This is a genomic window from Zarconia sp. (assembly GCF_057467645.1).
The window spans coordinates 1-57,671 of the sequence record NZ_JBRJXU010000009.1 but is presented as its reverse complement, the minus strand read 5'-3'; the positions used below and the strand labels follow the sequence as shown (position 1 = coordinate 57,671).

The following is a 57,671-nucleotide window of genomic DNA, read 5'->3' as shown; positions in this document are numbered from 1 at the left end:
CCTTGCAAGTGAGCGACGAAACGGATATCTTAGTTCGACGTACCCTCGCAGAAGATAATAGCGTTCTCTACACTCAAGTTCTCGGAGCCTGGGATGAACGGTTTGGGGTCAAAATCGGTCTGGCGAGCGGAGAAACGCTAACATTGCCCCAGTTCGGTTTCCGCAGCGATCGCACTTAGGGGGAGCAGGGAGACAAGGGGACAAGGGGACAAGGAGACAAGGAGACAAGGAGACAAGGGGACAAGGGAGATGAATTGTCCTAACACCCGGTTACCCTCTCTCCGCATCTTTCCCCATTCCCCATTCCCCATTCCCCATTCCCCACACCCCATTCCCCATGACTGAAAATGTGTAATGGTACTAAGCGCGCGCCTACGATAGATGTTTACTTTTTATCCTCTAACACTTAAATTAGCTCGCCCTTATCAGTGGGCGTGGGGAAGCCATGCCACCAAGTACGGTGTCATTGTTGCGGTTGCCAGAGAAGCCGAAAAACCGATCGGCTGGGGTGAAATTGCTCCTGCTCCTCATGTTATTTTCGATCCCCAAAAAGTCATCGAGGAGCTGAGGGTACTCACCAGGGGTCTCGATCCTTTCGACTCCGCGTTCGTTGACAAACTAGACGAACGCTCCTGTGACTCGCGATTGCGAAATGGTCTCGTGAGTGCCGTTCTAAGTGCTAGAGCCACCGAGAAAAACGTACCGCTGGCGGATTTTATCGCCAGTTCGAGATGTTTTAGAAGCGTCAAAATCAACGGTTATCTCGAAGCCGTCGATCCAGAACCCGCGATCGAACGAGTGGGGGGTTTACTCGAAAAAGGGATCGAAGTTGTCAAGATAAAATGTTCGGGCGATATCAAAGCGGACTTCGAGCGCGTTGCGGCCGTTTCGAGAACGTTTCCCACCCTTCGACTGCGACTCGATCCCAATGGAGCCTGGGACAAGAGTGACTGCACGGCCACCTTTAAACAGTTTCAACAATTTCCGATCGAGTACGTTGAAGAACCCATACCCATCCAAAACAATCTCGATCTTCTCCGGGAACTGCGAAAAATCATCCCGATCGCCGCAGATCGCTGGGGGAATACGAAAACCGAACTCGAAGCAATTCTCAAAGCACGAGCCGTCGATCGTCTCGTTCTCAAGTCGCAGATAATGGGAGGACCCGATCGAACATACGCACTCGCCTCCTATGCTGCGGCGCAGGGACTCAACTGTGTCATCACAGCGAGTCTGGAAACCCTGGTCGGGATTACCGTTGCGCTTCACTGTGCGGCGGCGCTACCGAGCAATAACGACGCACACGGTCTTTACCTATGGGACTACATTCAACCCAATGTATGGGAAGTACCCGAGGTCGCGAATGGTACGATCCCTCTTCCGGTAGAACCTGGACTTGGATTTCAACCGTCTATCTCAAGTCCCAACTAGGGTGTTGAGCAGGGCCTGAAACTTCATTTGAATTTCTGCAAGTTCTTTGTTGGGGTCGGAACCGGCTACAATTCCCGCTCCAGCGTAGAGTCTAGCCTGACACCCTTCAATTAAAGCCGATCGAATCCCGACGACGAACTCGCTATTCCCCCGACTGTCGATCCAACCGAGCGGCGCAGCATAGAGAGCGCGATCGAAGGTTTCGTAACGGCGAATCTCTTCACAGGCAACGGTGCGCGGCGCACCGGCAACGGCGGGGGTAGGGTGCAGGCAAGCAACGATTTCCAGGGGATGAATGTTGGCAGGAACGGCGGCGCGAATGGGAGTCCACAGATGCTGGATGTTGGAGAGTTGCAGCAGTCGCATTGGGGCGATGGGTTCGGGTTCGAGGCCCAAACGATGCAGGTGACGGAGAGTGAAATCGAGGACGACTTGATGCTCGTGTTGTTCTTTCGGACTCGAGAGCAGTTGGTTGGCAAAGGCAGCATCTTCGGTGGGGGTAGTTCCGCGTGGCGCAGACCCGGCAAGGGCATCGGTGGTGAGTTGCCGATCTCGAATTTCGATCGAGCGTTCCGGACTCGCACCGATGAAGTGGGTGCCCCGACCGTTGCTGGTTGAGAAAATATAGCAGTCTCGATAGTTGCGGCGCAACCGATCCAGGGAGGGCACGATCTCGAAAGGGGTAGAAGCGGTAATATCGATGGCGTGGGAGAGAACGATTTTCTGAAACCGCTCGCTTTTGATGGATTCTAAGGCGGAACTGACGGAGTTTTGGAACGAGAGGAAGTTTCTCAAATCCCATTGATATTCTTGGGGGATGTTCGGAGAGCCGATCTCCCCTGCCATGGCACGAATGTGTTGCAGGTGATGCCAGGTTTGTTGGGCGACGAGTTGAGTGCGGGTGCGCTCGTCTACGGTCAGGTTAGCGACGATTATCGAACGACGATCGTCTCGCGCGATTTGCCAGCGCGGTAAAAAAATCGTGGCCGGTGGAAAAGGGGAGTTCGATGGATCGGGGCGATCGAAAAAAGTCAGACTGCAAAAAAAATGAGGCCCGCTAAAGGGTCGATCGAGATCGCCGATGGTAATTGTATCTTGCAAACAAGACTCGATAAACTCTCGCGCTCTCTCAAATCTTCGAGAACCTTGAATCCAACGATGGGCAACGGAATCAAGGGCAGCGATCGCCGTCTTTTTTTCGGGATTTTCTACGTAAAATTGAAGTTGTTTTTTTCCTTGAAGTTTTTGGAAAACTGTGAGGGGATCGAGGGTGGGGACTTCCCAAGAAATACTGACATGTTGAAGTCGATTTTTTTTGAGAGAAATGTCTTGACAATGCAAGAGAAACTGTTGGAGTTCCTGGCAGTCTTGAAAAAAATTGGTGGGTGTTACTGGCATGAAATCAGAAATCTTAAAATATAATAAGTTTCCTTGACTATTGAGAGTGAGTATTTTAAAGAACAATTAGGCAAAAAGTTCGGCAATCCAATGTCAGTTCTCGGGTTCGATCGCTGACAATTACGACCGAGTGCTTCCAGCCGCGACCTATTTCGGGTAAACTCGATCGAAAGGTCTAGATTTAGTTTAAAGTAACTAGACAAAGACGAGTCCGTTGCTAGAAGAGTCTTGCCGATCGTGGTTTTAAATCGAGTGCGTTCTCTCACCGGTCTGATGGCAAACCCTATTGATAAATTTTAGAGTAATTAGGTCGGGGTTAGGTCAATGAATGAAGCTCAAAGGGTAACTCAATCCGCATCCCCTAGTTCTGCAAAGTTGTGGATGGCAGCCATTAAGCCACCCATGTATAGCGTGGCGGTGATGCCAATTTGGGTGGGAACGGCGCTGGCGATCGCTCAAACCGGTCAGTTTAAAACCGGGATATTTTCCACGTTTTTGAGTGGAGCCGTTGCGATTTTAGCGTGGCTAAATTTAAGTAATGATGTCTTCGACTCGGAAACGGGAATCGATAAAAATAAAGCTCATTCGATTGTCAATTTGACGGGAAACAAATCGTTGATTTTCGGTTTGGCAAACTTATTTTTAGCTTTGGGTATTTTGGGAATTGTGGCAATATCTTGGTGGCAGCAAGATCCGACAGTATTGGCAATTGTAATTTTGTGTTGCGCTCTCGGCTATACCTATCAAGGACCACCCTTTCGTTTGGGGTATCAGGGTTTAGGGGAAATTATCTGCTTTTTCACCTTCGGACCTTTAGCCGTCGCCGCCGCTTATTACAGTCAAACCCAATCCTGGTCGGCTGTGGGTGAGATGGGTTTCTTGCCAATCGCGATCGCCTCGGTTTTCATCGGCATCACCACGAGTTTAATCCTCTTTTGTTCCCATTTCCACCAGGTGGAAGACGATTTAGCCGCCGGAAAGCGATCGCCCATCGTCCGTTTGGGAACAGCAACCGGCGCGAAATTACTGCCTGGGTTGAGTGGGTTTCCCTTTGGGGCGATCGCGAGCTCGGTTGCATTCGGAATTTTGCCCCCATGGACGCTGCTAACGTTTGTCAGCTTACCCTTTGCCATTCACCTGTGCCGTCACGTCGGGGCGAACCACGACAAACCCCAACAGGTGAGTAATTGTAAGTTTATCGCCGTCCGGTTGCATTTTTTCAGCGGTCTGCTGCTGGGATTGGGACTGGTTGTGGGATGAGTGATACGTGGGTGTCTGTTCGATGTGACTTGAGGTCTGGAGAGTTCGATCGATATAGCGTTACGCAAGTCCGTTAGGACATTCAGAAAAATTGCTCCACACCCCGAGGGGAATACAGAGATAGTCGTGTCAAACGCACATTTGCGTAGTGCTATATCCCTAAGCTTCGGATAAATTGGGAAACCCGAGGTGCTTGTGTCGCAAGGTTTTACTGGAGTTTAGACAAAATCTCGATCTAACCGGCTACAAGCCTTACGGGGTAAGCGTTTTAGTTTTTCGATCGTTCCCTCACTCGTTCAACTCTCAAATCGTCTCGGGATAAGGGTTTGAGCGTTTGAGCGATTAAATTTGTCTAAACTCCAAGTATTAGCTGAGCGATCCCAAGATGGGCACAAAAAAACGTCGGGGCCAACAAGTGTTGACCCCGATTTTTAGACTCTTGATATTGCAATATTCATTCAGGGTAGGGAGATCTCGTGGTTGCGATGGTTAGCAACTGGAGTTGAGACTCAACAACTCGATCGCCCTAATACGCTTGAATATGGCTACCTGTCACCTTCGCGCACATCCCGAAGTACACATCGGTTACCTATTCCACGGCATCAGATGCTGGCAATTTCAAAGATGAGACTTGAGTGTCTTGGGCTCCATTTTCAGGAAGCTGAGAAAGCTTAATCTCTTGCTGAGGAGCGGCCAACTCAATATCTAGATCCGCCAGAAGCTCTTGCAACATCTTGAGCAAATCGACATACACAGACCAATAGCCATCGGTCTTCGTCCATGCCGATAGACCGATCCCGATATAGTAGTCATATTGAGCGCTCCAGGGAAAAGAACCCGGAGCGGGATTTTTTAGCACCTTGGGATGGGAAGCAGCGACTTCGTTCCATGCAGATAGCAGTCGATCGAGATCTTCGGTGAACTTAATGTTAATGGATAGATAGATCTTGCGAATATCTGAATGGGTGTGGTTTTTAATATCACTTCCCCAAACGGTATTATTCGGTAGAGTCACGATATCCCCTCCGAAAGTTTTCAGTTTAGTACTCGCCAGGGAAATCGAATCTACGTAAGCCCAGTAGCCCGCGACGCTAACTTCGTCACCCACGTCAAAGGGTTTATTGATCAACAACATCAGACCACTGGCAAAATTACCCAGGTTGCTTTGCAGGGCAAACGCCAACACGAAACTCGCCCCCCCAACCAAGGCTAAAACTGGACCTAAGCTAACCCCGAGGGATGCGAGTGCTAGCAGCACACCGACAACGAGAATCCCACGGTTGACCACCATGACGAGAAAGTTGCGAAAGAGAATCGAGATTCCACCGACTTTCTCGAGAACGCGATTGGTGACCTTGGATAGATAGTGAGACAGCACCGCTGCGGCAATCAAAATACCGATGCATTTTGCTAAACTCAAGCCCACGCGGATACCACCTTCTTCCGATTTGAGCCAACTGACGAGTCGAACCCCCAAGCCCTCAGTATCGGTGATGTCAAGCTCAATACCACTGACTGCATCAACATATTTACGATAGGATGCAGTATCGCCGCCTCTCTCCTCTAAGGCATCTAGAATAATGTTAAAGCGATCGACAATCGCGACCCGATCGCCTTGCAACTCCGTCACTTTGACGAGCAGTTCTTCCTTTAAGTTGCCCTCAGTTTCTGCAACCGCTTCGAGCTGCTTGACGGCTTCTTCGAGTTGCTCTTCGGAGACCTCCCCCGCGCCATTTGCAGCATCCTCAGCTTGCGCTTCTACCGCTTCGAGATCGGTGGCGATCTCTTCGAGGGTACCTTCAGTGTCCTCCGATTCAACGGCTCCCTCTGGGGTTGCCGATGGCGCTAAAGGGGAATCTGGGAAGGTTCCTGCCGCCTGAATTACCTTGTTTCTGGCTTCCTCGACGGTTTTCGAGAATTCTTGAAATTCTGCAGATCCCGGGACTGCACTTTCTAAATCGGCTTCAGCTGTTTCGAAGTCGATAAAAGCCAGCTCTAAAGTCTCAATTTGTTCCGTGAGAGCATCGTACTCTTGCGAGGTAACATCAAGCTCATCTCTTTGAGTGAGAGCATCCTCTAAAACTTCTCGCGCAGTGGTAATCTTCTCAGCGATTTCGGCTTCTTCGATCGTTTCTTTTAACGCTTCATCTTCCTGAAGGTCTTCCCCTGTCTCTACAGCAGCTTTCAACGTTTGTTGGGCTTCGAGCAGAACTCGTTTGGCTTCTTCTAGCTCTTTCGTGGCTTTCTCGTGTTCGGGCGTTCCCGAGGAAGTCTTGGCCAGAGCGCTTTCTGCTTGTTTGAGTTGATCTTGAGCATCTTCAATCGTTGTGGCCGCTTCTTCTTTTAATTCAATTGCGAAATCTTCGCGCTTAATGGCAATCTCTGTTTGAGTGATGTCTTTGACTTTATCTTGAAGTAGAAGTAGCCATGCTGCTGCTTCTGTTTGCAGCTCTTCAACCGTTAAAGGTTTGACCAATAACTCTAATTGATCGAGGGGGATGCTGAGATTGTCTACGGTAACAGCCGCTGATGGATCGACATCGCCAACGATTGTAGATTCAATTAAAATCGACTCCCCTTCAGCTTCTCCTTCTTGAGCTAGCCCAGGAGGACTAAACATCATACAAACAGAAATAATACCGGTTGCGATAACCGATCGAATGCTGACAGAAATTACTTTACTCATTACAGCAATATTGATTTACACAGACAAAATGTTCTAGACCTGCGAATTCTACAAGTCTAGATGTATAGACATACAACCCAATTGTTACCTAACCCATACCCAAGCCGGGTCGACTATCAACTCTCAATTCGTGAGAATATTCATCAGTTCTATCGAGAATCGCTCATGAAGACGATCGTGCAAATGGAGGTTAGAGAGAAGATTCCACTGTGGATAACGTGCACCCTAGGAAACTGACTGTGTAAGCAGATACCCAAAAAAATAATCCGTCAACCGAACACTCTGATTCCACCATTTTTTTAAATTTACGCATCATCTCGATTCAATACTATCCAGACTCAATTCAGTTTCTAGATGCTATTTGAATCGGGATACTTAGGGATGAAAGCGTACATTATACGTCATTGTATAGGAGGTGCTATCAGTTACATCTAATAGCCTTTGTTGGTAAGGTTTAGATGAAAGCCATAACCCATGACCGTTCGCGGATATACAGCTTACGGACGATAGACCTTAGCAATGGTAATAAAGAGTGTAGCAGAGCATCAGCCAGAAGTTATAAGTGTTCAGACAGACTAGATTACCTAGCTGTGTAATATCCATTTGCAGTTATTCAAACAGTTAAACTCGTCAAGCTAGTCAACTATTTACACGATACTATATTCAGTACGATCTTGTCTTTCCGGAAGCCAAAAGTGAGGGACACATCATCATTTCAATTCAAACTCGATCGCCAAGGCAATTTCGTAGAGTTCCCGACGGGAATGGGCAGTACGGTGGGCGAGTTGGCGGCTAGCTTGCGATCGGGAAATTCCTTGTTCCATCAGGGCTTTCAACTCTTCAACGATCGCTGTTTCCGATAAGGTGGGTAAAGTCGGCGTTGCCCCAGCCACCACCAGGGTAAACTCTCCTTGGGGCGTTTTATCGGTATAGTAGGCGATCGCCTCAGCGATACTGCCCCGCCAAAATTCTTCGTGAAGTTTGGTTAACTCCCGTCCGATGGCAAGATGGCGATCTCCTCCCAGGGTTTTCCCTAAATCTTCTAGGGTCTGGCGCAAACGGTGGGGAGCTTCGTATAAAATTAGGGTGCAAGTTTGGGATTTGAGAATTTCGAGCCGTGCGGAGCGGGTTTTGTTTTTGGTGGGCAAAAAGCCCTCGAAGAAAAAGCGATCGGTGGCAATCCCCGACGCACTCAAGGCAGTAATACACGCACTCGCACCGGGAATAGGAATCGTCGCCACCCCCGCTTCGGCACAGGCTTTAACGAGTTCGTAACCCGGATCGGAAATCCCCGGCATTCCCGCATCCGTCACCAGGGCGATGCCTTCTCCGGCTAATAACCGATCGACCAATTGGGGAATTCGCTGCTGTCGGTTGTGTTCGTGATAGGCGATTTGCGGCGTGGCGATTTGGAAGTGTTTGAGGAGTTTGCCCGTGTGGCGGGTATCTTCAGCGGCGATCGCATCCACCTCTCCCAACACCCGCACTGCCCGAAAGGTGATATCTTCCAGATTGCCGATGGGGGTGCCGACGATGTATAACGAACCAGCAGCGTTCTCTTGCATGATGAAAACGGGTTTATTTGTGGGATCGATTACCCTGGATTTTGTTTATCTCGTCGGGCAGTTTCCCAGTGCCAACCAAAAAGTTGTCGCCTCCGATCGCACTATAGCAGCCGGCGGTCCCGCCACCAACGCAGCGGTGGCATTTTCTGCTTTGGGAAATCGAGGAACGGCGATGGGGGTGTTGGGATGCCATCCGATTGCGGAATTGATTCGATCGGATTTGGCAAATTGTGGGGTAGACATTGTCGATTTGCAACCCGATCGCCCCGATCCGCCAACGGTTGCCTCGATCGTGGTGACGGCATCGACGGGAGAGCGAGCGGTGATTTCAACGAAGATTGCCACCCCGCAACATTCTGGCGATTTGCTCTTGTCAAACCCTTCTCAAAATACTCAAACCGATATACTTGAGCGGATTGATGTCATTCTCATCGACGGGCATCAAATGGAAGTCAGCGAGGCGATCGCCCAACAAGCCAAAAAGCAGGGGATTCCGGTAGTTATCGATGGGGGTAGTTGGAAACCGGGGTTCGAGCGAGTTTTACGTTGGGCGGACTATGCCATTTGTTCGGCAAACTTTTTGCCACCGAACTGCTCGAAAAGCTCTAATTTAAATCATCGCCAAAAACGGGAATACATTTTTACTTATTTACAAAATATAGGCATTCCTCACATCGCAATTACCGATGGAGAAAACCCAATTAAAGCCTGGACTCAAGGTCAAGAATTGAAAGTTAATGTTCCTCAAATTAAAGCGGTCGATACTCTAGGTGCGGGAGATATTTTTCACGGTGCATTTTGTCATTATATTTTGCGGCAAAAATTTGATAAAGCTCTCAAAAGTTCAGCTCGAATTGCTGCGGATTCGTGCGAGAGCTTCGGGACTCGAAATTGGATCGAATTGAGAGACCGGAAATCCGGTGAGGTGGAAAATCATTGAATTTCGATTTCGCTCGATGAATTCAATAATTCTGATGCCAACGAAGCAACTTCCATGAGCGATCGCAACCCTAGATGGCGATACTCTCACTCGCGATACTCAAAACACCTCAATCCCGCATTACCCTAATGAAGCAGTTGAATTTCTCTGATGCTGGGTCACATATTAATCCGTTGAAATGAACTAGAATATTGGATTTTTAGAAAATACTTCGCGATTTCAGAGTGAGAGTTGTCAACACTAAAAATTGCCGGTAATTTCAACGATATAGAGTTTCGAAAAATCTCCGTAAATCTACATATAAAAAATAAATATTTTAGAAAAGATCGAGCAAAAATACTGAACTCAATCTGGATTTACGAGCCATACAATGAAATAGAGATAGATTCACAATCGGTTGGCTCTAATGATGAGACGTGAAGCTTGTTTTTGAGTTAAGGCAGTTTCTCATCGTTTGACTTATTTGAATAAAACTCAAGAGGATTAATTTTCCCAAGAAAAATTCGGGTTGCATTTTCTTGCAAGCATAAAAAATCTCATTAAACGTCATGCAGAATACCTTGCAATTCTCGCCAGTTTCACCGGCAAATTTCGGGTTAAGAGCCATTCAAAGCCTAACGCGACGGCTGCCGATCGAAAAAGGTTTATATCGAATTACCAATCATTCTCTGGTTCAAAATTTGTTACCCACCGATCGTACTCAATGTATCGCTCGGTTAGATACGGGCATTTCGATCGAAGTCGATCTGCGTGACTATAACGGTCGGATGCTGTATCTATTTGGGACGATCGATCCAAAAATTGTCAAGATTTGCCGCGCTCTGTTGCAACCGGGGGACACATTTCTCGATATTGGAGCCAATCACGGCTCGGTCGGATTGCTCTGTCGCGAGGCCGTGGGGGATGAAGGAAGCGTCCATCTTTTCGAGCCGCAGCCAGACTTGTGCGAGCGGATTAAAGGGGCGATGGAAGGCTGTGACAGCCATCGGGTTCAGTTGCACCCCATCGGTTTAATGGATCGCGACGATACCATCGAAATGTGCTTGTCTCGGGAGCATTCAGGGAAGGCTAGCTTTATTTTAAATGAAGAGGATGCAGAAGCGAAGGTGCTGCTACAGGTGAAAAATCTGGCTACCTACCTCCCTCCATTGATTGGGGAGCGACCCTTTGGGGCGAAAATTGACGTGGAAGGAGCCGAACCCCATTTATTGCCGTGGCTGATGCAACAAGACCAACTGCGGTTTTTAGTGTTTGAAAACAAGTACCTTCAAGAGCGATCGCAACTGTTCGAAGCCCTCACTCGCCATGGTTTCGTTCTGTTTGGCATTGGGGATGAGTGGTTGCAGACTTACTTGCATCGCGCGCGGGATACCCAGTGCGCCTATCACGATGTCGTTGCCGTTCGCACATCGACACCACCAGGCGATCGTCTCAGTGTCGATACCTTGCAAGAATGGGTGATGAATCGCGATCGTCGCTGACAGATGACTAAACAGATTAGAAATCTGGAGGAAAAGGGGGGATAAGTCTACTCGCTCACCACCCTTTCGAGTGCAAAAAGAGCGCACACCGCGTTATTACGAAAGATGTCGCAATCCAGCGATCGCCCCCCGACACACCCCCGTGAGAAAATCTAAATCTAGGGTTTCGAGGCGATCGCTTTTTTGATGGTAGTGGGGATTGCGCAGAAATGACGTATCCGTGAGCATCATCCCCCGATATCCCCGATCCCAAAACGGCGCGTGGTCGCTGCGTCGCGTGTCGGGAACCCATTTTCCGGCGTTGGGAACGGGTAAAATCTCGCAAGGGGTTCCCTCCCGACGCATTCGTTTGCGCAGCCGCAGCAAATCTCCCAAGGATGATGGGTTACCGATGAAGATAATATAATCTCCCCGATCGGGATAAAAATACTTCAAACCGGGGGGATAGTTTTGGGAGTTGGGGCGGCGATCGCAATACCCCAGCATCTCTAGAGATAACATCAGCCGCAACGGTTGCTTTTCTTCAACTAAGGTTTGGGCGTAGGCAGTACTCCCCAGCAAGCCGTATTCTTCAAGATCGAACGCCACCAACCGAACGGGATAGGAGATTGCCTCCGTTGCAAATGCCCGTGCCATCTCCAGCAAAACGGCAACCCCCGTGGCGTTGTCGTCTGCCCCCGGCGTTCCGGGAACCCCATCATAATGCGCTCCCACCAAAATTGGCGGTTTACCGGTATCGCGGGTTGCTGGTAAATCCAAAATTAGGTTTTGATGAACCTTACCCCGCACTTCAAACTCGTGGGTGGAGACACTCCCCCATTTGGCTAAAGCGTCGCGCACGTATTCCCGAACAAAGAAATGACCCCCAGAAGCCAGGTAGGGATCGCGTTCGCGAACAAGTTGTCTTAAATGAGCGTGAAGCCGTTCTTTCACGATTGATGTAACGTCAGGCGCAGGTTGATACAGTTTCGGGGGGTGGGGTGTCGGGTGTCGGGAAAATTAATCTCCCTTGTCCCCTTGTCCCCTTGTCCCCTTGTCCTCCTTGTCTCCCCCTCCCCTACTTCTGCTCGAAGCTATTCAAAGCAGCCACGGACGGTAAGAAAGAAGCAGCACGTTGGGCTGAGAATTCGGCGATCGCATCGATAGCAACGTTCCAGAGGCGATCGGGTTGTACCTCATCTTTGACTAATTCCCACAATCGCCGCACTTCTGCCCCGTGAAGGCGATCGTCTTCCGTGAGGGCTAACAGCAATTGGCGGCGCAAATACTGACCTTCTTCGGAAAAGAGATATTGAATGCCTAATTGGGCAGTAGGGAGCAAATCGAAGTTATTATCCGATCGGGCGATTGAAATTAAGTTCTCCAACCGTTCCCACTGGAATTTCCCATCTTTGAACAAGACATCCAGCAGTCGGCGGCGCAGTTGGGGGGATTCTCCCGTCAGCAACCGTCGGGCGATGTAAGGATAGCCGATATCGACGATTTTGAAGTCGGGATTGAGACTCAGGGCCAGACCTTCTTGCGTCACCACCGATCGAATAATCAGGGCGAACTTCGCCGGCACGCGGAAGGGATACTCGTACATCAACTCCGAAAAGCGATCGGTCACAGTTTTGAAGTTGAAGTCCCGCACGCTTTGCCCCATCATATCCCCCAACACCTCTTCCAAGGCGGGAACGATGGGCATGATATCGGTGTCGGGGGTGAGGAATCCCAGTTTGACGAAATCGGCGGCTAAATCCTGGTAATCTCGATTAATCAGGTGAACTAAAGCATCCACTAGATTTTCTTTCATCGACTCTTCGAGCTGATCCATCATCCCGAAGTCGATGTACGCCATTTGCCCCTCCCCAGTGGCAAACAAATTCCCCGGATGGGGGTCGGCGTGGAAAAAGCCATGTTCGAGGAGTTGTTGCAACCCGCTGGTAACCCCCACTTCGATGACGGCATTGGGATCGACACCCACCTTGTCCCAATCGAGGTTCCCCGTCAGCTTGTGTCCTTCGATCCATTCGAGGGTTAACACCCGCATACTCGAATAGCGCCAGTAAATAGCGGGAACCTTGACGCGAGGGTTATCGCTGAAGTTAGCAGCAAATTTCTCGGCGTTGCGCCCTTCGTTGAGGTAGTCGATTTCTTCAAAGAGTTTGATGCCGAACTCATCGACAATTAACTCTAGATCGTGACCTAAATTCAGGGGCAGGAAGCGACCAAAATTCTTTGCCCCCCAGCGAATCAGGTATAAATCGAGGGTGAGGGTGGGTTTGAGGTTAGGTCGCTGTACTTTAACGGCGACATCCTCCCCACTGTGGAGTCGGGCGCGGTATACTTGAGCCAGACTTGCCGCAGCTAGGGGTGTTGGAGAAATTTCGCTGTAGAGTTCGTCGAGCGATCGCCCTAACTCTTTTTCGATGGTGTATCGGGCTAAGTCGTTATCGAAAGCGGGCAGTCGATCTTGTAGCTTAATCAACTCGTCGAGAAAATCCTGACGGATTAGGTCCGGGCGGGTGGAGAGGGCTTGCCCAACTTTAATAAATGTCGGTCCGAGATGGGTGAGGACATCCCGCAGTTGTTCGGCCCGCTTCGATGAGTTGCGTCCGGCGCGATCGAACAGTTCGTCCCCCAACCAACCCAACACAAAACTTGCCGCTACCCAAAAAACGGTCACCGCTCGCCAGATTACTTTCCAGGGACGACGCCGATAGTAACGGGCGATGGCATCGGCATCGTAGTATCTGAGTTGAGCGAAGAAATCTGAATTCACGCTGACGTTTGCCTCTGTTTCGTGTTGATAAATGTAATTTCTTGACTATCGAGCCGTTTAATGCGCTCTTCTTTTTTTATAGATATACCCTACTAAGTTTCTGGGGTAGTATGACTTTCTCTTAATGAAAGTATACAAAACTACAGAAAGACAGAGGAAGGATTTCGGGAAAATTTTAGATTTGGGCGATCGCTCCGTCTCCCAAGTCTTTCATGTCTGGGTGATTTCAATTCCATTCGAGAATTTGAAATTCGATCGGAGAGCTGTTGAGTTCGATCGCCATCGATTTCCAGGCAAACTGTCTTCCAGAATACCCGATTTCCCTCAACATTTTTGCAAAATGTAAACCTAACCCGACGGCAGTTGTCAGCGATCGTTAACGTCATTTCGGGATCGGACAGTTACCGGCGAGGGTAGGGTGTGGGGTGTAGGGAAGTTGGTTCCAAGTCGCTAGATCGAAGATCGATTGCCTCAACCCACATCGCTTTCACGCGACCCACATCCCCGGCAATAGTAATGACCTTAGAGTCGGCATTACCACCTGCGAGTTCACCCAAACTGAGGTAAGAAAACTAACCCCTTTTCAGCAGCCTCAACTTCCCCATTTCGCCGGCATCGACAAAATGCCCTTGCAATCTTTTTCCCTTACACAGAAAGGGTTTGGGCGATGCAAGCCGCAACGTACTGTTGTTCTTCTAGGGTAAGTTCTGGGAACATGGGCAGGGAGAGAACTTCTTGGCAAATGCGTTCGACGACGGGAAGCTGTCCGGGGGAGTAGCCTAAGTCGCCATAGACCGGTTGCAGGTGCAGGGGGACGGGATAGTAGAGACCCGTACCGATGCCATGTTTCGAGAGTCGATCTCGGAGTCGATCGCGATCTCGTACGACCCGAATCGTATACTGGTTCCAGACGCTGCACCCGCCATCGAGTTCCTGGGGTAACAGTATATCGGCAACTTCCCCGAGCAAGTCTTGGTATCGCTCGGCAACCATTTGCCGCGCCTGGTTCCACTTATCGAGATAGGGCAACTTTTCGAGCAAAATAACTGCTTGTAGGGCATCGAGGCGGCTGTTGACACCGATCGCCTCATGATAGTAGCGTTGAGTGGCTCCGTGGTTTTTCAGAACGCGCATTTTCTCGGCCAGCGCTCGATCGTTCGTCGTCACCGCACCGCCATCGCCGAACGCCCCCAAATTTTTGGTGGGGAAGAAGCTGAAACAACCCACCTGTCCGATACTACCCACGGGTCGATCGTTCCATCTTGCGCCAGTGGCTTGAGCGCAATCTTCAATAACGGCTAAATTGCGCGATCGAGCAATTTCCATCACCCGCGTCATATTTACCGGTTGACCGAATAAGTGGACGGGGAGAATTGCCTTTGTCCGAGGAGTAATTGCGGCTTCGAGATGCTCGACGTTGAAGTTAAAGGTATCTGCTTCAATATCCACGAATACGGGAGTCGCACCCACCGCACTAATGACTTCTGCCGTGGCAAAGAAGGTAAAGGGGGTGGTAATGACTTCATCGCCAGGACCGATATCGAGCGCTCTCAGGGCCAGAAATAAGGCATCGGTACCGGAGTTGCAAGAGACGCACTCGCCGACACCCACGAACTGGGCAAACTGACCCTCAAAATCCGAGACGGCAGAACCGCCGATATAACGACCGGAAGATAGCACCGACTGCACCGCTGATTCGATCGCCACGCCAACAGACTGGTACTGCCGTGCCAAGTCAATGGGGGGAATATTCTTCACTCTACACACACCAAAATTCATGTATAGACATAGGATAATCTACCCAGTGGCGATCGGGGAGACGGGAGGCAGGGGAGGCCGGGAAAGCAGGGGAAGCAGGGGGAGCTAAACTACTGCGAGTTTCTCCCAATTCCGAACTCCATATTCCAAACCCGTGTTACGTTTAATGTCTCCCGAGCGCCCTGAAGGGGATTCTGCGGATAAGATAGCTGTTGCATTGCGGGGAAACTCCGGTGTGAAGCCTCCGGCTGTGCGGCAGCTGCGATCGAGGTCAAAACTCCAAAATCCTCGGAGCCAGAATACTCGCAATAGCAATATCGTTCCTTTTGACTTCCTGCCTCGCACGGGAAGAGAACATCTATGCAAGTTCAAACTGCACGACCTTCAACTCAAGCTTCCGACGCCACACTCGTACTCCCGCCACTCCCGATCCAACGTCCTCTTCTCGCCATCGGCCACGGTACTCGAGATCGCGACGGACGGCAGACGTTTATGGATTTTGTCGAAGCCTATCAAAATCTCGATCGGTCTCGTCCGGTGGTTCCATGCTTCCTCGAACTCACCGAACCCACGATTCAAGAAGGAATCGATCGCTGTGTGGAACAGGGGTATACGGAATTTTCAGCCCTTCCCATCCTACTGTTTGCGGCGCGGCACAATAAATTCGACGTCACCAACGAACTCGATTTGGCCCGGCAGCGTCATCCCCAACTCAAATTCCATTACGGCCGCCATTTCGGCATCACCCCCCACTTGCTGGATTTGTGGCGGCAGCGCCTCGCCGAATTTGACAAACCCGAAGCCAACCCCCAACACATCGATCGATCTGACACGGTACTCTTATTTGTGGGTCGGGGTTCGAGCGATCCCGATGCCAACGGCGACGTGTTCAAAATGGCGCGGATGCTGTGGGAAGGTAGCGGCTACAAAACCGTAGAAACCTGCTTCATCGGCATTACCCACCCCCGCCTGGAAGAAGGGTTCCGCCGCGCTCGCTTTTACGAACCGAAACGGATTATTGTTTTGCCCTATTTCCTGTTTACGGGGGTGTTGGTGAAGAAGATTTTCCGCATCACCGACGAACAGCAGGCGCAATTCCCCGAGATTGAGATGACTTGTCTGCCGGAAATCGGCATCGTTCCCCAACTGCTAGAAGTGGTGCGCGATCGGGAAATTGAAACCCAACTCGGACAGGTGCAAATGAACTGCGAAATGTGCAAGTTCCGTCAGGCATTTAAAGCCGAAGGTCACAGTCACGGCCATCACCACCATCACCATCACGACGGACACCATCACCACCATACCCCCGTCGATCCCTACGCCGATCCGGTGAAATACCACGATCGCATCTGGCAAGCACCGTAATTTTGAATGCGGAATGCGGAATTCGGAATTTCCGCTTCGGTGCAATTTTTTTCGCGGTCTTAGATTGAAATCATTTGAGAAACAACGAATTTGAATATTCCAGTCAATTGCGATGCAGAATCGAGAGTTTTAGACTGTAATTTGCACCGAAGTTGGAATTTATAGCATTTTTATCAATGAATAAACTCTTGGTATTGGTGGGCAGTTTTTTGTGCGGAGGTTGCACTATTATACAAGTGATTGAACTGCCCACCCTACAAATTAATACTGTAGGGGTCAACGGCCGTTGACCCGGACCCGATTCACGAAGACTAAACCTGAATCTTTGGTGTCCTAACTGCAATGCGCTTAGCTATACAAACAGTCTATATCAACTTGCTTTTTGTGCAATGTCACCCTTTCACTGCACCAGCCGTTAAACCTTGAACAATTTTCTTTTGAAAAAATAGCACCAATAAAACCAGGGGAAATGTTCCTAAAACTGTCGCGGCTGCAATCGTTCCGTAGGGAATTTCAAAGACTGAAGAACCGCCAATTTGTGCTGCGGCAACGGGAATCGTTTTTAAGTCTTCTAACGTAATAAAAGTCAGGGCGAAGATAAACTCATTCCACGCAAAAATGAAGGTGAGAATTCCCGTCGTTACCAATGCGGGAAGAGTCATGGGAAGCACGATTTGTTGTAACATCTGAACGGTGTTATACCCATCGACCCGTGCTGAATCTTCCAAATCTCTGGGAAGCTGCTGAAAAAAGCTCCGCATGACGAGAATTGTGAGGGGAAGGTTAATCGCAGTATAGGGGATAATTAACGCTAAAAAGTTATTCCCTAATCCAGCGGCTTTGACAAGTTCTAGCAGTCCGAGAAAGAGGAGAATATAAGGAAATAAGGTAATCACCAATACGGCGGCAAGAATCAGATTTTCTCCCTTGAGTCGCAATCGCGCTAAGGCATAGGCGGCTGGAGAACCCAGCGTCAAACATAAAATTGTGGAAGTTAGAGATACAAAAGCGCTATTCAACATATAGCTGAAAAACGGACGACGCTCGAAGAGTTCGGTATAGTGGCTGAGGGTGAGTTGGCCGGGAGCGGGAATATAAACGTTAGGTAGGGCAACGATCGCCTCGTTGGTTTTAATGGATGTGAGGAATTGCCAGAGAATCGGGGCGAGGCTAAAAAGAATGACCAGGGCAACGGCGATCGGAAAAATCAGACTGCGCGGATTAAATGAGTTATCTCGCTCGCTCGAATTCATTTTATTTGACGTCATAAGAATTGAGTTTGTTTGATTTTGTAAGAAGTATGATGAAGCCGATTTAAATTGATTGAAACCTCAAACTAATTTCTATTTCACCTATTCTAAAATAATTGGCTCTAACCCATCTTCAAGTTTTTTGGATAAGTTGTAACGACCGATCGAGCTGGAAAACGATCGTGCCAACACCGCCCAGAATTATCCCCGATGATGTGGCAACCCGACACCCAAATCCCCCGTCACCAGAGATCGTAGAGTGCGATCGCCCCTAAATTATCACCGGTCGATGGCTGATTCTGGCTCCGGCTTTGTGTAAAGAGATATAGACCTAGAGCGAGGAGAAAGAGTGCGGTGGCCGATCCCAAACACTTGGCATTACTCAGACAAGGCGTTGACTTGTGGAATGAGTGGCGAGAAAACAATTATGGCATCATCCCAGATCTCAGTGGTGCCGATTTGCGGGGAATTAACTTGGTGGGAGCCGATCTGAGCCGAGGCAACTTCCACCAAGCCAATCTCAGTCATGCCAATCTTTTCGGTGTCGATTTGGGTGCGGCGAACCTGAGTGCGGCGAATCTAGGTGCGGCGAACCTCAGCGGTGCTTTCCTCAACAAAGCCAATCTCCGGCAAGCCAACCTTCGTCGAACTCAACTGTGGGTAGCTCAGCTATTTCAAGCGGATTTAGCTGAGGCACAATTGAGTGATACCGATTTGAGCGATGCAGAACTCGGTCGAACGAATCTCCATCGCGCTCGACTCATCCGGACGAATCTGTGTGGGGCCAATCTCGGAGAGGCTCGACTCACTAACGCCGAACTGGTAGAAGTCCGAGGCAGCGGCACTAATTTTGGGGGGGCAACGCTGACGGGAATGCATCTGGTTAGTTGGAATATCGATCGCACCACTCGACTGAGCGATGCCATTTGCGACTATATCTATCTGCGAGAATATCGAGATAAACTGACGTGCAAAATCTACGTTGACGAGCGCTGTCCTCACGAAACCGATCGCAACTTCACACCGGGGGAATTTGCCAAACTTTTCCAAAGCACCCCCGAGGCGATCGACTTTGCATTTCCCGAAGGCATTGACTGGAGGGCATTTTTGGTGGGTTTCGAGCAGTTGTGTCGATCGATACCCAACAATGACTTCAGCATTGGCGCAATCGAAACCCGACCGGGAGGAGCGATCGTCGTCAGGGTGCGAGTTTGCGATCCGTGCAACCCGGAGCGGGTCGAACAATGCTTCAAACAAGCTTACCAGCACCAGCGACAAAGTGGCGATCGACGAGATTCGACGCAAAACATGACGACCCGCGATCGAAGTGGGGATTTATTGGATATCGTTCGCAGCCTCGCCAGTGCGGGATCTTCCCCAAACAAGCGCGATGAAGGCGATACAATCGATAGCGATGAGATTTCGGGCAACGAGGAAACCTCGTCCTGGGATCTTCCCCTCAAAATGCCACCAAAATGGGGCGAATTGCCATCTTTCTGGGGAGGTCAATGGTTAATCTGAAGCTTTAATCTGAAGTCTCAGAGACTCGGACGGAACTGGCTTTCTCACCGGCTTTCATACTCGCTTTTAAATGAGCTTTGGCTTGTTGCCACAGTGCTTCAAACTCCTCTAGAGTGCATTCCGAAATGGGGCGATCGCAAGCCGACTCGAGCCAGGAAAAACGCTCCACGAAGCGCTGGTTGCTGCCCTGCAAGGCTTCCGAGGGATCGAGATCGGCCCATCGCGCTAAATTAATGATGACAAAAAGCAAATCCCCCAATTCTTCCTGTTGCCGTTGTTTGCTCTCGTGCTGCAAAGCCTGTTGAAATTCTGCGAGTTCTTCGCGAAATTTGTCCCAAACCCCATCGATATTTTCCCATTCAAACCCGGCTCCTGCTGCTTTTTGGGAGATTTTCATCCCCGCCATCAACGGGGGTAAAGTCCGCCCATAGCGCTCGAGTTTGGCAGACAAACTCGGCTTTTGTCCCGTTTCTCCCTTCTCTGCAGCTTTAATTTGCTCCCAATTTTGACGCACCTCCTCAACGGTTTGAGCTTCAACATCGCCAAAGACGTGTGGGTGTCGCCGGATGAGTTTTTCGCTAATGCCGCGCGCCACTTGCGCCAGGGTAAAATCTCCTCGTTCTCGGGCAATTTGGGCTTGTAACACCACTTGCAGTAACAAATCTCCCAGTTCTTCGGCGATCTCTTCGGTTTCTTCGGAGCGAATCGCCGCGATCGTCTCGTAGGCTTCTTCGATAATGTAAGGGATAAGAGTTTGGGGGGTTTGTGCCAAATCCCAAGGACAACCGCCATCGGGCGATCTGAGTTTTGCGACAACTTCGATGAGTTGTTGCAAGGCGCTTAAGGTTTCTGGATGAGGCGAGGTAGACGAACTCGATGCGGGATTGGATGTCATGGGCAGGAATGATTTGAGGGGGAGTCGCAGTGGAACTGGGTGCATTATATAGCAACCGCTATCGCCATTAGGTTGAGAAGGTGAGCAACGGGAGCTTTGGGGGTGAAGGGTGCACAGGGGAAAGAGCGCGGGTCGATCGCACAATTGTCCCGTGTTGTCCTCACTGAAGTCGCGACTGCTATACAATCTAAAATTCTTCAACGTCTGCGCTTCTTTCTTTTCCTTTTTGGACGTTTCTGAGTCGCTATGAAGCCTTGCCAACCTTGGATTTGCCAGCGTTTGTGCCAACGTTTGTAGAGGGTACTTCCCCAGTCGCACGCCGAATGACTCATCGCGCCAATTTCAATTCCCAAACCCAACGCCAACCACTCACCGGTGTTACCCCGCAGCGATCGCATCATTTGAGCTCCCACGCCCTCTAGGATTCGACCTGCCCAAACCTGCCAATTCTCGATCCACCCGCCCAATTCTTGCAGGAGTGCCCACGCCAAAATGCTCACCATCCCCACCATCGCGATCCAACTTCCCAAGTAAACAATCCGCAGCACCGTCCCTAAAATCGGTCCGTGGGATAAAAGAGAACGATGGCGCAAACTTTTTTGATAGGGCAACCACATCCAACGCAGCCATCCCCAACGTTGGTATTGCCGCGATCGAATATCGAGATCGGGACCGAACATCAAACCCCCAAATAAAAACCCACCCGCAACTAATAAGGTGAGGCGATCGCTCTGAGTGCGAGCGAAGGTTAAGCTCGCAACCAGGGGTAAACTCCATAGGGTTATGCGGTCATGGGTTCGACCTGAAGGCACGTGAAAATGTCCGTCGAAATTCTGATATAGTGGTAGTCAGCACGAGATGCGGGCGGTTAGCTCAGCGGTAGAGCGCTTGCCTTACAAGCAAGATGTCACTGGTTCGATCCCAGTACCGCCCATTCCACAATCTTTGCAATTGTTAAGTTTTGTAAACAATAGTAAAGATGTTGCGATCGTTGGAAAGCGCGCGAAATATCGCTTATTCCCCACTCTAGACCGAGTTTTTGCCTGCAACAATCGAGGAAAGATTCCTAGAAATTGAGGCATTTCCCCATTAGACTACGTGTAGGGGGTGTGCCGATCCATTAGATCTTATCAGACTTGGGAAACGAAATTCTTGATGGAGCGTCTCTAGAGTTACGACACGTAAGGGTGCAAGAACGCTTCTAAATCCTAGGCGGGGACGACGATCGGCAACAAGCAGACTCAAGAGTGAAGGTTATAATAGCGGAAGACTCAAAATCTTCGCGCGATCGAGGCGTTCGGCATTAGAGCCGCTCGACTTAGACGATATCCGGTCTGTCATGCCTAGGTAGGTCAGTCATTAAATTGTGAAGGTGGTACTCATATCATGGCTTGGAAGAACCCCATATTTAAATTAGCAGCTCTTTCCCTGGGTCTGTCTCTGGAACTGGCAGTGGCAGCCGGATTCTCGTTCTCGGCAAGAGCTAGCTCTGAGGCAAACAACCCTAACTCAGTCATACCGCAAACTTGGCAATTCAGCCAGTTTAACCCGCCCGATCGGGGAGCACCTGAAACCGCTGTTGGAGGTGCGACTCGCAGTCCTGCTGACGTGTGTGGAGTTACGCCTCTAATTCCCAAAGATACAAGCGAGGATTACGGTGAGTTTCCTCCCTATTTTGGATTGACAGTGGCAGAGCGCCCGACTTTCTTCTTGCACGTGGAGAAATTTTTACACCAGGAAATCACCTTTGAGGTTTACGAGTACGAGCAAGTTACGGAAGGTCGTGGGAAGGATGGTCAACTCATCTACGAAACGACATTTTTTGTCCCTACGACTCCCGGGGTGATCAGTACTAAGCTGCCCCCTAGCTCGGGTTTGGAATCGGGTAAAACCTATCGCTGGTATATGGATGTCGCTTGCGGTCCTGGTGCAGACGTAAGTGTTCTGTCAGCAGTCGGTTGGCTAGAACGAGTCGATGCCTCTCCCGAACTCAGCAGCCAGCTCGTCCGCGCTGAGACCGCAGAAGCGCGTTCCCAAGTATATGCCGAAGCCGGTATTTGGTTCGATGCTCTCAATATTTTGGGACAAGAGCGAATTGCTGCCGATACTGACACTCTTAAAACCCAATGGGAAAACTTGTTGAGAGACATCGATTTAGACAATGCAGAGGGTTTAGCCAACGCACCATTCATGAATTGCTGTAACGAAGGCGTTGAAGTGTTTGGCGAAGAGCCAGCTTTAACCAGCCAGAACTAAACCCAGACGATTCAACGAAATTCCTCGGTATGACCCATCGTGCGCTCTTGCCGGGGTTTATTTATTGGAAGGGTCAAAACAATCGAGCGCAGCCGAGACAGCGCTCGTAGGTTGACATAGTTCGCAAAATATGTATTTGGATAAACGCAAAAACTCTTGGGGTTTTCATTCACAAAACACTATATATAGTGTCACTTTCGATCTATATAGCACTAAAATAAATAGCCAAACCGATCGTTGTCACATCGTGCTGCATAATCTCAGGAGTGTCAAACCTATGATTGAATAGATCCCATACAAAGAACGCACAACTGTCATGGCTCGCTCCACTTCTCTATTCAAAGCAGCGGTTGTTTCTCTAACTCTGTCTTTAGAGCTGGCGATCGCGAGTTTTTCCTCCCCGGCCAGAGCAAGCACCGTCAACTTTAACCCTCCCGATCGCGGCGTACCGGAGATGACCGTGGGTGGCGCGACGCGGGGAGACGGTCTGTGTGGAGAAGTCGAACCTCTCAGTCCCAAGGATACCACCCAAAATCGCGATTATCTTCCTTACTTCGGTCTGACGGTGACCGATCGACCGACCCTATTTTTCCACGTTAAGGGTTCGGCTAATTATGCTCGCGAGCAGCTCTATTTTGAACTCACCGAGGTCGGTGCAGAGGGGGAAACCGGTGAGGTGGTTTACCAAACGGACTTGAGTCTACCCGACCGCCGTAGCGTCATGAGTGTGAGTTTACCCTCCGATTTAGTTCTCAAAGAGGGAAAAAGCTATCAGTGGTATATCGAAATGACCTGCAACCCACAAGATGCAGGAAGTGCTGAGATGAATGCTCTCGAAGGCTGGATCGATCGCATTGGAGAAACCTCAGACTTGAGCGATCGATTGGAAATTGCTCGCACCCCCACCGATCGAGCTACAGTATACGCAGAGGCGGGGATTTGGTTCGACGCGATCGATACTCTAGCCCGAGAGCGGCGAGTTGAGGATACTCCAGAACTCAAAGCGGCTTGGGAAGCATTGCTCGGAGATAGCGATGTCGGCTTGAGCGATGATGTCGTCGATACATCTCTGGTCGACTGAGATCGAGATGGAAAAACCGAAATAAAGTTTAACCATTTGGGAAGACCCGCCTTTGTATTATCTGAAGTCGATCTGGCGATCGCTCTCTTACGCGGGGTTATTCCTTCCGATGTGGACGAAACTCAAACAGTTCCTCTGGCAATGGCGTGGTGTCCTACTTGTGGCACCGAGTATGGCGGGGTTAGTTCTTCTGGCCCGTTTTGCCGGATTGCTGCAAGTTCCCGAATTACGTACCCTCGACCAGTTTGTACGCTTGCGACCTCAAGAAGAACCAGACGATCGCATTATCATCGTCGGTATTTCCGAAGAGGATTTGCAAACCTATGGCTTTCCCATCTCCGATCGCCTTTTAGCCCAGGCTCTAGAAAATATTGCCAACCAGCAACCCCGCGCCATCGGTCTGGATATTTACCGAGATTTACCCGTTCCTCCCGGCTACGACACTCTCATCGAAACCTTTCGCAGCGACCCCAGTTTAATCGATCGAGACCCCCCCATCGAACCGGGCTACCAAAAACTGGTTGAGATTTTCCAAAATACTCCCAATCTCATCGGGATCGTCAAAGTCACTTCCGACGCAACCGGGGCAGGGCGGGTTGCACCTCCACCCATTTTGCAAGAACTCGGACAGCTTGGGACCAACGATCTCCCCCGAGATACCGATGCCAAAGTACGTCGAGCTTTCTTGTATCTCAACGACCCTCAAACGAAGGAAACCGTTTATAGTTTGGCATTTCGGCTGGCGTGGATGTATCTATCAGCCCAAGGCATCGAACCGGAACTCACCGATAATGATTGGGTCAAATTCGACGATGCCGTTTTTCCGGTCGTTGAATCGAACGATGGGGGGTACGTTCGCATCGATGCCAAAGGCTATCAAGTTTTGATGAACTATCGCGGCCCCCAGAATAGTTTCACCATCGTCGAACTCAACGATGTATTGGAAAAGAAGGTAGATCCCGAGCTATTTCGCGATCGCATCGTTCTGATTGGTTCGACGGCCCCCAGCCTCAACGACGTATTTGATACTCCTTACAGCAGTACTCTCATTGCCGCCCCGGAACAAATGAGCGGTGTGGAAGTTCACGCCAACCTCACCAGTCAAATTTTAAGCGCCACCCTCGATGGACGCACGATCGTTAAAGTCTTGCCCGAATCTTGGGAATGGCTGTTGATTTTGGCAGCCGCCACCGGAGGTGCGATTATCAGTTGGCAGTGGCGCTACACTCAGGGCTTTACGAAAATTCTTCCCCTGGTCGTTTCTATTGTGGGATGGGGAGGAATTGCCTATCTCCTGTTTCTGAGTGGTTGGTGGATTCCTGTCGTTCCCCCCGTTTTGGCAGCCGTTCTCTCCTCCGTGACGATAACCATTTATGTCGCACTCACGGCGGCCAATATTCGTCAAGCCTTCAGCCGCTATCTTACGGATGAAGTGGTGGCCAACCTCCTGGAAACGCCTGAAGGTTTGGAGATGGGCGGCGAGTTGCGCACGATTACGATTCTCACCTCGGACTTGAGGGGATTTACTTCGCTTTCGGAACGGCTATCGGCTCAGGAAGGTCCGCAAAAAGTGGTGTCCATCCTCAATATCTACCTCGAAGCCATGGCTGAGGCGATTACCTCCTACCAAGGCACCATCGATGAATTTATGGGAGATGGAATTTTGGTGCTGTTTGGTGCCCCCACCCAGCGAGAAGACGATCCCGAACGGGCTGTTGCCTGTGCCGTGGCGATGCAGTTGGCGATGAAGGGCGTAAACCAACAGATGGCCGAGTTGGGGTTACCGGATTTGGAAATGGGGATCGGGATTAATACCGGCGAAGTCGTGGTAGGCAATATCGGTTCCCAAAAACGAACCAAGTATGGTGTGGTGGGTTCCCAAGTCAACTTAACCTATCGGATCGAATCTTACACCATCGGGGGGCAAATTCTCATTTCCGGCTCTACCCTCGATCGGGTTCGAGATATCGTGCAAACCAATGGGGAACAACAAGTTTCTCCCAAGGGGGTTAAAGAACCGATTACGATTTATTCCGTTTCGGGTGTCAGTGGAGATTACAATTTGACCTTGAGTCAGGAAGCAGAAACTTTTGTGAGGTTGCCCGAAACAATTCCGTTGGAATATCGAATTCTCGAAGGCAAACATATTAGCGAAACGGCTTTTGAGGGAACGTTGCTCGAACTTTCCGAGCACTCGGCTAAGGTAAGCTTCGATCGCAGTCTTCGCCTTTTAGTCAATCTCAAACTCCGATTCAAACCGAAGGACAAACAAGATCGATCGGGTAGTGAATTTTACGCCAAAGTCTTGAAAAAATCTGGGAACAACGATACCGAGTTTATTTTGCGCTTGACCTCCGTGCCTCCGGATGTGAAAGCCACCTTCGATCGACTTTACCAAGCGTCGAATTCTAGCACCGCCTCGAATGTCACCTCCGCTCAAGCCTAAGGTCGGCGTTCTCCCCCAAGATTGACAACTCAAGCAACCGATCTGAGATTGTTCGCTCTGATTTTTACCGCTTATCACTTACCGTTCAGCGCGATCCCCATCTATTTTTCGCTCTTTTAGTCTAAATACCTATTCATCCTAAGTCCCATTTGATTCAAGAGTTTTCGATTCTTTTTAGAATTGAAAGATTGTCAAAAACTTAATATTTTCTTTGGGATCGGGCTAAAATTCCAAGGATAGAATGGAATAGCGATCCCAACGGTGAGTTCCAAAAAGAACTTTTATGAAAACCTCAAACTGCTTGATTTCTGCTTGTCGGTCTTGTCGGTATTATAAACCTGAAGGACGACGAGGGGGGCAGTGTCAACTTCTGGGTGCTCCGGTGCGCGGCAGCTGGAAAGCTTGTTGTCATGCATTTCCACCTTTTGCACCATCTTGGGAACATTTTGAAGAGCTGATGACCATCGACTCAGAGGAAGCAGCAATGCACGAGCGTTTGCCATTACGTTCGTCGGAGTCTTCTCGGTCAACAGCCCTAATATCCCAGAATTCAGCTTCCTTAAAAACAACGAGTTCTAAGGCGATGGTGGTCTGATTTCGGGAAATTTCGCGCTCGAAAAGTTTCGGAACTTTTCCGAACAAACCATCCTTAAAACCCTTTAAAGTTGGTGATGTCAGAAATCTAACCTCATTCAACCCCGTCCGGTGCGAACGCGATGGGGTTTTCCAGACATTGTTTTCGAGGTCTTGTTTTCGAGGTCTTGATGGTTCTCGAGTTGCGAAAACCCGCGCGAACCCGGTGCGAACATGGCGCTAATCATTGCTAACAGTAGGCACTGATATCCTCACCGCACTCATCGGCAAGATAGCAAAGCGCTCGGAAACGCAAACCGACCACCTCATCGTAGAAGGGATTTAATTTGCACAACGGCGGAATCCGGAAGAGAGTAATGTCGAACCATTTGACTTCTCGCTCAAAGGGACATTGAGCGGGAATCCATCGGCAAATCTGCCGAGCGACTTCGGGTGTGGTTGGAGTCAGTCGATTTAACCACTGCCGTAGGGGTTTGAGGGGAGCGAACCCTTTGAGCCGATCGAAACGGAATCCCTTAGAAAATTCAATGGGTTCTGGAAGTTGGTGAGGGTGAGATGGGTGCGATCGCACCCAACTTGAAACTACAACGTTTTGAATGATATCGCTAACAACGCTCATGCTTAATGTTTTCCGCTACATTTGCGCAACAAAGCCCGCTCGGTGAAGCATCGAGAGTAAGCGGGGCGGAGTTTACCGCTTTTCGGGCTAAAGACGATCAACTGCTTTCGGGCAGGACGAAATAACAGGATCGAGGGTACGATCCCCTAAAATTGACAGAAAATTGACAGCTAAATCCGATCGCCAATTGACAACTCAATCGACTCGCGAACAATCCGGGTAGATTGTGAGGATTTGGAGTAGAACGGTCAAGGTGTAGAGCGCGATCGCACAGATAAAGCGAACGAGTTGGATGTTCGAGTTAGCCCGCCCTCAGACTGTGCACGGGAGGGAATCGGGAAACGCACGGCGGTCGCAACCTACGGAAGGGTTCGGCAAGACTTGCGCCGAAGGCATGAGTCTAATGCATTATCTGTTGGCTAGACTCTCGGATCTGTTGTTCTCTTACGACAGTTCGACCGAGGATTCGGGATAAATGTTTCCCATTCTCGAACGAGATGCAGGTGTCGTTCCGTCCTAGAGCGAACTGCCTGTCTTCATTATGACATCAGAATAAGCAATCGACTTGATAAGTTTAACTTATTTTTCACGTTGGGGCTGACGGAGAATTTGTTCGCGACCAGAGTATTGCAAGTCGCCTCGAATCGACGGAGAACCGGGACGATGAGTCACGGTTCTTTGCAGGTGACTCGTTCCAGATGTCGATCGGGTTTCGCGAATCATTTGTACCATGCGCGGCAACAACCGTTTCACCATCGCCCGTTGCTTCCGTCGCACGGGAACCAATCCTTTATCGAGTTGGGAAATTTGACCTTGAATAGAGGCAACGCGATCGTGAAGGTGCTGCCACTTGGTCATTTCCACCGGGGTCATCTGTTGGGCGAGGGCTTGCATCTGTCCGTGTAGCTGGGCGATCTCATTCTCGATCTGCCGCACTTCTGCGGACGGTTCTGACAAGCGATCGAGGCGATCGTAGAGTTGGTGGAGTTCTTGACTCAGGTGAGCGGCCAAATCCTGCTTTTGCACCGCTTGTTGTTGTAACTCCCCTAAGTCGGCACGCAGTTCGGCCAGGGATTGCTCGAGCCGCTCTAACTGTTCGGGTTTAAACTTCACCCGCACTTGCTGCTTGAGGGCTTCGATTTGACCTGCCATCGTTTGATTGGACTGTTCGAGGGCACTCAGCTTTTGGACGGTGTTATTGAAGTCGAGGGGATCGGGGTAGGTTGCCAGGGTATCGTGAATTTGGGCGATTTCCGCTCGCTGCTTTTGCTGGAACTGCTGTTGCCATCGCTTGCGATTTGCCCAATTGAGCGAAGCCGTTAAAGTCAGAGGCAAACCGAGTACCAGGATTTCTTTGGTGAGGACGGTTGCTCCCAAGCCCAGCCAAGAACCAATTACGGCAGCGCGTTCCGTCGTTTCTAACCAGTGCGGTTTTTGAGTATTGCCCATTACTGTTTCCAGGGGTGAAGATTTGGCTTTTTGTATCGCGTTGTATAGCAGCCTGACGCTCGGGCTAATATACGTTCGGCAACGATCGAGAATGGAGCCGATATAATATTAGAATGGCAGCGGTATTTAGTGAGTTTATAAACCCTGAATCCCTATCTGTATGTGTCTCGGTTGACTTAAGAAAGACGCTCTATATTGTAGTACGGTTTGCTGTTACTGTCACCTGGCATCCGATCGAGGAAGTCCAACAAAATACGATGGCAATTAACCTGCAAAAAGGACAGCGGATATCCCTGACTAAGGAAGCACCGGGTTTGAGGCGGTTGATGTGCGGACTGGGTTGGGATGTTGCGGGTTCCCAATATTGGGGACTCCGAAGAGTTTTTGGAAACGGAGAGGATTTCGATCTCGATGCATCGGTTTTTTGTTTGAACGATCGAGGTCGAGTCTCTCGTGGAGAAGATGTTGTCTACTATGGAAATTTACGCCATTCTTCGGGGGCAATCGTTCATGGTGGAGATAATCTAACGGGAGAAGGCGATGGGGATGACGAGCAAATTTTCATCGATTTACCGAAAATCCCCCAGGACATCGTTCGACTAGCAATTACTGTTAATATTTACGACTGTCGCGCTCGCCGTCAAGATTTTCAACAAGTTAAAAATGCATTCGTTCGTTTAGTCGATCGAGCCACGCAAAAAGAGTTAGCCCGCTATAATCTTTCGGGAGAAAACTATTACGGTATGACGGCAATGATGATGGCTCATATTTATCGCTCCCCACAAGGATGGCAGCTTGAGGCTGTTGGCCAAGGTTTGCAGGTCAATGGTTTGGATGCGATCGCCCGCTCTTTTGGCTGATGCGTCGAGCGTTAATATTCATTTATAAAATCTTTTCTTGTATTTTTAAAGATTTAAATTTATAAAATATTTTTCGCAGATAAAACTAGAAATTCGATTCAAAAAAATATTAACGCGGTGTGCGCTCTTTTTGCGCTAGAAAGGATGGTGAGCGAGTCGAAAAATATCCCTTTTCCCATTCCCCCTTCCCCCCGTGGAAGAGGATTTTGGAGAATTAAGTTGCACATGGCGTTATTAGATTGTTTTTGTCTGACGGTATAAATACGGCTTAAATCGATCCAATAACTTCGTTAAATATCTTGGCTTTTGAAACAATTATTAATTTGAATTTTTGAGAAAAAATATTACGATATAGATCGTTGTATTTATCTTAAATTTAAAATGTCGATCGAACTCAATAAAGGCGGAAAAATTGACCTAAAAAAATCGAGTCCGAGCTTAAGATATGTTGGTGTGGGTTTGGGGTGGGATATTAATGAAAGCGTGCAATCGAATTACGACTTCGATCTCGATGCTTCTGTCTTTATGCTGGGCGCCAATCGAAAAATCCCCAACGAGCAATTTTTTGTGTTCTATAACAATCTCAAGTCTCCTGACGGTTCCATCGAACATTTTGGGGATAATCGGACGGGGGAAGGGGGTGGCGATGATGAAACCATCGAGATCGATTTAAAAAAAGTCTCTCCAGAGATCGAAGAAATATTATTTGTGGTCACTATTCACGATAGCCAAACCCGAACTCAAAACTTCAGACAAGTACAAAATTCCTATATTCGCCTCTACGATGCCGCGACCGAAAAAGAGGTTATGAAATATAAGTTGAACGAAGCCTTTTCCCAAGAAACTGCCATTGAATTCGGTCGATTGTACAAGCACAATCGCCAGTGGCAGTTCCAAGCCATCGGTTGTGGCTACACCAATGGTTTGCAAGGCTTTGTCGATCGATACGCATCGTAACCGAACCGAAGTTTTGAATGGGTTGCAGATCGACTCAGAATGCAAGCGGGGATTTCACTCTATTCTCCGTAACAACCGATCTGATTTTAAGCTTATCTAAAACTGGTGTTAACCTAAAGATAAAGACTTTCGAACTCAATCCGTGGATGTGCGGTATCGCATCCGATAGGTTCAAGAAAACTCCGTAAAAGTGCGGCAACATCAAAACCCGAGGTCAATCCTCGCGATCGGCTATATCAGAAAAAATACCTAAAATGTAGCCTTTACCTCTTTGTGGGGAGACCGTTCGGGCTATGGTGGAGAATGTTCGGCATTCGACAATGGGTGATTGATGGATTTGCTCGAGTATCAAGCTAAAGAACTTTTCGAGGAAGTGGGTCTTCCCGTACTGCCCTCGCAAAAAATTAGCGATCCCCAAGATTTGAAGGAATTAAAAATTCCTTATCCCGTCGTTCTCAAATCTCAGGTGCGGGCGGGAGAACGCAAGCAAGCGGGAGGCATTCGATTTGCGAGCAACACCATCGATGCAGTCGCCGCAGCTCGCTCGATTTTACACTGCTCGATTCAGGGAGAATATCCCACAATCGTTTTGACTGAAGCCCAGTACGAGCGCGATCGGGAATTTTATTTGGCCGTCGTCCTCGATCGTAACGCCCGTCGCCCCGTATTGCTCGGTTCCACCCAAGGCGGCAGTCGCGCCGATTTGACCCCGGAATCGATTCAACAAGTGCACGTGCGGCATAAGTTTTCCCCTTTCTACGCCAGACACCTCGCCATCAAAATGGAACTGACTGGGGAAACGATGGCATCGGTGAGTACCGTTGTCGAAAAAATGTATGGCTTGTTTTCCCGGTACGATTTAGACCTGGTGGAAATCAACCCCCTGGGGATTCGAGCCAATGGTGAAGTGATGGCCCTCGACGGTAAAGTCTCCGTCAACGAGCGAGCATTGGGGCGTCACCCCAATTTAGCCCAAAAACTCAGCGATCGCAGCCAGCTTACAGAGCATTCTCCAACCTCCGAAGACGCGGGAGAAGACCCCAGAGAGTTAGAAACCATCGAACGGGATGGAAATATCGCCATTGTCTCCAACGGCACGGGGCTAACTCTAGCAACCCTCGATACCCTCTATCAAGCCGGAGGCCGCCCAGCGAGCATTCTCAATATCGGTGGAGATGCCGCCACCCGCACGACTCCCGAAATGTTGTGCGATCGCTTAGAACGCGGTCTAGAACGAGCCAGCCAAAACCCGAAGATTGAGGCAATTTTGGTAAATTTACTCGGGAATGCCATTTCTCCGGTGCGCCTGCGGGACATCATTTCAACCTACATCGCGCGCCAATCTTCCAGAAATCGCTTACCCCATCTGGTGGTCCGGGCCGTCGGTAACAGCATCGAAGAAGTCACCACCGGTAATATCCCCCGTCACGTTTCTTTCGCACGGACTTTAGACGATGCTGTTTTGCGAGCGGTGTCCGTTCTCGCCCGAGTCTAGAACGATAGTCTCGCAAAATTTTAGATTCTCAAGATTTTCCCTTCTCTCTCCCCGATGAGCTTTACCCCCAAAACCACTGTTTTAGTGCAAGGAATTGCCGAACCTCTCGGTTCGACCAATGCCGCATTGATGAAAGATTACGGCACTCGCGTTGTCGCAGGGGTGAGTCCCGGCTTGGGCGGGCAAACGCTGCACGATATTCCCGTTTTTGATTTGGTGGAACAAGCACGGCAACAGGTCGGACCGATCGATATCGCCACAATTTGCGTTCATCCTTATCGCGCCCTCGATGCCGCCCTCGAAGCGATTACTGCGGGGATTCGCCAACTGATTATCCTCACGGAAGGGATGCCTCCCCTGGATATGGTGCGGCTGCTGCGTAAAGCCGAATATACCGAAACCTTTGTCGTCGGGCCGAGTTGTCCGGGGATTATCGTACCGGGAAAAGTGCTGCTGGGAACTCATCCCAAGGAATTTTATACCCCCGGTTCCGTGGGATTGCTCGGTCGCAGCGGAACGCTAACCTACGAAATTGCCCTCACCCTGACTCAAGCGGGTTTGGGTCAGTCTATTGGGGTGGGGATTGGCAGCGATGCGATCGTGGGATCGTCTTTTCTCCAATGGCTGCAAATGTTGGATGAGGATGAGAGTACCGATGCGATCGTTTTAGTGGGGGAAACGGGGGGTGAAGGGGAAGAAGCCGCCGCGGAGTATATTCGAGAAGCGATCGATAAGCCGGTCGTGGTCTACGTTGCCGGTCGCTACGCCCCCAAACACCGCCTCTTCGGCCATACGGAAACCCTCCTGGCATCCCGTCCGAACGGTCAGTTCCCAAGTACGAGTGCCGTTTCGGGCATGGGGACGGCACAACGTAAAGTGGAAGCGTTCGTTCAAGCGAAAGTGCCGGTGGCCGATCGTCCGTCGGACATCCCTCGGTTGGTGAAAAAAGCGTTGAGTCGTAAGTGATAAGTGAATGGGGGCGACCGCAGCAATTTACTACAGCCAGGATGGTTACGATACCGGAGGAGCAAGACTTCTGGGGCGGCAAGCGGCGGGAGAGGGGTTCCTCAAGGGGTTGGTGCGGTATGGAACGGCGGAGTGCTTGTATTGCTATTGTGGCAGCGAAGGGGAGTTTCGGGAATTTGGAGATCGGGTTGGGCCTTGGATGCGCCACCCTCGCCGGATGCAATGGTTACCCATCGGCGAAATCGAGGCTTTGAACGCAGCGGGAACCCTGTACGTCCCCAGTCCGACGCTGGGAAATCTGGCATGGCAGCGCAGTTACTTCGATCGGCGATCGTACAGCTTGTGCGGTATCACACACACCACGGCGAGTCAGGGGGTGATGCAGGCGATCGGGGATTTGCTCGTTGCGCCTTTTGAACCGTGGGATGCAATAATTTGTACCTCCCAGGCGGCAAAGGCGGGGGTGGAGTCACTGCTGGCAAGCTGGGGGGATTATTTAGCCGGGCGAACGGGGGGGAAACCGAAAATAGAGGTGCAGTTACCGGTGATTCCTTTGGGTGTGGATGGCGATCGCTTTCTCCCAGCGGAGGCGGCAAAACCGGTTGGCGATCGCTTGCGGCAGCAGTTGGGGATTGCCCCAGAGGATATCGTCGTTCTTTTTGTCGGCCGCCTGATCGCCCACGCCAAAGCCCATCCCGTCCCCACCTATCTGGCCCTGGAACGGGCAGCCCAAGCCACCTCAAAACGGTTGCATCTGATTCAGGCGGGTTGGTTCGAGTTGCCCGAACACGAACATGAATTTAAAAAGAGTGCGGCGGTGTTTTGCCCGTCGGCGAACGTGATTTTTCTCGACGGACGACAACCGGACATTCGCGATCGCATTTGGTACGCGGCCGATATCTTCCTCTCCCTGGCCGATAACATTCAGGAAACCTTCGGGTTAACGCCGATTGAGGCGATGGCTGCCGGATTGCCGGTTATCGTCTCGGATTGGAACGGGTATCGAGAGTCGGTGCGCGATGGCATTGATGGCTTGAGAATTCCCACGCTGTTGCCCCCGGCTGGTAGCGGTTCGGACATCGCCCGCCACTATTTTGAAGAGCGCATCAACTACAGTACTTATATCGGGGATGTGGCGAGTTTGACGGCGATCGATGTGGAGGCTTGCGCGACAGCGTTGGTGCGGTTGATTGCTGACGGGGAACTGCGGCGCAAAATGGGTGAAAATGGACGGCAACGGGTGAGAGAAACCTACGATTGGTCGGTGGCGATCTCAGCCTACGAGGCGTTGTGGGAGGAATTGGCGATGCTGCGAGGGAGTGCGCCGCTTTCGGTATATCCGACTCAGAAGGGTTTTCCCCATCCCCTCGGAGACGATCCGTTTCGCACTTTCGCCCATTATTCCAGTCAAACCCTGGCCGATACGACAGTGGTGAGTTTGGGTTCGATGGCGACGGTGGAGGGGGTGAAAGCGGTGATGGGGTTCGGGTTCGATCTCACGGGGTTTGAGTTGAGAATGCCCCCGGAAACCCTCGGTCAATTGTTGGCCCAAGTGAGGACTCGGGGAAGGGCGACGATCGAGGAATTGAAACAGTGCTTTTCCCAGACATCCCCCGATCGACTTTATCGTACTATCGTTTATTTACTAAAATTCGATATCTTAAAAGTAGTCGATCGATAATATTTTTTTCAAACCATTTAAAATCATCAACGAGGAATCAATAATGCTCGTTAAAGGCGATCTGCTTCGGGAAATAGCTGACAAAAATATCGGTAATTCGGCCACATCAATGGAAAAACAGGCGATCGCGAGTTTAGTGACGCGCCTGGAAGAATGCAATCCCAATCCTAAACCTCTCGAAGCCCCCCACTTACTCGATGGTAATTGGCGATTGCTCTACACCACGAGTCGAGAACTTTTAGGACTCAATAATATTCCCCTGGCAAACCTGGGAAATATTTATCAGTGCGTGCGGGTGAAAGATGCTAAAATATACAATATTGCGGAGCTTTCAGGGCTACCGTCTTTAGCGGCAATTTTTAGTGTCAGCGCCCGGTTCGAGCCACAAAACGAGCGGCGAGTCGATGTTAAATTCAATCGCATCGTTTCGGGTTTTCAAAGTCTTCTAGGTTACCGATCTCCGAGTCAGTTTATCGAGCGCATCGAGTCGGGAAAAAACTTTCGATTTCAAGCGATCGATTTTTCGATTCCCGATGGCAACCAGCAGGGATGGCTCGATATTACCTATCTTGATGAGGATTTGCGCGTCGGGCGGGGAAATCAAGGGAGTATCTTTGTCTTAGACAAAGCGAGCTAGTACTCTGCCAACCCAACTTTGCCTGGTTAGATCGTATGCAGTTGATTTTTCGCTCGCTAAAGTCCCGACTATAAACTAGGCAAACTTTCCTTGGTGGAGTACTCGTGCCGCTACGGGTCATGAAAAATGCAAAATACTTAATATCCCTTGAATCGGTTGATAGCCGATCGTTGATTTCTACCGTTCTGCACTAATTTGAGTCGGCATTCTGTTGTTGAAGATCGATAGGCTGGCAACAAACCCTCGAGTATTACTTATTTTAATTTGGGTTTAATTCGGGTTGGGGTTGGGATTAGATTGAGAATTCGGTTGAGGATTGGGTTGGGGATTTGCCATGCCGGGATTTTCGTAAAAAATGTAGCTAGTTGAATAATCGCTAAACTCGAAATAAACTCGTTTTTCTCCTGCATCCACTTGATAATTGAGATTGCGATCTAAATGTCCGTAGCCGTATCGATAAGGACGGGGAGTTCCGCGATCGCTCGTTCCGTAGGCAGTAGAAAGCTTATCAATTTTAATAAATCGATTGACGAGCTTATCTCCGGCGTAAATGTCTAAAACACCATCGGTTCCCGTCCAGTTTTGAATTTGTCGACCCACTTTATTTTGAGCCTCTTGAGTACATCCGACGATGGCAACCACAAATAATATCGCAAAAATCGTTTTTTTCATCGACTCAACTTCTCAATTTAATCTTTTCTTGTCAGCATTCAATAAAACGTTAGGTTAGCACTCTATCTACTCTTTTGGTTTTAAAGTATCATTCGATCGGGAAAAATCGAAAACCGAGTTCAACGCTTTCGATTGGCGCTGTTTCCAAGCTGCCGAGCGATCGTCGTCCTAGATTCTGAGGTACGGAGAATTGTAAAGATTGTCTGCACTCTCAGCTTGAATTTGCTAGCATATATTGAAAAAATAGTAACAGTGTAAATGCCCGAAAGACGTGGCGTTTTTGCAAGCACGGGTCGCTATCTCTTGAGAAACAGCGCAATTTTGCAACATGAAAGTCGAGTTTTGAGAATTTAATGACAAATTCTTCGATCGTTCAATCTTCTTCTGACTCAAACACAAACTCAAATACAAAGCATCAGGGTGTCATCGAACCGAGTAGCCGAGACTTAGCCATGGCGATTGCCAGTGCGGCGGACGATCGCAAAGCGGAAGATATCGTCATCTTGAACGTAGAAGGGGTTTCCTATCTGGCGGACTACTTCACCATTGTCACCGGCTTCTCTAAAGCCCAAGTGCGGGCAATTTCCGAATCCATTCGCGATCGCCTCGAAACGGAGTTCGAGCGCGAGTGTCCCCGCACCGAAGGACAATCGGAGGGAACCTGGATACTGCTTGACTACGGGGATGTCATCGCCCATGTTATGATGCCCGAAGAACGAGAATTCTACAATTTAGAAGCGTTTTGGGGACATGCCGAACGGTTGATCTATCCCGAATCTGCTTCAGAAAATCAAGATTAACTGACCCAGCCAGAACCCTCCGCGACGCTTCGCCCCGCGCTCTACTCGGGACGGAGGTAAGCAATCTCCGATTGTGCCGTCGTGGAGAGTGAGGGTTTCGTGGGAATGGCAGGTCGGGTATAATACTCAAGGTCGGCAAAACCAACAAGTGCTAACCGCCGCCTGTCAACTGAAACAAAGTCAATTAAAGATCCGGTGCGGAGGGGCATCCCGTGTCGTTACTAAAGCTTACCGAGTAACCGAAGCAAAAGCTGGTGTTGGTAAGAAGCCAGCGCTGTACTTTTGGGTCAGCGTCTGGAGTATGTCACTCCAAGCACTATTCGGGAAACGGGAAATCGATCGTGGAACCCAAGCTCAATAAAACCTACACCCAAATCTGTCCGGTTCCCACGGAACAGCAGCCGATCGTCGAGTATCAAACCCTCAGCGAATCCTGTCTGTTCCGTTCCTGTACGGGGGAATTGCGCCGCTACCTGAAGATGCTGGCTTGGTTTTGGGTGCCGAGTTGGTTGTTTGTCGGTCCCGTGGTAGCGGCGAGTTTCTCCCCCGAAAAGTTTCCCGTCCGGTTTGTCCTCGGTGGTTCTGCCGGGGCGAGTTTTGTCGTGTTGTTGCTGGTGGTTCGGTTGTATTTGGGATGGAAGTACGTGAGCGATCGCCTCTCGGATACCACCGTAGTTTATGAAGAATCCGGCTGGTACGACGGTCAGCGATGGACGAAAACTCCGGAAATTCTCACCCGCGATCGCCTGGTGGTTTCCTACGAAATTCAACCCATTCTCAACCGCTTGCAACGCACGTTTTACTGGCTGGGTGGCGCGTACCTGGCTGGAGGAGTCGTTTGGGGTGTTTTGGCAGTTTCGGGTTAAGTCTTCGCTGACCAGTAGTAGGATGTGTCTGAGGACTGCTTTGAGTGGGTGAAGATCGCCTGAGTTCGATCGTGGGTTGCCTGCTGGGAATGGCTATCGGCGATGCCTTGGGACTCCCCGTAGAAGGGTTATCGCGCCGTCGGCAACATCGGATTTATCCTCACGCGCTCGATCGCTACCACTTTTTATTGGGTAAAGGTATGGTTTCCGACGACACGGAACATGCCTGTATGGTGGCGCAATCTTTAATTGTTTCTGGGGGAGACGAAAAGCAATTTTCCCATCTGTTGGGATGGCGGCTGCGATGGTGGTTGCTGGGATTCCCTGCCGGTGTGGGATTGGCGACATTGCGCTCTATCGTCAAACTCTGGCTGGGGTTTCCCAGTTCTCGCAGTGGGGTATTTTCTGCCGGGAACGGTGCGGCGATGCGAAGTGCGATTCTCGGGGTTTGCTACGGAGATGATGCCGAGAAACTGCGGGCTTTGGTACGAATTTCGACCCGCATCACCCATACCGATCCGAAAGCGGAATACGGGGCACTAGCCGTGGCGATTGCCGCTCATACCGCCCGAACTGAGGCGATCGTTACGCCACAAGTTTATCGGAAAAACCTGGCTGCCGTTCTCGATCCAGAAGCGATAGAGTTTTGGCGTCTTATCGATCGAGTTATCGACAGTACCAACGATGGTTCTATTGAATCTCTCGCTGCTGATTTGGGCTGTTCGGGTGGGGTTAGTGGTTATGTTTATCGTACCGTGCCGATGGTTTTGCGGGTGTGGTTCGAATATCCCGATCGCTATCGAGAGGCAATTACCCAAATTATCCGCTTGGGTGGCGACACCGATACTACTGCGGCAATTTTAGGGGCGATCGTTGGCGCGCGGGTGGGCAAATCGGGAATTCCCCAACGGTGGCAGGATGACTTGTGGGAATGGCCCAGATCGATCGCCTGGATGGAACGGTTGGGGGAACGATTAGCGCAAAGCATCGACACCGGCCGATCGCAACCGGCGTTATCGTTACCGATTCTTGGCGTGTTGGCACGAAATCTCGTGTTTGCGATCGTGGTGATTCTCCATGGATTTCGCCGACTATTACCACCGTATTAGAGAGTGTCGTCACAAGATTTTAGCCCACAGAGCAATGCATCGGATATAGACGGCAGCGAGGATGGAGGAGGAGTTATAGCTATAGCCAGGAGTATTAGGACATTGGTGAAGGTGAGCTGGGGGAGCGGGGGAAGCAGGCGTTGCTGGGGGAGAAAGATGCTCGTGTAAATTCAGACTGTCCTAACAGTTATGGCTACAGCTATAGCGGTTCGTTTAGCAATGCCACACCATCGCTGGAGGTGAAGAAATAAATGCATTTTCAAGTAGACGTCGTAGCTTGTAAAGCTAAAGCTATCGCTCGTATTGACGCTTTTGCTTACGGTTCTTTTTGCCAGGAATAACAACTTCCATCTCTTGCTTAGTCGCCTGTTCGACGATGGCATCAGTCTCATAAGCGCGGTCAGCGAATATGTCTTGTGCATTGATGCCCTTGACTAATGCCAGGGCTTGTGTATATTCTTATAAAGAATATTGACTAATACTCAGGAAAACTCTAACAAGCATACTGCAGGCATCTACTGTCAGATTTCCCCTTGTGCTTCGTACTTGGTGTTGCGACTTGTGAGTTAATTGCCACCTTTAGCTCCTGCCCCATGGAGATAAACCTGAATATGACTTGCATCAATCGTGAGTCACTCATAATCGGGTTCTTCGATGAGAAGCTCCAGTAGTTTTTCCCAGACTCCCTTGTGTCACCAGCGACAAAAGCGTCGTTGTATATTTTTAGACCTCCAAATTCTATCATCCGGTAGTAAATCTCTCCACAGTGCTCCTGTAGCCAATATCCAGAAGACGGCGCTCCCGAAATTATCGACGCTCGCGAGCGACTCTGCTCCAGATTCCCTTACCTCTAGGTAAATGCGGCTCAAAAAAAATCATACCCGATCGGATATATCGTGTCTTCGATGCGCTTCCATATTCTTCTACTTATCACAGAGGCAATAATCGCCTATTGTCTATCTCGTGACGATACTATCTAGGGAAAATTAAAAGTCGTACTCTACCGCATTAGTTTTGAGAGAAAATCTAATTTTGAAAGTATTGATTCGCAAATATTCTAGAGATTAACAACCCATCAGAATGAGTGTGTTTGGGTAGCTCATCTTCGTCTGGGGGTTTTGTCAATTTGTCTAGCTGAATAGTTATATGAATTATAGCGGTTTTCATTATGGTAGAACCCAGTTTGGTCGCTGGGGTAGTCACGGGGACACCTCCCCGGCAGTTTATTCACATATTCTCGACTAATTCTTCGCGGAGTCAATGTTTTTGCAAACAGCTAGAGTTCCAGACGTAATTTAAAAATTTAAAATCAGCTAGCGATGACCCAGACAAGCAACTCTACCCAAGAATATCTGAACCAGGGGGCAAGCCTTTTACTTGAGAATAAATATGAGGAAGCAGAAAAAGTATATCGGCTAGCTATCGAACTTCAACCCGATCATCCTTGGGTTAATTGTAATTTAGGGCGATCGCTTTTGTATCAAGGGAAAGTCGAAGAGGCAATTCCTTATTTACAAAAAACTATTGAATTAGATAACAATATAGCAGAGGCTTATTATAGCTTAGGGAATACTTTTGCCCAGAAAAATGAGTTCGATCGAGCAGTTAATGCTTATTATAAAGCAATTGAGTTAGAACCAAATAAATTTATCTATTACCATCAACTAGCGGACACTTTATTCCTTCATAAAAAATACCAGGAATCTGTGAGTTTCTATCGCAAAGCCATAGAATTTAATTTTGAGTATGCCTGGTCTTATCATAATTTAGGAAAGGCATTATCGGAGCTAGGAAGATGGGAAGAGGCAATCGCAGTTTATCAGAAAGCCACTGAGTTATGGCCAGAGAATGCAGATTTTCATTATGGTTTGGGTCAGGCTCAGGTTAAGCTGGGACATGCGGAAGGAGGAATTACAGAATACCGCCGTGCGATTGAGTTACGTCCTCAATCTATTGTTACTGCTGAGTCTCAAATAAAATCCCAGAACCCAAGTGGTAAGCTAAAACAATTTTCACAGTTAACTCAGAAACGCATTTTAGTCATTAGCCGACGTGCCGATCGAATTTTTTCTAGTCAATCCAACACAGAAGTTCAGCAGTACTTTAAACGAAAAAGCTATCATATAGAATTTTGTGGTGATATCACAGAAATTGATGCTTTTAGTTTTGACGCGATTTTATTATTGGTTCATCTTTATGATGAAAAATTGATTATCAAAAGCTTGCGAAAACAGGGTTATTCTGGATTAATTATAGGTTGGTTTTGGGATAATCATCATGATTATTATGAAAATCTTAAAATAATTGACTGGGTCGATGTTTGTATTCCTGGACATGGGTTTGCTAAGGATTTACTTAAGAGTTCCCGGAGTATTCTCGATGAGGTTTCAGTTCCATTGTGTACAACCCAGTGGACAGTTGAACAGGCCCAGCATTGGTTTTCGATTTATGGAGAGCAGGAACGATCTAATCAACTCTATGGAGGCTTCACTCGCTATGATTTCTCAGAGCGGCGAAATCGTTTAATCGAGCAAATTCAGCAGGAGATTCCAGATCATCGGATACTCTTGTTCGATCAGGCGAATCAGGAAGTTTATTTTGGACTGAATTTGGAGGATCGCTTCAAGCAGTGGTGCGGTTATAAGGTTTCCTTGTGTTTGCCGTTGAATCGGGATCTATCGCAACGGTTTTTTGATGCACTGCTGTGTGGACAAGTGCCCATTGTACCGAGCAATGTGATGGATTTAGATCGGGTATTCCCGTCCGATCTTCAAACTTCCTTGCCTGTAGTGAGGATAGATGACGATAGTGTAGAGAGTATTCGAGATGCCTATGGCAAGGCATTAAAATTATTTGAGATAGGTGGGATTGAAGGGGCTAGAAAGCGACATCAATTTGCGATCGAACGCCACATGCTGGTTCATCGACTCCAGCAAATCATTAGTAATGTAGAGCATTTAGCGGTTGGTGCAGACAATATTTCTCCTACCCCTCAGATTGAAGACCAAGGCATAACAGCAGATGAGTACATTCAGAAAGGTCTTGAAGCTGCGCAGAATGGGGATTTTGACCAGACGATCGTGTCATATATTGAAGCGATCGACATAAAATCAGCACAAAAGATTGAGATTTATCATTTCCTCACGAATAAGCTGAAAGAAATAGAAGATTTTGAGCGTGCTATCCAATTTTGTCAGCTCGGTTTAAATCATTATTCAGAGGATGTTCAACTCTCTCGGACTCTTGCTTCTTGTTTCGCCAAAGTCGGAGAGTATGAAAAGGCTGAGAAAATTTTTCAGTCAATTGTCGAACGACACGAAGAGCCATGGATCATTAGAGAGCTAGTGGAAGCTCAGAAGAATCAAGAAAAACTAGATGAAGCCCTGAGCAATATTAGATATGCAAATAATTTACTCCCTGACAACTGTTGGTTAAGATGGGATTTAGCTCAGCTCCTGAATCTGAAAGGCAAAAAGCAAGAAGCTGTGCGCGAACTGAAACAACTAATTCATGCAGAGGATGCGCCCAATTGGATCCGGGTTCAATTTTTGACAATGCTCGGGGATTTACTGCAGGAAGAAGATCGAGCACAAGCCAGTTGGTGCTATCATCGTGCATTTCAACTCGATCGCAATAACATTAAGCTCAAAGAGAAAGCTCTTCAAGCTTTGCACCATCTTGCAGATGACTATGCGGGCTTTTGCTTCAGGTATCATCTGTGGGAAGAATCTGAGAAAATATATCAGATCGTGAGTCTACTTGACCCGAATGATGCAGAAGCCCGATTTAGATTGGGGAATGTTTTAGAAAAGCTCGGAAAGAGAACAGAAGCAATCAAAGAATACGAGACCTGTGTCGAATTAGAACCGAATAACCCAACATACCTTGAAAAATTGGGGGATATATTTTCTAGTCAAGGGGGTTGCCCATCATTTGAAGAGCTTTCTTTCCCATAAAAGTTGTTTCGCGAAGAATCGTTTTGCTGCTGCGTTGGGCTTCTTATTGTCTAGATTTGAGGAGAAAGGATCGTGTATTTCGTGACTGGGCAGGAAAAGGCACTACTCCAAGATAAAGTCATACAAAGCCTACCTCAATGTACACAAGAGAAGGTCGCTATCTTGGTGGCCAGTGAATTTGAAGGAATTTTTAAGAACGGAGGGATTGGAACGTATTATCGAACCCTAAGTCAAAAGTTGGCTCAGGACGGTTGGAAAATTATTCTAATTCTTTTTAATGAAGAGGCAATTTTTGAGGGTGATTCCCATGTCCCTCATATCAGTAGTATCATTTCGGCAAATGCCTTAAATCGATTGCTCTCTACAACTGATTTGCATGAGTCGATTCTGGCACAGTTTGCCGATTGGGATTGGATTGGTCGAGAAGGTTACTGGATCTTATTTTTTTTAGAATCCCTCTGCCAGTATTTTAGTGAAAAAACACATCTCTATATTGAGTTTCAGGATTTCTGGGGAATTGGCTACCCAACAATAGAAGCTAAGGAAAGTGGTTTACTCAAAAGTAATACCGTAATTGCAACAACAATTCACGGTCCTCACGATTGGATTTTTGATGTAAATAATCGATTTACATTTGATGACGTTAATTCTTGGAAGTGGTTTTTTGATGTCAGCCAGAGGGAAAGACTATCTTTTGAAAAAGCCGATCTTTCGATCCATCTATCAAATTTTTTAAAGACAAGAGTATCCGGATATGGTTGGTCTGTAGAAGAAGCCATTCATTTGCCCTATTGTTTCCCAGTCATTGAGCAGGATTATCCTAAAAGTCATGACCCAGATGTTGATGCCCTCAACAGTAGAATTGGCGATCGAATCCCGGTTGTTTTCTTTGGTCGATTAGAGGAAAGAAAAGGGTTTTTAGTATTTGTTGATGCCCTGAAAAAGTTGAAACAAGAACTGCTGAGTAAGATATATGTCATATTCCTGGGTAAAGTCGTTTCTCTATCTCAACACGAGATCAAACAGTATAACAGTCAGACCTATTTAGACCGATCTTTTCCTGGGGTGCTTTCCTATGATATTTTCCCGGACCTATTTTCTCAACAGGCTTTAAACTTTGTTCGCAATTTACACAATCCAATTGTCTGTTTGACGAGTATCGAGGAAAACTTTCCGAATACTGGACTTGAAATTGGTCAACTTGGGGTTTCTCTTGTTGCTTCTGCTACAGGAGGATTTCAAGAAACGATTGGTCTGGTCAAGCGTCAAGAGTGTCTGAGGTGGTTTAAGCCAGGAAATGCCTACTCCCTCAAGTCTGAGTTAGAAGATGCAATTGCTAGCTATCCCGAGCAACCTTTAGTTGCCAACGTTAACGCACTCGTTGAAGTCAATTCTGAATTACTGGCTCGGCGATTTGCTTTGATGACAGAAGCATTTGCAAATTCGCAGAATTCTTTTTCTGTAGGATCGGATGCTTCACTGACAATTCATTGTCATTTATCCCAGATTTCTTCTGAACACCATAACCTGTTCCTGAATAGCCTCAAGCGTATCTGTGATGGACAATTTAAGGTCATTCTAACCTATCAATTCGATGATAATCGCTACTACGAATACCTCAAAAGCATATACCCTGAGTTGAAATTTATTCAAGTGTCTGCAAACTTGTCTCTCGGTGATATCGTGAATACAGTTGTCAATCAACGTCCCTCTCGATATTTTCTGAACCTACCGACGGTAGATTGCATTTTGCTCGAAGGATTTGCTGAATCTTTCCAGAAGGCAGTGGCTCGTTCGGATGCTGATGTCATTACATTTCCAGTTATCCTCTCTCAATCCCAACCAATGAGAGTAGAGTCTCCCCCCAACTCATTGCTAGAGATTGTCACCTCGGAAAAAGTGGCGGAAGTTATTGCTGCGTTCAAAACGGATTTTATCCTACAGTCTCCCTATCAGGATAGTCTCAAACTACAGGCACACAATCTTCATCAGTTATGCAAGGCCATGGCAATGGGTCAGGATATTGTGAACTATCCTTATCCCCTGCTCACAACTCATCAAAGTTTAACTTTAGACGGTGAACCCATTGAATTTTTACAGCAAATTAACTCCATTTATAAAACTTTTGCGAGTGTTAGCCCTCAGTCTTGGCAAGGGCGACAACTGACGCAAGTCTTAAGCGGGTGTGAAAAATTATCCCACCTGAGCATCTATACCCAGCAAGTTGAGGCCGCTCGTCAAATAGATGAGGGTGAGAATGCTTTTTTAGATCGAGCGATAGAACAGTATCAGAAGGTTTTGCAACATCATCCTGACAATACGAATGTAAAACAGAAGCTGGGACGAATTTTTGTCAAGCGGGGAGATTGCGATCGTGGGTTTGAACGATATGACCTCAAGCGAGTCGATCGCAAACCGATTGAGCTTGAACCGAATGAGGTTCCCTGCTTCATGGTCGTGAGGAATGAACGATTGCGCTTGCCTTACTTGCTTGATTTCTATCGGAGTAAGGGGATCCGAAAATTCTTTGTTGCTGAGAATAACTCAGAAGATGGCACACCAGAATTTTTGGCAGAACAACCGGATGTTTATGTCTGGACAACAAATCGTTCCTACAAGGAAGCCCACATGGGAATCGATTGGAATGAGATCTTGCTCAAAAAATATGGTAATGGACATTGGTGCTTGAATATCGATGCAGATGAAGTTCTTTACTATCCTGGGTTCGAATCTTTTGATATCCCAGAACTGTGTCATCGTTTAGAGGCTCATGAAAAATATGCACTTCCAGTGGTTCTTCTGGATATGTATTCCGAGCAACCTGTGAGGGACAGTTTTTATCAGCAGGGAGACAACTTCCTGAATGTATGTCCTTACTTCGATCGAACTTTTTATCATTACACGGAGAAGAATTCTGGGCCTTGTGGCAATATGACCTACTTTCGAGGGGGACTCAGGCAACGCATTTTCAATCCAAATCCTCAGGATCTGGTTTTTACAGTCAATAAAGTTCCTCTATTTCGATACGACAAAGATGTTGTCATCTATGCAGGGCATCATTGGACAAATATTGCCAAGAAGTATATTCCACAAGCGAGAGGTGCATTACTTCACTTTAAGTATCTTCATAGTTTTGCAGAATATGTTGAACGGGAAGTGCAACGAGATGAGCATGTAGGAGGGGCTTTTGAATACAAGAAATATCAGACCAAGCTTCAGGAAGATTGGGATCTAACATTATTTAATGCTAACGAATCTGTAAAGCTCAATTCAAGTGAAGATCTCTTGAAACATCAAGTTATGCAGATCGGAGAGATCTTATAGATTGCAATAGGGTAATATCATGAGTGTGAAATATGATTCGAAAAATATGAGCAGCCCCTCCAAGCCGTCAGATGACAGTCCATCTTCAAAGATGGCTAAAGCTAAAAACCTGATTAGAGACGGAAAGCTTGATGAGGCTTATGGAATTTTAATGACGCTGAGAGCCAAAAAATGGGTCAAGCGTGAAGCCTACCAGCAGTTAATCAATGTTTGTGCATTCCAGGGCTATATTGATGAATTTGTGGAACTTTATACTGAAGCGATTCGTGCAGGTTTGGGCGGGAAAGTATATCTAAATCAGTTTTACTACAACGGAATCAGGAAAGTCAGTGATACAGAAACGATACAGCGGTTAATTGATTTCTTTCGTCAGACGATCGATGGTAACGAATCTGAAGTCGATAAGTTTACTTATCTTTGCTTAAGCGATCTCTATGTCAGGAGTGGTGAGATCGAAAGATCTATCTCAATTAATCAAGAATGTCTCTATCGATCTGTTATTAAAAGTGAAAAGCTACGATCGCTTCATCAGTCTAATGCTGAAAATAAAACCCTTAGAGCGCCTGATTTTATCATTATCGGAACCCTAAAATCAGGAACAACTTCTCTATACGATTACTTAGTGAAACATCCTCGGTTAATTCCATCCCTTGTCAAGGAGGTTCGGTTCTTCTCGTCTCACTTCGATCGAGGTCGTGATTGGTATTTTTCTAATTTTCCAGATACTATTCCTCCTGGTTTCCGAACCGGAGAAGCCACTCCAGGTTACTTTTCTTCAATTCATGCTCCAGAAAGATTATATTCTACGACACCGAATGCAAAGCTAATTCTTTGCCTACGCGATCCAGTGGACAGAGCTTTATCTCATTATTTTATGGCAGTTCGAGAGGGGCGAGAGGTTGAAAACTTGACGCATCTGATTGAGAGAGTTGAAAATATTGTCAACCACTCGGACTCACTAGGAGATAAAGAGTTAAGCCGAATACCAGATGCATTCTCTGATAGTTTTTATTATCGACATTTACAGAAATGGCTAAATAAATTTAGCATTAATCAAATTATGATTGTCAAGAGTGAAGATTTGTTTGAGTCACCGCAAGTGGTGCTCGATAGAATTTGTGATTTTCTAGAAGTCGATCGTTTTAGTTTTAATGATTTGAAGATCGTCAATGAAGGAAATTATGAAGCTGTTATTCCAGAAATTAGACAAAAAATTGAGAATTTGTACAGGTCTGATTTTAATAAATTGAGACAATATATTAGCAATTAAAATTTTTTTTATTGCGTGAGTTTCAACTGAGTCATTATAGAACAGAAAATCTATGTCAATATTAAATTAGTTTTAAAATAAGAAAATTTTAATTTCCTATTTCATCCGTATCAAACATGAATCATCAATTTCTTATAGTGAAAGCAGAAGCTCTATACAAAGCTGGAGAGCTAGAAGAAGCTGCAACTCTTTACTCAAGTGCTATAGCTTCTAATCCTAGATCGTATCAGCTTCATATTGGCTTAGGAAAAGTTTTATTGAAAAAAGGTAAGCTCAAAGAAGCGATATCAGAATACAAGCAAGCAATCGACTTGAACTCCGACGATCCATCTCTTCATTACGAGATCGCAAAAATTTTGGTGAATACAGGTCAACACGAAAATGCTGAACATCACTATAGGCAAGCAATTCATTTGGATAATAGTTGTTTCATCTACTATAAGGAGCTGGGTGAATTTTTAACCCGAAGCCGGCGATGGAATGAAGCTGTAGATATGTTTGTAGCAGCTCTGAAGGTCAAGAAGAATCGGCAAGACAGGTTGAACTTTGGATCTTTTCTATTTCAGAACTTCACTAAAGACCAAGCATCAGAGTTAGCAAAATATTTCTATCAAATAATTGAGATAGATCCAGAATGTTACTCAGCGTACAAAATTCTCAGTAAACTGCTCGCAAGTTCAGGGAAAATAGAAGCATCAGTTGACTACTGTCAGAAAGGATACTACGGTCAACTCTATCACTATCACCGAAAAAGTAAGTTTCTTCAAAAGTATCCCTATGAAGTGGGAAAACCTTGGAATGGAAATACAAGCTATGGACCAAATTTTATTATCATCGGTCCTTGGAAGTGTGCTACGAGTTCCCTATATCGATATATTGCTCAACATCCCGATGTTGTCCCTGCATATGTTAAGGAAATACACTTTTTTAATCAAAATTTTGACTATGGTATCGACTGGTATCTAGCTCACTTTCCGCCTATTCCAAAAGGGGAAGTTTTCATCTCGGGTGAAGCGACTCCTAGTTATTTAAGTAATAGAGAGGCTCCTAGCCGTGTCTTTCAGTCATTTCCAAACGCTAAATTAATTACAATTCTCAGAAATCCAGTAGATAGAACGATTTCTCACTATAATATGGCTCTTAGATATAATTTAGTTAAAGGAAATATACTTGATTACACTCAACCGATTATCGATCGAATTAATTTAGGACTTTTAGAGGGTAAAGATATTAGCTCTATGGATACAGGCATTCTTGGAGGAAGCTTGTATGTCTCTCATATTAAGCGGTGGCTTAAATTTTTCCCAAAGACTCAGCTTCTCGTTCTCAAAATGGAGGATCTATCTTTCGATATAGAAAAGTTGATGGATTCTGTTTTTACTTTTCTTAACCTGCCAAATTTCCAGGAAGGAAAATATGAAACAGTGAATCAAGGAGCCTACGATCCGGCGGAGAATGAAGTCAGAGAACTTTTATCTAGTTTTTTTAAGCCTTTCAACCAAGAGCTAGAGGATTTTCTCGATCTTAAATTTAATTGGGATTAGTATTTTTTATAGTTAAGTTAATGCACTAGGTGATAGCTTTAGAAGTCGTGAATTAATTAAAATTAATAATGTGGATATCATGCTTAAGCAGATGGAATTAAATAACCTTCTTCAGAAAGGAGATTGCTTTACAAGAGTTGGTCAGTTGAAACGTGCAAGCAGGTGTTATTTCTTACATGCAGCTCGATCTCAACCGAATCGTGAAAGCTTGAATAAGCTGGCTAAGAGTCTAGTCAAACAAGGAAGAATCTTAGAAAGTATAGATGCTTATTTTATGATAGCTGCAAAATATCCTGTCGCCTTAGATAATAGTATCTATTTTCTTCGGGAAGAAGTTGTGTCTTTCCTGAAAGAGAATCTAAGTTTGAGAGACTATATTGTCAAGAGTTTAGAAAGAATTTACACCCTGAGTGAGAGTGCAAATTGTTTACATACTCTAAGTTTGATTCACTTGCATATCGATCGGGATTTAGATAAGGCCATTAATCTTAATTCTAGAGCGTCTCGCGAGCGTTCAAGATCTTTAAAAAAAATCCGCTGGGAAAATCCAGAGAAATATACCCTCTCTAGCGATCGTTTACCTGATTTTATGGTTCTTGGTGCTCCCAAATGTGGGACAACAGCTTTATATGGCTACTTAGTCAAACATCCTCAGATTTTACCACCCCTAACAAAGGAGCCACAGTTCTTTTCTAAAAATGATATTTATGAACGAGGATTGGGATATTATAAGTCTTTTTTTCCTAGCTTTAATGACTGCACACACTTGACCTTTGAAGCATCGGTCGCATATCTATCGAGTCCGATTGTTCCGATGAGAATCAAGAAAGCTACTCCGAATATAAAATTGGTTTTTATTCTCAGAAATCCCGCTGAAAGGGCAATATCTGATTATTATATGAAACTGAGAATTGGACAAGAAAAAAGAAACTTAGTAGATGCTATTATTCCTGAAATTAAATTTTATGAAAAATCTAAAAAACTAGATATAAAGCTAGATAAAAATCTATCAGTTGAGGGTCGTCATCGATATGTTTTTAAAGGAATTTATTATTATCATATTCAACAATATATGCAATTATTTGACGCGAAAAATATTTTATTTCTCAATGCTAGCGATTTAAAACGGAATCCTCAGGAGGTTATGGACGGTATTTTAGGTTTTCTGAATCTAGATAGCTTTTCGGTGAACCCAATGACTCGTAACGTCGGTAAATACTCGAAAGAAGGGAGTGATTATGAGCTTGTATATGAAAAATTAACTAGTTTTTATCGAGATTATAACGAGAAGTTACGTCAGACGATCGGCATTAGTTTTGGTGAATAAAATCACGATTAAAGTTAAGCTTTATTAGAACTTAATCTTTACTAAACAGAGGAATATTGACATGTCTTTAGAATATCAAAATACAGATAAAAAACTAATAGACTATAATCTTTTTGAATTCGAGAATCTACATCTTAGAGGTCCGAAGCCAAAGCTAGAAAAGGGCAGTTATTTTACCTGTATTGGATCGGCACACACCTTTGGTCGATACGTTGAGAAACCCTACCCTACTCTTCTGGCTGAAAAATTAGGGATTGAGGTTTTGAATATTGGTGTAGGAGGGATTGGACCTCATTTTTTTAAGAAACCATCTTTATTAGAGTTGATTAATAATTCTAGATTCGTTGTAGTGCAAACTCTTTCTGGAAGATCGACTTCAAATACAGCTTTTGATTCTAAAAGAGGAGTGGGGTTAACAGTCAAAATTGAGGAACTTTCTTTTCAATCCACTGAAGATAAAAGTTCTATTCTGTCCAGGAAGGAAAATCTCGATTTTTTACAGAGTACCCCTGAGGAAAGCCTCCAAATTCCTGTAGGTGTTCGCCTACATGCAACTAAAGCATACGAATCCCTGTTGAAGGGACGCGATAAGGTCTTTTGTGATGCAATCCGACAAGAGACTAAGCTGAGATATACTTTGGCCATGATTCAGCTGCTAAGTCAGATCGAGGTGCCTAAGTGTTTACTTTATTTTTCAGTTAGAGAACCTTCATCTCTGTCTAATCGCTATAAAAGCTGGAAAGATTACCTTGGCGAGTTTCCTCAGTTTATCGATCGAGAGGTCATGAAGAATATCAAGCTGTATTCAGATCGGTACGTCGAATGTGTCTCAACTCGTGGCTTCCCACACGAACTGCCAATACCCCTTACGGTATCTAGTCCATCTGGACGGTCTAGGGATATAAAATTTGATAATTATTATCCAAGTCCTGAGATGCATGAAGATGCTTTCCTTGCATTATTGAAGGTTATTCAGAATTCAAATTTTATCTAGCTCGACTGCATCGGTTGGAGATAGAAAATTTAGATGGAAAGGAAAGTAATGATGAAACAGTCTGAGGCAGAGAGTCTGGAGAAGTTTGAGGTTTACCTGAATCAAGGCAAGCAATATCTAGAAAAACGACAACTAGATAAAGCGGCAGGGCAATTTTCCATGGCTCTTCGTCTCAAGCCTGATTCGATCGCTGCCTTGAAACAAATGGCAGAGACCTATATTCTTGAGGAAAAAATTGGTAAAGCAATTTTACTGTGGACTAGATTAATAGAACTCAAGCCTAATGCTGGAAATTTATACTTTAGATTAGCCAAGCTTTATCTCCAGGTCGATAATATCGATCTGGCCTTTGCTGCGCTTCAAAAAGTAATAGATTGTCAGCATGAGATACCGCCTCAATTTCGTAAAAGGATGAAGGATCTGGCAATACAAGAAGCCGATCGATTGATGAAGCAGAATCGGTATCCTGAGGCTGAATCCTATTATCGTTTGGCACTTGAAATGAAGCCCGAGAATTATGAAGCGCATCTCGGTCTAGGCGATGCTTTAAGACACATGAACCGGATTGAGGAGGCTATGGAGTATTACCTCGCATCAGTCCGAATTAAACCCAAGTTTGTAGGTGCTTTTACAAGATTTGCTGTTTTGATTCGGCAAGGTCAGTTGTCATCAGCAAATTTACGTCGGATTACTGAACTTAGATTGAATGAGGTGTATGAGAGTCAGAATCCAGAAAAAATATATTCAGTCTTCAGTCAAGCACTCTCCCAGCATGGGAACGTTTCAGAGAGTATCGCATACAACAAAAAGGCGACCTACCAGTTGAATTTAAGCTCTAAGCCTGAGTTTGTGAAGAATTATTGGGATGAGTCAGCTCCAAGAAAGCCTAACTTTATTGTGATTGGCTTTATGAAATGTGGGACGACTTCCCTGTTTGACTATATCAGTCAGCATCCCCGCGTCTTACGAGCTTTTGAGAAAGAAATTGAGTTTTTCAACCGTGACGATCTATACAAGTTGGGTGTGGAGTGGTATCGATCGAACTTTCCGCCGATTCCCAGTCAGTCCGGTTATCTATCAGGTGAAGCGACTCCAAATTATATCACCTGTGGAGCAAAAGCTGCCCAGAAAGTTCAGAGTCTGTTTCCCGATCTTAAATTCATTGTTGCTCTGAGAAACCCCGTTCAGCGAGCAATCTCTCACTATTACTTTTCGTTAAAGCGAGGTGCTAAGCACCAAAGTTTTGAGAAAAAAATTGATGAAGATATCAACAAATTGAATGAGAAGCTTCAGCAAGTTAATGGGTTTAACAATATAAATCGCTTATGGGGAATTGTTTTGTCGGGTTTATATGTTTATTTCCTAGAGCAATGGATGAATATTTTTCCGAAAGAACAATTCTTAATATTGAAAACTGAAGACTTGGCGGAGAATACGTCAGATACGATGAGTCGAGTTTTCAACTTTTTAGGTTTGCCAGCCTACGAACAAATCCAGTATCCTCAAAAAAATAAAGGTTCTTATTCAAGCAATATTAATGAGGAAATATTAATGCGGTTGCAAGAATTTTATCGTCCTCACAATCAAAGATTAGAAGAGCTTATGGGATGTAAATTTGATTGGGAGTAGGAGGTAGATACGCTTGAGTTTTGGGTTTCACTCGAGTATCGATCGTGAGTTAGCTGCGCGGATGGTCTCTGTGGTCACGACTCTACGCACCCAAGGACGTTCAATTCTCGATTTTCTGATTCCGGCTCTGCGCTCTGAATCTCCTTCTCTTTTTCCTCGACTTCCTGAATAGTTACAGTGAAGTCTTAGCGACTGTACTCGGTATTAATACCAGCTTTATCGGTGTTGAAGATTTTATCCAACAAGAGAGTGAGCCAAAACTCCCCGCGTTCAAATGCGGGGGATTGTCAATTTAATAAATTAATCAAACTGTATCTGCATCAAATCCTTGAAAGATGGGTACTTTGAAGATCGAGCAAGCGATATATGAAGATCTTGTCAAGTTATAGAGAAGATCTTGTTCAAGTCATAGACAATGGTATATCTTCGATTACAGTCTAAGACCAAAATTCAAAAACCCTTGATGCCTAAAGGTTTTGACTGAAATAGCCACTATCTCTTTCTGAATCTGGCTTTCAACTATTTTTCAAGACATCCAGTGTTTTGTGCGATCGTCAGAAAGTTGATGTGCCTGCGGCTAATTCGCTGTAGAGATTGCCATCTTGTTGGTGCAAGTTAAGTCGCGATCGCAAGCTATTTCATGGGTCAATCCTGTTAGGCGTTTGAATCGGCTAGGTTCGTGGGGTGATACCTAGCCTGTAGCATTTCTTAAATTTATCGTTTTTTTCAATCAGCGCGATCGTCATCTGGTTGACTGACAAAAGTCGATCGGTGAATTGCTAAAACTCTCTTTGGGTCGGGTTTTGAGTCTCTATGTTTCGCTCGGGTTCTAGCTGAGTGTTTCTGGAGTCAAGGAGAGTCTGCAATGGCGAGCGTCGCTTGCCTACCCGTTAAACAGGGATTCTGGACGTTTGGTTGACTGACAAAACGTCAAAAAAAATCGCTATATAGTGATTAAGCTAAATTAACGAGAGAGTATGAGTATGATACGTTTTACAGAAGTTACAGATACAGCTGGCGTTGCCCACATGGGACTAAGCTACGGTGTTGCTTGGGGTGATTTAAATGGCGATGCATATCCCGATATTTGGGTAGATAATCATTTCTCTACAGATCCCAATCTATTTCTTAATCAAGGTGACGGTACATTTACAGAAGTAACTGACGAAGTTTTAATATCAGTGCCGGCGCTTGATAGACACGGTTCGGCATGGGCTGATTTTGATAACGACGGAGATCAAGATTTAGTCGAATTATCTGGGGGACAAAGCGGTGGTGGAGAGGGAGCCAACGAACTGTATGTCAATGTTGATGGAATACTAGAAGGTCTAGGTGAAGAACTCGGAATTGATTACCCTATTGCCCGCTCGCGGGATCTTCTCTGGCTGGATTTTAATCAAGATGGTTTGCTCGATTTGTTTGTAGGAGCGAAAGCACGTCCTGATGGTCAAGCACCACCGACTCTTTTTCTGCAAACTGATGACAACACATTTGAGGATATTCGTGACACGACCAGTTTAGACATTAACAATAGAATTGCTTCTGGTATACTGGCTGACGTTTCTGGAGACGGTAATTTAGATGCAGTTCTGACTGGTGCTGGACAACTGCAGATTTACGATCTAAGTGAAGGTGTTTTTGAAGATATCACAGAAGACCTCACTCAGGATATGTCATCTCCTAATCTACGGGCAGAAGATGTCGCTACTGGTGATTTTAATGGCGATGGGCTAATCGATCTATATTTAACTAGAACAGGCATATCTTCAGAAGTCGTCCCATTTGATGATGATACGATTAAAGCCAGATTTAATACTAAAGGAGAAGAAAATGGATTTCAATTTGATACAACTGGAGATGTTACATTCACCTTGAGACCACATATTTCCCCTCCTCTTGAAGATACTGCATCTAAGATCTATATTGGATCGCAAGGTTTGAATCCTGATGATTTTGGTTTTCCTTCACCTGTAGGGGATAATATTTTAGAGTTTACTTTATCTCCAGACGATCCCAATGTCGAGGGAATGTTTTCCCACACTCCAGTCGAAGATCAAGGTATTTATATTGGCTATAATTCTAATTTGCAGCAATGGGATGTAGTGGTATCAACTCTAGATAAAATTTCTTTTAGGGGTATTATTGATAGCACCGAATCCATTTCTAATATAACTGCTAATGGCTTTGAAGCCGACCCCGAACCAACAAGCGATCGATTGTTAATCAATACAGGAGAAGGATTTGTAGATCGTACTAACGTATCAGGTATTGATGGCCGTTCCATTGCGGGTAGTAGTGTTATCAGTGCTGACCTTGACAATGATATGGATCTAGATCTCTACATCGTTGCGACTGGTGTTGCTCAAAATCGATCCAATATTCTCTATGAAAACCAAGGTGACGGAACTTTTATTGAGGTTGAGGCTGCTGGTGGAGCAGAAGGTAATAATTTAGGAGTTGGGGATACAGTCACTGTTGCAGATTACGATCTTGACGGTTTCCTCGATCTTTTTGTCACGAATGGTTACGGACCTCCAGAGTTAGCTTTTGATGGAACTAACCAGCTTTTTCGCAATCAAGGTAATGACAATCATTGGTTACAAATCGATCTTCAAGGAACCGTCTCTAATCGAGATGGTATTGGAGCGCAGGTTTTTGTTACCGCCGGAGGTGTGACCCAATTGCGCGAACAAGCTGGTGGAATACATGCAAAAGTACAAGATCACCAGCGGCTTCATTTTGGACTGGCCGACAACACGAAGGTACAGGAAACTACCATTAACTGGCCCAGTGGTCGAGTGCAGACGGTCGAGAATCTGCCTGCGGATCAACTGTTTCAAATCATCGAAATTGGCGGGGATACAAAAGATAAAATTACTGGTAGCAGCCGCAACGAAGTCATCTCTGGAGGAGGAGGAGGAGATGTCCTCAATGGTTATGGCGGAAAAGATTACCTCAATGGTAATGATGGGTCAGATTGGATAACTGGGGGTCGAGGACGAGATGTTCTCACGGGTGGAGAAGGTAATGATGTTTTTGTGTTACAAACCGGCAAAGGTACAGACCAAATTACTGACTTCCAAGATGGTCAAGACGTCTTTAAACTCAGATCGGGGCTGACATTTGAACAGCTGAGTATCGCACAAGTCAACAGCAACACCCAGATTCGCGTGGCTGACACGAGTGAAGTATTAGCGACTGTACTCGGTATCGATACCAGCTTTATCGGTGTTGAAGATTTTATCTAACAAGAGAGTGAGCCAAAACCCCCGCGTTTAAACGCGGGGGAGTGTCAATTTAATAAATCAATCACACTGTATCTACATCAAATCCTTGAAAGGTGGGTACTTTGAAGAGCGATCTATGAAGATCTTGTCAAGTCACTGGGAGTAATCAAATTATGGGTACAGTTCTTTTCGAGGAAATATCTGCTTCAGAATCAGGGATCTTGAGCCAGGGTCTAAGTCACGCAGCTGCTTGGGGTGACGTTAATGGTGACAGCTATCCTGACCTTTGGGTGAATGGTCATTTGGGTGACAGTGCCCTGTATCTGAACGATGGGGATGGAACGTTTACCAATGCCACTGCCGAAATCTTTGCCGAACCGCCTAGCGGAGACGCCCACGGAACAGCGTGGGCTGACTTTGATAATGATGGAGACCAAGATCTAGTCCAACTTATCGGTGGAGCGCGGGGTGTTGGCGATCTTTTTTTTCCTCACCGATTCTATGTTAATGAGGGCGGAATATTAGAAGACCAAGCAAGTGCGCGGGGAATTGATTATCCTCCAGCTCGTGGTCTTAGCCCGCTCTGGTTTGATTTTAACAATGATGGCTTGCTCGATATAGCTGTGGGCGCAGTTGCCAGGCAGGATGAGATCGAGGCCCCACCGAAAATCTTTCAGCAGAATGCTGATGGCACTTTTGTGGATGTGTCTGAGACTGTTGGTTTTGACCATGATGATGCCCTATTTTTCTTTCTATCGGATCTATCTGGAGATGGCAATTTAGATTTGGTTGCTAGAACGACTCCTTTTACCATTTATGACACGACTTCAATTCCGTTTAGGGATATTACCTCAGAGGTCTTACCCAATGCGACTCGCAAGGAGGTAGCAACCGCTGATTTTAATGGCGATCTGCGCCCCGATCTTTACATCTCAAACAGCTCTGATGGCAGAAATGATGTTTATGTTCATGAAAATGACCCCGCTCGGCTAACCGCAAAACTCCGAGCAGTAGAGGATGAGAAGGGTTTCCAATTTAATACTGACGCAGAGGTCACTTTCAATCTATTCGATGGCGGTATCAAATTTGCCATTCCTCTTGACAAAATCTATATCGGGGCAGAGGGTCTAAATCCCACGGACTTTACATTTACCTTGTCACCTGACAATCCTGAAGTCGAGGGGATCTTGCCTCACACTCCAGGAGTCGATCGAGGAATTTACATTGGCTACGATCCGAGTCTGCAACGTTGGCAGTTCCTGTTGTCGAGTACGAACGAAATTATCCCAGAAGAGAACGTCATCAACCAAGAGCTGATGGCTGTATCCATCCAGAGCAGCGCAACGATTTCAGAGTTAACAGCAATTGGTTTTCAAGCGCCTCCTCCAAACGTAAACGACCAACTGTGGATGAGCACGCCTCAAGGATACGTCAATCAAGGTAATGCAGCGGGAATCAATAGTATTCCGATCGAAGAAGGCCATCCAATCGTAGGGGATTTCGATAACGATATGGATCAGGATATCTACATCGTGACATCCCGTTCCGTGCTAAACACCCCCAATGTTCTCTATGAAAATCAGGGAGATGGAACCTTT

General features: G+C 46.9%; 41 protein-coding genes and 1 tRNA gene (1 of these 42 running past the window's edge). 29 read left to right on the top strand and 13 right to left on the bottom strand.

Annotation, left to right across the window (positions count from 1 at the left end; genetic code table 11):
• Both AC2215_RS01710 and AC2215_RS01705 read left to right on the top strand, forming a co-directional pair.
• Positions 1-179, top strand: the 3' end of a protein-coding gene (locus tag AC2215_RS01710; RefSeq protein WP_486808220.1) for a DUF1822 family protein. The gene continues 1,159 nt to the left of window position 1, outside the view; 179 of the gene's 1,338 nt are visible here — the last part of the coding sequence; its start codon lies beyond the left edge, outside the window; its stop codon occupies positions 177-179.
• Positions 180-381: 202 nt separating this feature from the next.
• Entirely contained in the window at positions 382-1,431 is a 1,050-nt protein-coding gene (locus tag AC2215_RS01705) for a mandelate racemase/muconate lactonizing enzyme family protein (RefSeq protein WP_486808219.1), read from the top strand.
• Here AC2215_RS01705 and AC2215_RS01700 read toward each other — a convergent pair.
• Positions 1,417-2,829: an isochorismate synthase gene (locus AC2215_RS01700; protein ID WP_486808218.1), complete on the bottom strand. Its 1,413-nt coding sequence runs from the start codon at positions 2,827-2,829 to the stop codon at positions 1,417-1,419. The two genes, AC2215_RS01705 and AC2215_RS01700, sit on opposite strands and share 15 nt — an antisense overlap.
• 324 nt (positions 2,830-3,153) lie before the next feature.
• Between AC2215_RS01700 and menA the strand changes: the two genes are divergently transcribed.
• Positions 3,154-4,089: a 2-carboxy-1,4-naphthoquinone phytyltransferase gene (gene menA / locus AC2215_RS01695; protein WP_486808217.1), complete on the top strand. Its 936-nt coding sequence runs from the start codon at positions 3,154-3,156 to the stop codon at positions 4,087-4,089.
• A 589-nt stretch (positions 4,090-4,678) separates the two neighbouring features.
• Here the strand turns inward: menA and AC2215_RS01690 are convergent.
• Both AC2215_RS01690 and rsmI read right to left on the bottom strand, forming a co-directional pair.
• On the bottom strand, positions 4,679-6,775 hold the full coding sequence (locus AC2215_RS01690) for a mechanosensitive ion channel domain-containing protein (RefSeq protein WP_486808216.1): 2,097 nt from the start codon (positions 6,773-6,775) through the stop codon (positions 4,679-4,681).
• Positions 6,776-7,485: 710 nt separating this feature from the next.
• Complete coding sequence (rsmI, locus tag AC2215_RS01685) at positions 7,486-8,340, bottom strand: 16S rRNA (cytidine(1402)-2'-O)-methyltransferase (protein WP_486808215.1); 855 nt, start codon at positions 8,338-8,340, stop codon at positions 7,486-7,488.
• Between rsmI and AC2215_RS01680 the strand changes: the two genes are divergently transcribed.
• Both AC2215_RS01680 and AC2215_RS01675 read left to right on the top strand, forming a co-directional pair.
• Entirely contained in the window at positions 8,309-9,280 is a 972-nt protein-coding gene (locus tag AC2215_RS01680) for a sugar kinase (protein ID WP_486808214.1), read from the top strand. The genes rsmI and AC2215_RS01680 overlap by 32 nt on opposite strands.
• Positions 9,281-9,828: 548 nt before the next feature.
• Positions 9,829-10,761 (top strand): FkbM family methyltransferase, encoded by a 933-nt coding sequence (locus tag AC2215_RS01675; RefSeq protein WP_486808213.1) that lies wholly within the window; start codon positions 9,829-9,831, stop codon positions 10,759-10,761.
• A gap of 96 nt (positions 10,762-10,857) precedes the next feature.
• Here AC2215_RS01675 and AC2215_RS01670 read toward each other — a convergent pair whose 3' ends face one another.
• The 3 genes from AC2215_RS01670 to AC2215_RS01660 form a co-directional block, all read right to left on the bottom strand.
• Positions 10,858-11,694 (bottom strand): M28 family peptidase, encoded by an 837-nt coding sequence (locus AC2215_RS01670; RefSeq protein WP_486808212.1) that lies wholly within the window; start codon positions 11,692-11,694, stop codon positions 10,858-10,860.
• Between the two features lie 124 nt (positions 11,695-11,818).
• A complete protein-coding gene (locus tag AC2215_RS01665) occupies positions 11,819-13,525 on the bottom strand; it encodes an ABC1 kinase family protein (protein ID WP_486808211.1) in 1,707 nt (568 codons plus the stop codon).
• Between the two features lie 645 nt (positions 13,526-14,170).
• Positions 14,171-15,283, bottom strand: coding sequence for a DegT/DnrJ/EryC1/StrS family aminotransferase (locus tag AC2215_RS01660; RefSeq protein ID WP_486808210.1), 1,113 nt, complete (start codon positions 15,281-15,283; stop codon positions 14,171-14,173).
• Positions 15,284-15,643: 360 nt separating this feature from the next.
• Between AC2215_RS01660 and AC2215_RS01655 the strand changes: the two genes are divergently transcribed.
• Positions 15,644-16,648 (top strand): sirohydrochlorin chelatase, encoded by a 1,005-nt coding sequence (locus AC2215_RS01655; RefSeq protein ID WP_486808209.1) that lies wholly within the window; start codon positions 15,644-15,646, stop codon positions 16,646-16,648.
• 392 nt (positions 16,649-17,040) lie between these two features.
• Here AC2215_RS01655 and AC2215_RS01650 read toward each other — a convergent pair whose 3' ends face one another.
• On the bottom strand, positions 17,041-17,901 hold the full coding sequence (locus AC2215_RS01650; RefSeq protein WP_486808250.1) for a carbohydrate ABC transporter permease: 861 nt from the start codon (positions 17,899-17,901) through the stop codon (positions 17,041-17,043).
• A 351-nt stretch (positions 17,902-18,252) separates the two neighbouring features.
• Here AC2215_RS01650 and AC2215_RS01645 point away from each other — a divergent pair, with 351 nt between their 5' ends.
• Entirely contained in the window at positions 18,253-19,419 is a 1,167-nt protein-coding gene (locus AC2215_RS01645) for a pentapeptide repeat-containing protein (protein WP_486808208.1), read from the top strand.
• Between the two features lie 4 nt (positions 19,420-19,423).
• On the opposite strand, the gene mazG is transcribed toward AC2215_RS01645, so the two are convergent.
• Complete coding sequence (mazG, locus tag AC2215_RS01640; protein WP_486808207.1) at positions 19,424-20,314, bottom strand: nucleoside triphosphate pyrophosphohydrolase; 891 nt, start codon at positions 20,312-20,314, stop codon at positions 19,424-19,426.
• A gap of 197 nt (positions 20,315-20,511) precedes the next feature.
• Complete coding sequence (locus AC2215_RS01635) at positions 20,512-21,126, bottom strand: metal-binding protein (RefSeq protein WP_486808206.1); 615 nt, start codon at positions 21,124-21,126, stop codon at positions 20,512-20,514.
• Positions 21,127-21,176: 50 nt separating this feature from the next.
• On the opposite strand from AC2215_RS01635, the gene AC2215_RS01630 reads away from it, so the two are divergent.
• From AC2215_RS01630 to AC2215_RS01615, 4 genes are all read left to right on the top strand, one after another.
• Positions 21,177-21,248: transfer RNA gene (locus AC2215_RS01630), tRNA-Val, on the top strand.
• Positions 21,249-21,700: 452 nt separating this feature from the next.
• A complete protein-coding gene (locus tag AC2215_RS01625; protein ID WP_486808205.1) occupies positions 21,701-22,570 on the top strand; it encodes a DUF928 domain-containing protein in 870 nt (289 codons plus the stop codon).
• Positions 22,571-22,886: 316 nt separating this feature from the next.
• Positions 22,887-23,651, top strand: coding sequence for a DUF928 domain-containing protein (locus AC2215_RS01620; RefSeq protein WP_486808204.1), 765 nt, complete (start codon positions 22,887-22,889; stop codon positions 23,649-23,651).
• A gap of 52 nt (positions 23,652-23,703) precedes the next feature.
• Complete coding sequence (locus AC2215_RS01615; RefSeq protein ID WP_486808203.1) at positions 23,704-26,097, top strand: CHASE2 domain-containing protein; 2,394 nt, start codon at positions 23,704-23,706, stop codon at positions 26,095-26,097.
• Positions 26,098-26,505: 408 nt separating this feature from the next.
• Here the strand turns inward: AC2215_RS01615 and AC2215_RS01610 are convergent, their stop codons facing one another.
• The 3 genes from AC2215_RS01610 to AC2215_RS01600 form a co-directional block, all read right to left on the bottom strand.
• Complete coding sequence (locus tag AC2215_RS01610; protein WP_486808202.1) at positions 26,506-26,793, bottom strand: hypothetical protein; 288 nt, start codon at positions 26,791-26,793, stop codon at positions 26,506-26,508.
• 127 nt (positions 26,794-26,920) lie between these two features.
• A complete protein-coding gene (locus AC2215_RS01605; RefSeq protein ID WP_486808201.1) occupies positions 26,921-27,310 on the bottom strand; it encodes a Mo-dependent nitrogenase C-terminal domain-containing protein in 390 nt (129 codons plus the stop codon).
• 579 nt (positions 27,311-27,889) lie between these two features.
• On the bottom strand, positions 27,890-28,759 hold the full coding sequence (locus tag AC2215_RS01600; protein ID WP_486808200.1) for a hypothetical protein: 870 nt from the start codon (positions 28,757-28,759) through the stop codon (positions 27,890-27,892).
• Positions 28,760-29,016: 257 nt separating this feature from the next.
• Here AC2215_RS01600 and AC2215_RS01595 point away from each other — a divergent pair, with 257 nt between their 5' ends.
• The 6 genes from AC2215_RS01595 (at position 29,017) to AC2215_RS01570 (ending at position 35,355) form a co-directional block, all read left to right on the top strand.
• Entirely contained in the window at positions 29,017-29,619 is a 603-nt protein-coding gene (locus AC2215_RS01595) for a TerD family protein (protein ID WP_486808199.1), read from the top strand.
• Between the two features lie 381 nt (positions 29,620-30,000).
• The gene (locus AC2215_RS01590) at positions 30,001-30,576 is read left to right on the top strand and encodes a TerD family protein (RefSeq protein ID WP_486808198.1); all 576 of its coding nucleotides are present in this window, start codon (positions 30,001-30,003) and stop codon (positions 30,574-30,576) included.
• A gap of 331 nt (positions 30,577-30,907) precedes the next feature.
• Entirely contained in the window at positions 30,908-32,071 is a 1,164-nt protein-coding gene (locus AC2215_RS01585; RefSeq protein ID WP_486808197.1) for an ATP-grasp domain-containing protein, read from the top strand.
• Between the two features lie 54 nt (positions 32,072-32,125).
• Positions 32,126-33,037, top strand: a complete 912-nt coding sequence (locus AC2215_RS01580) for a succinate--CoA ligase subunit alpha (RefSeq protein ID WP_486808196.1) — start codon at positions 32,126-32,128, stop codon at positions 33,035-33,037.
• 7 nt (positions 33,038-33,044) lie between these two features.
• Positions 33,045-34,718 (top strand): glycosyltransferase family 4 protein, encoded by a 1,674-nt coding sequence (locus AC2215_RS01575; RefSeq protein WP_486808195.1) that lies wholly within the window; start codon positions 33,045-33,047, stop codon positions 34,716-34,718.
• A 43-nt stretch (positions 34,719-34,761) separates the two neighbouring features.
• On the top strand, positions 34,762-35,355 hold the full coding sequence (locus tag AC2215_RS01570) for a PAP/fibrillin family protein (protein WP_486808194.1): 594 nt from the start codon (positions 34,762-34,764) through the stop codon (positions 35,353-35,355).
• 270 nt (positions 35,356-35,625) lie between these two features.
• Here AC2215_RS01570 and AC2215_RS01565 read toward each other — a convergent pair whose 3' ends face one another.
• On the bottom strand, positions 35,626-36,027 hold the full coding sequence (locus AC2215_RS01565) for a hypothetical protein (protein WP_486808193.1): 402 nt from the start codon (positions 36,025-36,027) through the stop codon (positions 35,626-35,628).
• A 353-nt stretch (positions 36,028-36,380) separates the two neighbouring features.
• On the opposite strand from AC2215_RS01565, the gene rsfS reads away from it, so the two are divergent.
• The 12 genes from rsfS to AC2215_RS01505 all read left to right on the top strand — a co-directional run.
• On the top strand, positions 36,381-36,827 hold the full coding sequence (rsfS, locus tag AC2215_RS01560; protein ID WP_486808192.1) for a ribosome silencing factor: 447 nt from the start codon (positions 36,381-36,383) through the stop codon (positions 36,825-36,827).
• Positions 36,828-37,168: 341 nt separating this feature from the next.
• A complete protein-coding gene (locus AC2215_RS01555) occupies positions 37,169-37,693 on the top strand; it encodes a CGLD27 family protein (RefSeq protein ID WP_486808191.1) in 525 nt (174 codons plus the stop codon).
• A 44-nt stretch (positions 37,694-37,737) separates the two neighbouring features.
• The gene (locus AC2215_RS01550; RefSeq protein WP_486808190.1) at positions 37,738-38,802 is read left to right on the top strand and encodes an ADP-ribosylglycohydrolase family protein; all 1,065 of its coding nucleotides are present in this window, start codon (positions 37,738-37,740) and stop codon (positions 38,800-38,802) included.
• 1,319 nt (positions 38,803-40,121) lie between these two features.
• Positions 40,122-42,758 carry a tetratricopeptide repeat protein gene (locus AC2215_RS01545; protein ID WP_486808189.1) on the top strand — a complete coding sequence of 879 codons (2,637 nt, stop codon included), beginning with the start codon at positions 40,122-40,124 and terminating at the stop codon, positions 42,756-42,758.
• A gap of 72 nt (positions 42,759-42,830) precedes the next feature.
• Positions 42,831-46,082, top strand: a complete 3,252-nt coding sequence (locus AC2215_RS01540) for a glycosyltransferase family 2 protein (RefSeq protein WP_486808188.1) — start codon at positions 42,831-42,833, stop codon at positions 46,080-46,082.
• 19 nt (positions 46,083-46,101) lie between these two features.
• The gene (locus AC2215_RS01535; RefSeq protein ID WP_486808187.1) at positions 46,102-47,352 is read left to right on the top strand and encodes a sulfotransferase domain-containing protein; all 1,251 of its coding nucleotides are present in this window, start codon (positions 46,102-46,104) and stop codon (positions 47,350-47,352) included.
• Positions 47,353-47,468: 116 nt separating this feature from the next.
• A complete protein-coding gene (locus AC2215_RS01530; protein ID WP_486808186.1) occupies positions 47,469-48,896 on the top strand; it encodes a tetratricopeptide repeat-containing sulfotransferase family protein in 1,428 nt (475 codons plus the stop codon).
• A 79-nt stretch (positions 48,897-48,975) separates the two neighbouring features.
• The gene (locus tag AC2215_RS01525; RefSeq protein WP_486808249.1) at positions 48,976-50,223 is read left to right on the top strand and encodes a sulfotransferase domain-containing protein; all 1,248 of its coding nucleotides are present in this window, start codon (positions 48,976-48,978) and stop codon (positions 50,221-50,223) included.
• 61 nt (positions 50,224-50,284) lie between these two features.
• Positions 50,285-51,217: a DUF6473 family protein gene (locus tag AC2215_RS01520; protein WP_486808185.1), complete on the top strand. Its 933-nt coding sequence runs from the start codon at positions 50,285-50,287 to the stop codon at positions 51,215-51,217.
• 48 nt (positions 51,218-51,265) lie between these two features.
• Positions 51,266-52,846 carry a tetratricopeptide repeat-containing sulfotransferase family protein gene (locus AC2215_RS01515; protein WP_486808184.1) on the top strand — a complete coding sequence of 527 codons (1,581 nt, stop codon included), beginning with the start codon at positions 51,266-51,268 and terminating at the stop codon, positions 52,844-52,846.
• Between the two features lie 983 nt (positions 52,847-53,829).
• Positions 53,830-56,094: a CRTAC1 family protein gene (locus tag AC2215_RS01510; protein WP_486808183.1), complete on the top strand. Its 2,265-nt coding sequence runs from the start codon at positions 53,830-53,832 to the stop codon at positions 56,092-56,094.
• A gap of 152 nt (positions 56,095-56,246) precedes the next feature.
• On the top strand, positions 56,247-57,671 hold a 1,425-nt coding region (locus AC2215_RS01505; protein ID WP_486808182.1), incomplete at its 3' end, for an FG-GAP repeat domain-containing protein.

Coding starts and splice junctions, on each gene's coding strand:
- rsmI (WP_486808215.1), bottom strand. CDS start 8,340: ATGCAAGAGAACGCTGCTGGTTCGTTATACATCGTCGGCACCCCCATC.
- AC2215_RS01705 (WP_486808219.1), top strand. CDS start 382: ATGTTTACTTTTTATCCTCTAACACTTAAATTAGCTCGCCCTTATCAG.
- menA (WP_486808217.1), top strand. CDS start 3,154: ATGAATGAAGCTCAAAGGGTAACTCAATCCGCATCCCCTAGTTCTGCA.
- AC2215_RS01570 (WP_486808194.1), top strand. CDS start 34,762: ATGCTCGTTAAAGGCGATCTGCTTCGGGAAATAGCTGACAAAAATATC.
- AC2215_RS01620 (WP_486808204.1), top strand. CDS start 22,887: ATGGCTCGCTCCACTTCTCTATTCAAAGCAGCGGTTGTTTCTCTAACT.
- AC2215_RS01580 (WP_486808196.1), top strand. CDS start 32,126: ATGAGCTTTACCCCCAAAACCACTGTTTTAGTGCAAGGAATTGCCGAA.
- rsfS (WP_486808192.1), top strand. CDS start 36,381: ATGACAAATTCTTCGATCGTTCAATCTTCTTCTGACTCAAACACAAAC.
- AC2215_RS01690 (WP_486808216.1), bottom strand. CDS start 6,775: ATGAGTAAAGTAATTTCTGTCAGCATTCGATCGGTTATCGCAACCGGT.
- AC2215_RS01595 (WP_486808199.1), top strand. CDS start 29,017: ATGGCAATTAACCTGCAAAAAGGACAGCGGATATCCCTGACTAAGGAA.
- AC2215_RS01510 (WP_486808183.1), top strand. CDS start 53,830: ATGATACGTTTTACAGAAGTTACAGATACAGCTGGCGTTGCCCACATG.
- AC2215_RS01655 (WP_486808209.1), top strand. CDS start 15,644: ATGCAAGTTCAAACTGCACGACCTTCAACTCAAGCTTCCGACGCCACA.
- AC2215_RS01600 (WP_486808200.1), bottom strand. CDS start 28,759: ATGGGCAATACTCAAAAACCGCACTGGTTAGAAACGACGGAACGCGCT.
- AC2215_RS01650 (WP_486808250.1), bottom strand. CDS start 17,901: ATGAATTCGAGCGAGCGAGATAACTCATTTAATCCGCGCAGTCTGATT.
- mazG (WP_486808207.1), bottom strand. CDS start 20,314: ATGACATCCAATCCCGCATCGAGTTCGTCTACCTCGCCTCATCCAGAA.
- AC2215_RS01530 (WP_486808186.1), top strand. CDS start 47,469: ATGAATCATCAATTTCTTATAGTGAAAGCAGAAGCTCTATACAAAGCT.
- AC2215_RS01565 (WP_486808193.1), bottom strand. CDS start 36,027: ATGAAAAAAACGATTTTTGCGATATTATTTGTGGTTGCCATCGTCGGA.
- AC2215_RS01625 (WP_486808205.1), top strand. CDS start 21,701: ATGGCTTGGAAGAACCCCATATTTAAATTAGCAGCTCTTTCCCTGGGT.
- AC2215_RS01575 (WP_486808195.1), top strand. CDS start 33,045: ATGGGGGCGACCGCAGCAATTTACTACAGCCAGGATGGTTACGATACC.
- AC2215_RS01520 (WP_486808185.1), top strand. CDS start 50,285: ATGTCTTTAGAATATCAAAATACAGATAAAAAACTAATAGACTATAAT.
- AC2215_RS01545 (WP_486808189.1), top strand. CDS start 40,122: ATGACCCAGACAAGCAACTCTACCCAAGAATATCTGAACCAGGGGGCA.
- AC2215_RS01585 (WP_486808197.1), top strand. CDS start 30,908: ATGGATTTGCTCGAGTATCAAGCTAAAGAACTTTTCGAGGAAGTGGGT.
- AC2215_RS01535 (WP_486808187.1), top strand. CDS start 46,102: ATGAGTGTGAAATATGATTCGAAAAATATGAGCAGCCCCTCCAAGCCG.
- AC2215_RS01680 (WP_486808214.1), top strand. CDS start 8,309: ATGTATAACGAACCAGCAGCGTTCTCTTGCATGATGAAAACGGGTTTA.
- AC2215_RS01605 (WP_486808201.1), bottom strand. CDS start 27,310: ATGAGCGTTGTTAGCGATATCATTCAAAACGTTGTAGTTTCAAGTTGG.
- AC2215_RS01590 (WP_486808198.1), top strand. CDS start 30,001: ATGTCGATCGAACTCAATAAAGGCGGAAAAATTGACCTAAAAAAATCG.
- AC2215_RS01525 (WP_486808249.1), top strand. CDS start 48,976: ATGCTTAAGCAGATGGAATTAAATAACCTTCTTCAGAAAGGAGATTGC.
- AC2215_RS01700 (WP_486808218.1), bottom strand. CDS start 2,829: ATGCCAGTAACACCCACCAATTTTTTTCAAGACTGCCAGGAACTCCAA.
- AC2215_RS01675 (WP_486808213.1), top strand. CDS start 9,829: ATGCAGAATACCTTGCAATTCTCGCCAGTTTCACCGGCAAATTTCGGG.
- AC2215_RS01515 (WP_486808184.1), top strand. CDS start 51,266: ATGATGAAACAGTCTGAGGCAGAGAGTCTGGAGAAGTTTGAGGTTTAC.